The organism is Paenibacillus pabuli NBRC 13638 (assembly GCF_001514495.1).
Lineage (GTDB): Bacteria > Bacillota > Bacilli > Paenibacillales > Paenibacillaceae > Paenibacillus > Paenibacillus pabuli.
This window is the reverse complement of sequence record NZ_BCNM01000014.1, coordinates 1-57,671: the sequence shown is the minus strand read 5'-3', so window position 1 is coordinate 57,671 and position 57,671 is coordinate 1. Positions and strand designations below refer to the sequence as shown.

General features: G+C 45.8%; 53 protein-coding genes and 1 pseudogene (1 of these 54 running past the window's edge). 35 read left to right on the top strand and 19 right to left on the bottom strand.

Annotated features, from left to right (window positions below; translation table 11 throughout):
- The 3 genes from PPA03S_RS19105 to PPA03S_RS19095 all read right to left on the bottom strand — a co-directional run.
- A protein-coding gene (locus PPA03S_RS19105) for a DinB family protein (RefSeq protein WP_062325220.1) crosses the window boundary here: on the bottom strand, positions 1–150 show its beginning. It extends 378 nt beyond the left edge of the window; the window shows 150 of its 528 coding nt (coding positions 1–150); it begins with the start codon at positions 148–150; its stop codon lies off the left edge, out of view.
- Positions 151–264: 114 nt separating this feature from the next.
- On the bottom strand, positions 265–2,286 hold the full coding sequence (locus PPA03S_RS19100; protein ID WP_062325218.1) for an ATP-dependent DNA helicase: 2,022 nt from the start codon (positions 2,284–2,286) through the stop codon (positions 265–267).
- A 208-nt stretch (positions 2,287–2,494) separates the two neighbouring features.
- On the bottom strand, positions 2,495–3,346 hold the full coding sequence (locus PPA03S_RS19095) for a helix-turn-helix transcriptional regulator (RefSeq protein WP_062325216.1): 852 nt from the start codon (positions 3,344–3,346) through the stop codon (positions 2,495–2,497).
- Between the two features lie 176 nt (positions 3,347–3,522).
- Here PPA03S_RS19095 and PPA03S_RS19090 point away from each other — a divergent pair, with 176 nt between their 5' ends.
- Positions 3,523–4,929, top strand: a complete 1,407-nt coding sequence (locus PPA03S_RS19090) for a family 4 glycosyl hydrolase (RefSeq protein ID WP_062325214.1) — start codon at positions 3,523–3,525, stop codon at positions 4,927–4,929.
- Between the two features lie 82 nt (positions 4,930–5,011).
- On the opposite strand, the gene PPA03S_RS19085 is transcribed toward PPA03S_RS19090, so the two are convergent.
- Positions 5,012–5,899 carry a LysR family transcriptional regulator gene (locus PPA03S_RS19085; protein WP_062325212.1) on the bottom strand — a complete coding sequence of 296 codons (888 nt, stop codon included), beginning with the start codon at positions 5,897–5,899 and terminating at the stop codon, positions 5,012–5,014.
- A 384-nt stretch (positions 5,900–6,283) separates the two neighbouring features.
- Here PPA03S_RS19085 and PPA03S_RS19080 point away from each other — a divergent pair, with 384 nt between their 5' ends.
- The 5 genes from PPA03S_RS19080 (at position 6,284) to PPA03S_RS19060 (ending at position 11,995) form a co-directional block, all read left to right on the top strand.
- Entirely contained in the window at positions 6,284–7,030 is a 747-nt protein-coding gene (locus PPA03S_RS19080; RefSeq protein WP_082704226.1) for an acetoacetate decarboxylase, read from the top strand.
- 14 nt (positions 7,031–7,044) lie between these two features.
- Positions 7,045–8,076, top strand: a complete 1,032-nt coding sequence (locus tag PPA03S_RS19075) for a ketopantoate reductase family protein (protein ID WP_062325207.1) — start codon at positions 7,045–7,047, stop codon at positions 8,074–8,076.
- A gap of 253 nt (positions 8,077–8,329) precedes the next feature.
- Positions 8,330–8,956, top strand: a complete 627-nt coding sequence (locus PPA03S_RS19070) for a hypothetical protein (RefSeq protein WP_062325205.1) — start codon at positions 8,330–8,332, stop codon at positions 8,954–8,956.
- Positions 8,957–9,477: 521 nt separating this feature from the next.
- A complete protein-coding gene (gene codB, locus PPA03S_RS19065) occupies positions 9,478–10,758 on the top strand; it encodes a cytosine permease (protein ID WP_062325203.1) in 1,281 nt (426 codons plus the stop codon).
- On the top strand, positions 10,727–11,995 hold the full coding sequence (locus PPA03S_RS19060; protein ID WP_062325201.1) for a cytosine deaminase: 1,269 nt from the start codon (positions 10,727–10,729) through the stop codon (positions 11,993–11,995). Before codB ends, PPA03S_RS19060 begins: the two co-directional genes overlap by 32 nt.
- A gap of 169 nt (positions 11,996–12,164) precedes the next feature.
- Here the strand turns inward: PPA03S_RS19060 and pdxR are convergent, their stop codons facing one another.
- Positions 12,165–13,643, bottom strand: coding sequence for a MocR-like pyridoxine biosynthesis transcription factor PdxR (pdxR, locus tag PPA03S_RS19055; protein ID WP_062325199.1), 1,479 nt, complete (start codon positions 13,641–13,643; stop codon positions 12,165–12,167).
- A 160-nt stretch (positions 13,644–13,803) separates the two neighbouring features.
- Here pdxR and pdxS point away from each other — a divergent pair, with 160 nt between their 5' ends.
- The 6 genes and pseudogenes from pdxS (at position 13,804) to PPA03S_RS32970 (ending at position 19,575) form a co-directional block, all read left to right on the top strand.
- Positions 13,804–14,685 (top strand): pyridoxal 5'-phosphate synthase lyase subunit PdxS, encoded by an 882-nt coding sequence (gene pdxS / locus PPA03S_RS19050; RefSeq protein WP_062325198.1) that lies wholly within the window; start codon positions 13,804–13,806, stop codon positions 14,683–14,685.
- 50 nt (positions 14,686–14,735) lie between these two features.
- Positions 14,736–14,870: pseudogene (locus PPA03S_RS19045) on the top strand (MFS transporter); the annotation flags it as partial.
- 162 nt (positions 14,871–15,032) lie between these two features.
- Positions 15,033–15,773, top strand: a complete 741-nt coding sequence (locus PPA03S_RS19040; protein WP_062325193.1) for a LytR/AlgR family response regulator transcription factor — start codon at positions 15,033–15,035, stop codon at positions 15,771–15,773.
- A gap of 1 nt (position 15,774) precedes the next feature.
- Positions 15,775–17,073, top strand: coding sequence for an ATP-binding protein (locus PPA03S_RS19035; protein ID WP_062325192.1), 1,299 nt, complete (start codon positions 15,775–15,777; stop codon positions 17,071–17,073).
- A 116-nt stretch (positions 17,074–17,189) separates the two neighbouring features.
- Complete coding sequence (locus tag PPA03S_RS19030; RefSeq protein ID WP_062325190.1) at positions 17,190–19,241, top strand: serine hydrolase domain-containing protein; 2,052 nt, start codon at positions 17,190–17,192, stop codon at positions 19,239–19,241.
- Between the two features lie 202 nt (positions 19,242–19,443).
- Complete coding sequence (locus PPA03S_RS32970; protein ID WP_157284262.1) at positions 19,444–19,575, top strand: sporulation protein YjcZ; 132 nt, start codon at positions 19,444–19,446, stop codon at positions 19,573–19,575.
- A 43-nt stretch (positions 19,576–19,618) separates the two neighbouring features.
- Here PPA03S_RS32970 and PPA03S_RS19025 read toward each other — a convergent pair whose 3' ends face one another.
- From PPA03S_RS19025 to PPA03S_RS19010, 4 genes are read right to left on the bottom strand one after another with little or no spacing between them, the layout of a single operon-like run.
- Positions 19,619–20,725 carry a sensor histidine kinase gene (locus tag PPA03S_RS19025; RefSeq protein WP_062325188.1) on the bottom strand — a complete coding sequence of 369 codons (1,107 nt, stop codon included), beginning with the start codon at positions 20,723–20,725 and terminating at the stop codon, positions 19,619–19,621.
- Entirely contained in the window at positions 20,718–21,398 is a 681-nt protein-coding gene (locus PPA03S_RS19020; RefSeq protein WP_062325186.1) for a response regulator, read from the bottom strand. The genes PPA03S_RS19025 and PPA03S_RS19020 overlap by 8 nt, the downstream gene beginning before the upstream one ends.
- A gap of 36 nt (positions 21,399–21,434) precedes the next feature.
- The gene (locus tag PPA03S_RS19015; protein WP_157284260.1) at positions 21,435–22,001 is read right to left on the bottom strand and encodes a class I SAM-dependent methyltransferase; all 567 of its coding nucleotides are present in this window, start codon (positions 21,999–22,001) and stop codon (positions 21,435–21,437) included.
- A gap of 32 nt (positions 22,002–22,033) precedes the next feature.
- The gene (locus PPA03S_RS19010; RefSeq protein WP_062325184.1) at positions 22,034–22,537 is read right to left on the bottom strand and encodes a DedA family protein; all 504 of its coding nucleotides are present in this window, start codon (positions 22,535–22,537) and stop codon (positions 22,034–22,036) included.
- Positions 22,538–22,831: 294 nt separating this feature from the next.
- On the opposite strand from PPA03S_RS19010, the gene PPA03S_RS19005 reads away from it, so the two are divergent.
- Both PPA03S_RS19005 and PPA03S_RS19000 read left to right on the top strand, forming a co-directional pair.
- Positions 22,832–24,454, top strand: a complete 1,623-nt coding sequence (locus PPA03S_RS19005; protein WP_062325182.1) for a response regulator transcription factor — start codon at positions 22,832–22,834, stop codon at positions 24,452–24,454.
- Between the two features lie 61 nt (positions 24,455–24,515).
- Positions 24,516–26,222, top strand: a complete 1,707-nt coding sequence (locus tag PPA03S_RS19000; protein ID WP_245683667.1) for a cache domain-containing sensor histidine kinase — start codon at positions 24,516–24,518, stop codon at positions 26,220–26,222.
- 70 nt (positions 26,223–26,292) lie between these two features.
- Here the strand turns inward: PPA03S_RS19000 and PPA03S_RS18995 are convergent, their stop codons facing one another.
- The 3 genes from PPA03S_RS18995 to PPA03S_RS18985 form a co-directional block, all read right to left on the bottom strand.
- Positions 26,293–27,183: a carbohydrate ABC transporter permease gene (locus PPA03S_RS18995; RefSeq protein WP_062325179.1), complete on the bottom strand. Its 891-nt coding sequence runs from the start codon at positions 27,181–27,183 to the stop codon at positions 26,293–26,295.
- Positions 27,184–27,199: 16 nt separating this feature from the next.
- Entirely contained in the window at positions 27,200–28,090 is an 891-nt protein-coding gene (locus PPA03S_RS18990; RefSeq protein WP_062325177.1) for an ABC transporter permease, read from the bottom strand.
- Between the two features lie 174 nt (positions 28,091–28,264).
- Entirely contained in the window at positions 28,265–29,869 is a 1,605-nt protein-coding gene (locus PPA03S_RS18985; RefSeq protein ID WP_062325176.1) for a type 2 periplasmic-binding domain-containing protein, read from the bottom strand.
- Between the two features lie 239 nt (positions 29,870–30,108).
- On the opposite strand from PPA03S_RS18985, the gene PPA03S_RS18980 reads away from it, so the two are divergent.
- Entirely contained in the window at positions 30,109–32,427 is a 2,319-nt protein-coding gene (locus PPA03S_RS18980; protein ID WP_082704225.1) for a glycoside hydrolase family 3 N-terminal domain-containing protein, read from the top strand.
- A 276-nt stretch (positions 32,428–32,703) separates the two neighbouring features.
- On the opposite strand, the gene PPA03S_RS18975 is transcribed toward PPA03S_RS18980, so the two are convergent.
- From PPA03S_RS18975 to PPA03S_RS18965, 3 genes are all read right to left on the bottom strand, one after another.
- Positions 32,704–33,984: a glycoside hydrolase family 27 protein gene (locus PPA03S_RS18975; RefSeq protein WP_062325171.1), complete on the bottom strand. Its 1,281-nt coding sequence runs from the start codon at positions 33,982–33,984 to the stop codon at positions 32,704–32,706.
- Positions 33,985–34,093: 109 nt separating this feature from the next.
- A complete protein-coding gene (locus tag PPA03S_RS18970) occupies positions 34,094–34,975 on the bottom strand; it encodes an AraC family transcriptional regulator (RefSeq protein WP_062325169.1) in 882 nt (293 codons plus the stop codon).
- Positions 34,976–35,160: 185 nt separating this feature from the next.
- Positions 35,161–36,180, bottom strand: coding sequence for an alpha/beta fold hydrolase (locus PPA03S_RS18965; RefSeq protein WP_062325167.1), 1,020 nt, complete (start codon positions 36,178–36,180; stop codon positions 35,161–35,163).
- A gap of 143 nt (positions 36,181–36,323) precedes the next feature.
- Here PPA03S_RS18965 and PPA03S_RS18960 point away from each other — a divergent pair, with 143 nt between their 5' ends.
- Positions 36,324–37,223, top strand: a complete 900-nt coding sequence (locus PPA03S_RS18960; RefSeq protein ID WP_062325165.1) for a LysR family transcriptional regulator — start codon at positions 36,324–36,326, stop codon at positions 37,221–37,223.
- 62 nt (positions 37,224–37,285) lie between these two features.
- Positions 37,286–37,657 (top strand): winged helix-turn-helix transcriptional regulator, encoded by a 372-nt coding sequence (locus PPA03S_RS18955; protein ID WP_062325479.1) that lies wholly within the window; start codon positions 37,286–37,288, stop codon positions 37,655–37,657.
- A gap of 60 nt (positions 37,658–37,717) precedes the next feature.
- Here PPA03S_RS18955 and PPA03S_RS18950 read toward each other — a convergent pair whose 3' ends face one another.
- Positions 37,718–38,788: an SDR family oxidoreductase gene (locus PPA03S_RS18950; RefSeq protein ID WP_062325163.1), complete on the bottom strand. Its 1,071-nt coding sequence runs from the start codon at positions 38,786–38,788 to the stop codon at positions 37,718–37,720.
- Between the two features lie 175 nt (positions 38,789–38,963).
- Between PPA03S_RS18950 and PPA03S_RS32965 the strand changes: the two genes are divergently transcribed.
- A complete protein-coding gene (locus tag PPA03S_RS32965) occupies positions 38,964–39,158 on the top strand; it encodes a hypothetical protein (RefSeq protein WP_167666071.1) in 195 nt (64 codons plus the stop codon).
- Positions 39,159–39,211: 53 nt separating this feature from the next.
- Here the strand turns inward: PPA03S_RS32965 and PPA03S_RS18945 are convergent, their stop codons facing one another.
- Entirely contained in the window at positions 39,212–40,111 is a 900-nt protein-coding gene (locus PPA03S_RS18945) for a LysR family transcriptional regulator (protein WP_062325162.1), read from the bottom strand.
- A gap of 158 nt (positions 40,112–40,269) precedes the next feature.
- On the opposite strand from PPA03S_RS18945, the gene PPA03S_RS18940 reads away from it, so the two are divergent.
- The 12 genes from PPA03S_RS18940 (at position 40,270) to PPA03S_RS18885 (ending at position 52,455) form a co-directional block, all read left to right on the top strand.
- Positions 40,270–41,367, top strand: a complete 1,098-nt coding sequence (locus PPA03S_RS18940; protein WP_062325160.1) for an ABC transporter substrate-binding protein — start codon at positions 40,270–40,272, stop codon at positions 41,365–41,367.
- 10 nt (positions 41,368–41,377) lie between these two features.
- Positions 41,378–43,162, top strand: coding sequence for an ABC transporter permease (locus tag PPA03S_RS18935; RefSeq protein WP_068964167.1), 1,785 nt, complete (start codon positions 41,378–41,380; stop codon positions 43,160–43,162).
- Positions 43,146–44,231 (top strand): ABC transporter ATP-binding protein, encoded by a 1,086-nt coding sequence (locus PPA03S_RS18930; protein ID WP_062325158.1) that lies wholly within the window; start codon positions 43,146–43,148, stop codon positions 44,229–44,231. Before PPA03S_RS18935 ends, PPA03S_RS18930 begins: the two co-directional genes overlap by 17 nt.
- Complete coding sequence (locus tag PPA03S_RS18925; RefSeq protein ID WP_062325155.1) at positions 44,224–44,883, top strand: metallophosphoesterase; 660 nt, start codon at positions 44,224–44,226, stop codon at positions 44,881–44,883. Before PPA03S_RS18930 ends, PPA03S_RS18925 begins: the two co-directional genes overlap by 8 nt.
- Positions 44,884–45,201: 318 nt before the next feature.
- Positions 45,202–45,669 (top strand): hypothetical protein, encoded by a 468-nt coding sequence (locus PPA03S_RS18920; protein ID WP_062325153.1) that lies wholly within the window; start codon positions 45,202–45,204, stop codon positions 45,667–45,669.
- Entirely contained in the window at positions 45,666–46,742 is a 1,077-nt protein-coding gene (locus PPA03S_RS18915) for a CehA/McbA family metallohydrolase (RefSeq protein WP_062325151.1), read from the top strand. Before PPA03S_RS18920 ends, PPA03S_RS18915 begins: the two co-directional genes overlap by 4 nt.
- Positions 46,739–47,491 (top strand): glycerophosphodiester phosphodiesterase, encoded by a 753-nt coding sequence (locus PPA03S_RS18910; protein WP_062325149.1) that lies wholly within the window; start codon positions 46,739–46,741, stop codon positions 47,489–47,491. Before PPA03S_RS18915 ends, PPA03S_RS18910 begins: the two co-directional genes overlap by 4 nt.
- Positions 47,476–48,540, top strand: a complete 1,065-nt coding sequence (locus tag PPA03S_RS18905) for a LacI family DNA-binding transcriptional regulator (protein ID WP_062325147.1) — start codon at positions 47,476–47,478, stop codon at positions 48,538–48,540. The genes PPA03S_RS18910 and PPA03S_RS18905 overlap by 16 nt, the downstream gene beginning before the upstream one ends.
- Complete coding sequence (locus PPA03S_RS18900) at positions 48,516–49,340, top strand: ABC transporter permease (RefSeq protein WP_062325146.1); 825 nt, start codon at positions 48,516–48,518, stop codon at positions 49,338–49,340. Before PPA03S_RS18905 ends, PPA03S_RS18900 begins: the two co-directional genes overlap by 25 nt.
- A gap of 42 nt (positions 49,341–49,382) precedes the next feature.
- A complete protein-coding gene (locus PPA03S_RS18895) occupies positions 49,383–50,423 on the top strand; it encodes an ABC transporter ATP-binding protein (protein ID WP_062325143.1) in 1,041 nt (346 codons plus the stop codon).
- A 32-nt stretch (positions 50,424–50,455) separates the two neighbouring features.
- Positions 50,456–51,619, top strand: a complete 1,164-nt coding sequence (locus PPA03S_RS18890; RefSeq protein WP_062325477.1) for an extracellular solute-binding protein — start codon at positions 50,456–50,458, stop codon at positions 51,617–51,619.
- Complete coding sequence (locus PPA03S_RS18885; protein WP_062325141.1) at positions 51,616–52,455, top strand: ABC transporter permease; 840 nt, start codon at positions 51,616–51,618, stop codon at positions 52,453–52,455. The genes PPA03S_RS18890 and PPA03S_RS18885 overlap by 4 nt, the downstream gene beginning before the upstream one ends.
- 222 nt (positions 52,456–52,677) lie before the next feature.
- On the opposite strand, the gene PPA03S_RS18880 is transcribed toward PPA03S_RS18885, so the two are convergent.
- Positions 52,678–53,037 carry a MerR family transcriptional regulator gene (locus PPA03S_RS18880; RefSeq protein WP_062325139.1) on the bottom strand — a complete coding sequence of 120 codons (360 nt, stop codon included), beginning with the start codon at positions 53,035–53,037 and terminating at the stop codon, positions 52,678–52,680.
- Between the two features lie 103 nt (positions 53,038–53,140).
- On the opposite strand from PPA03S_RS18880, the gene PPA03S_RS18875 reads away from it, so the two are divergent.
- The 3 genes from PPA03S_RS18875 (at position 53,141) to PPA03S_RS18865 (ending at position 54,948) form a co-directional block, all read left to right on the top strand.
- A complete protein-coding gene (locus PPA03S_RS18875; protein ID WP_062325137.1) occupies positions 53,141–53,851 on the top strand; it encodes an SDR family NAD(P)-dependent oxidoreductase in 711 nt (236 codons plus the stop codon).
- Between the two features lie 111 nt (positions 53,852–53,962).
- Positions 53,963–54,316 carry a VOC family protein gene (locus PPA03S_RS18870; RefSeq protein ID WP_062325135.1) on the top strand — a complete coding sequence of 118 codons (354 nt, stop codon included), beginning with the start codon at positions 53,963–53,965 and terminating at the stop codon, positions 54,314–54,316.
- A gap of 113 nt (positions 54,317–54,429) precedes the next feature.
- Positions 54,430–54,948, top strand: coding sequence for a hypothetical protein (locus PPA03S_RS18865; RefSeq protein ID WP_062325134.1), 519 nt, complete (start codon positions 54,430–54,432; stop codon positions 54,946–54,948).
- Between the two features lie 54 nt (positions 54,949–55,002).
- Here PPA03S_RS18865 and PPA03S_RS18860 read toward each other — a convergent pair whose 3' ends face one another.
- The gene (locus PPA03S_RS18860; RefSeq protein WP_062325132.1) at positions 55,003–55,860 is read right to left on the bottom strand and encodes an SDR family oxidoreductase; all 858 of its coding nucleotides are present in this window, start codon (positions 55,858–55,860) and stop codon (positions 55,003–55,005) included.
- Positions 55,861–56,083: 223 nt separating this feature from the next.
- Here PPA03S_RS18860 and PPA03S_RS18855 point away from each other — a divergent pair, with 223 nt between their 5' ends.
- A complete protein-coding gene (locus PPA03S_RS18855) occupies positions 56,084–56,677 on the top strand; it encodes a TetR family transcriptional regulator (protein WP_062325131.1) in 594 nt (197 codons plus the stop codon).
- Positions 56,678–56,847: 170 nt separating this feature from the next.
- Entirely contained in the window at positions 56,848–57,588 is a 741-nt protein-coding gene (gene map, locus PPA03S_RS18850) for a type I methionyl aminopeptidase (RefSeq protein WP_062325129.1), read from the top strand.
- Positions 57,589–57,671 lie beyond the last annotated feature (83 nt).

Below are 57,671 nucleotides of genomic sequence, written 5' to 3'. Positions count from 1 at the left end.
GTTTGCTTGCTCCTCAGTCAATGAAGAAAGCAACGTTTGTACGATGTGAGCCTGTTGCTCCATCCGTTCAATGATCTTCCCTTCGGGAATAAGACTAATGTACTTTTCATAAAAAGCTGCATACTCCTCTGTATTTGGTCTTTCAACCATGTAAATGCCTCCTTTGGGATTCATAGCTCTGGATTATATTCTATCATATATTTCCAGACGGGTTCATATTCTATCACATCACAATCGAACAGCAGGGTTGTCCCATTTCCATTTTCAAACCATACGTCGTATCCCTTTTTGTTGGACAAATTTCTCCAAAACCGAAAAATCCTCAGTCACTTCTTTGAACGGCAACGTTTCCAGCACCTGTTCCCGGTAAGTCTTTGTTGCCGCTGTGCTAAGACGAGAGTCCAGTATGCTGAGTATGCCAAGGTCCGTTTCACTGCGAATCAAGCGTCCAGTTCCTTGTCGTAACCGGAGAAGCATATCCGGTACAAACACCTCCATGAACGGATTCTTCGTTACAGATGCCTTATATTCATAAATAGGATCGGAAGGAACAGGGAAGGGCAGACGGAAAATAATGACCTGCGACAGGTCAGGACCCTCAATATTCACGCCTTCCCAGAATACACCGGTACTAAGGAGTACCCCTTTGCTTTTCCTGAATTCGGCGATGACCCCGTCCTGGGAGGATCCCTCTTTTTGAACATGAACTGCCCATGTATACTCACTAGTCCTTGAAATCAACTTCTTGTGAATGTACTTCATATCTTCCTTTGCTGAAAAAAGGACGATAGTTCTTCCTTGAGTTAAATTGCAGAGTTGAACCATTTCTTTGTAAGCAGCTTCAAGATAGTTTTCGCGCTGATCATGGTGGTAATATGGAACTTTGCTCGAGATATACATCATGGTGTGGTTGGTGTAATCAAAAGGGGAGGATTTGCGATCCATGAAATCACCCTTATAACCGAGAGACTGTGTCAAATAAGAGTATTGTTCCTCCAGCGTATCCCCGCCTTGGCACAGCGTTGCCGACGTTAGGATTACAGGTACCTTGCCATTAAATAACGCGTATCTCAGAAATTGGCTTATATCTTTGGGACAGATGCTGATCGTGGCTACTCCCTGGGGGCTGCTTGCCCATAAGAGATAGTTGTCCTCTGTTTCAGCCAAGACATGGATGAGGGTAATGAGCCCGTTGATGGCTTCAAAAGCGTCATCAATCTCTCGCTCGTGGCGGGAGGTCAAGATGGAAAGGCGCAGACTGAGATCTTTCAAATCGTTAGAGACTTGGTTTAACGGTATTCCTTTGATCTCCGACACTTTTATACGGTCGCTATCCTGCTTGGCATGGTGGAGCAAATCCGAATTTATCTGTTGGAAGATACGCTGAGCGCATCTTTTTATCAGCTTGGTTTGTGAAAAGAGACTCCGGTCCCCGGACTGCTTCATGAGAAGCTGCACCGTGGTATCCAGAATGCGGCAGATACCCTGATAAGTGAATTCAAGCGTCCTGGCATCTCGAACTTTTGCCTCCAGATTATGCGCTTCATCAATGACGATCAGTGCAGGCTGTTCCGAGATGATGCTTTTGGTTCCTTCTTTTTTCTTCATCAAATCCCGTATAAGCAGGTCCTGGTTCACAATAATAAAATCAATCTCATGAGCCTTTGCATTTAATTTAGCTCTCATATCGTAAAACAAACATGAATTCTTATGATGGCAACGTTCAAATTTGCAATCATTCACGGAAACATTGGACCATTCAGCATCACTAATTCCAGCTTTAATATCCGCTCTTTCATCAATTTCAAAATCTAATATGCGCTGGGCAAGGGCTGACAGGGAGGAGTTCGGATCATCAGGCCTGATCCATTCCGCCGCCCTGCTTCGGCAGGCATACTGGCCCATGCCTTTCCCCACGACGGAGCGAACCGTTGTGAAGCCCAATCGGCTACCAATGACCCTTAAATCTTTATGTATCTGTTCCGAAAGCTGAATGGAGGATGTAGCTATAATGACCGGTTTCTGCGACATTTGATTCATGAGCAGGCTCGGTATTAGATACCCAAAAGACTTGCCGATTCCGACGCCAGCTTCAATCATGGCGTTATGCCCATGGATATAAGCATCGGCTATATCGAGAGACATTTCTTGCTGCCCAATACGCTCTCTAAGTCCGATTCGGGGGAACCGGTCATAAATTCGGAAGATGGCGTTAACCAAAGAACGTTCGATTTCTTTTTTTGATTGCCGCTTGTTTATTGTATAGAGTTCATTTAACCAATTCATAACGATCGCCCCTCTTCCAAATGCATGATCTTCATGTAAGGAATTTTTTAGTGAAACTGTAATTATCTTAGATGCTTCGATAACAGTCAAGTGTTCATAGAAAATGCATCTGGGGAAGAACGTTTTAACCATGTAGGGCATTCGAAGTGGGGGGAAGGTCAGTGATTCACATCAATGGTTGAAGGAATCTTTATCAAGCTACGACACTCTATTCAAATTTGGAAGGAGACACATTGTAAAATTTTTTAAACGCTTTGGAGAAGGTAAAGGGATCGGGATAGCCCAAAAATGCGGCAATTTGCTGAACCGTATATTTTTTCTCGTACAGATAGTCACGTGCCCGGTTCATTTTGATTTGATTGATGTACTGCCCAGGTGTAATGCCTAGAATTTTTTTGAACAAAGAAATAAAATATTTCTCAGAGACGCCGGCAATGGCCGCAAGCTCGTTAACTCGGATGGCACGATGCAGATTCGCATCCACGTAAGGGAATACGTTCTGCAGAACCTCCAGACTTCCTTCGGTTTTCCTCGGTTTTCGATCTTTCCTAAACTCACCGTGATACAAGCCTTGCCCGTGTAATTCCAAAATTTTAGCGATGACGAGAAGCAGAGAGGCTTTCAAGTAAAGTGGACTTCCGGAAGCACCGCTACTCTGCTTGAACATTCGATAGGACGAAGTGAACAGCGTTGATTCCTCTTGAATCAGATTGCCAGGTACGATGCCCGGGAGCTGAAACTCGCCGAGAATTCGCTTTTGCTCAGCGATGCTGAAATCAAAGTGCATGTATATGAATCGGCACAGATCTCCAGTCGTGGAAGCAGTGTAGGGCATATCCGGATAAAAAAACACCACGTCACCCGGTTCTGCCTTATGCTCGATTCCATCGATGGTAATCTGGACGGAGCCTGCTGTAATGAACCACAGATCATAATCGGAATGAGACTTGTGCTCCGTCCAAGTGCTGTCGTGCGTTTGTTCCAAATAAGAGCTCATGCGAAGTGTGATATACTCCGAAAGTTCGTCGATTACAGTCATATTTACAGTTCCTTTATGCATCTAACTCAATCCAACCCTCTCGACTTTATGACATCCCTTACTTTCTACTATCATAACAAAGGATTTATGACTTGTTAATCATCGTACTATATGACATGTTTTGAAAACTATCACACATTCCGATTCCAGCCCACTTATCTATAATGAACTTATATCGTTACGAGGAGGGGTTATTGATGAATGCTACAAGTACACCGCATCCAAAGGTAGTCGTTATTGGGGCAGGCAGCCTGTTTTTTGGTCGTCAGTCCATCTGGCAGATGGTACACTCCCCATATTTGAATCAGGGAACGCTGGCTTTGGTGGATACGGACGAGGAACGGCTCTCAAAAATGGTAACACTAGCGGAAATGGTCGCCAAGGAGAACAACGTATCCCTAAAGATTGAGGGTTCAGTGGACCGAAGACAGGTACTACCGGGAGCCGACTTCGTTGTGCTCAGCTTTGCGGAAGAATCGGTTAAATATCGGGGCATCGACTGCCAGATTTCTCTAAAGTATGGGATTCGCATGTGTTCTGGCGATACGATTGGCCCGGGTGGGATCTTTCGTGCGATGCGTGAACTGCCGGTTATTATGGAATGTGCTAAAGACATTGAGGAGTTGTGTCCGGATGCTTGGGTGATCAATTATATTAACCCGTCTACCGTTCATGGCATCGCATTACATCGCTATGCTCCGAAGCTTAAATCGTTTGCGCTGTGCGATAGTCATCATATGCCGCATAAGAAAGCCTATTACGCCGTACGAGCCAGGATCATCGAAAATACAAGCCAGTTCACCGCAGAAATAGACCAGAAATTTGATTTCCGCATCGCTGGCGTTAATCATTTCACTTGGCTGCTCAAAGCTGAGTATGAAGAAAAAAATGTGATGCCCACAATTGCAGAAGCCATGCGTAAACTGGCAGGTGATGAGAATAACGGCGGTGATCGCGGCGCAAAAGCTCTTTTTAACGATGCAATTACCTATGAACTATATGATATTTTCGGAATCATTCCCACTTGTACGGCGCATACGAAGGAATACGTTCGGTATTGGCAGGGTCTTGGCAAAACTGCGGACACGATTCCTCCATTATCGATCTGGGAGACAGAGGACAGATATGAGCGTCACGACGAAATGTGGCGTCAGGTGGATGACTTTCTTGCAGGGAACATCCCGATTGCCGATTACATGAGCACCTTCGGACCAGATCATGCGACCGACATCATTGAGAATATGGTGGGGAACTTGGGCAAAAAGTTCTTCATCAATACGCTCAATCAAGGCGCGGTAAGCAATATGAATGCGGATTCGTTCCTGGAACTACTGTGCGATGTAGATATAGATGGAGTGAAGCCACTCCATGTAGGCGAGATGCCACGTGGAATTAGAGGTATGCAAGAACTTGTACTGGATACGCATGAGCTTACGGTTGAAGCTGTTCTGGAACAGAGCTACGAGAAGCTGAGAAGGGCGATGCTCACCGACCCGCTCGTGAGTTCCATCAGTGACGCGGACAAGATCATCCATGAATTGTTGGAACTGGAGCGTAAGATGATTCCGGACATTTGGTACAAGGACAGACTGCAGTATAGCTAAGAATAGATAATGATAAAGACCACGTCGTCTCCTTTAAAGGGGCTAACGTGGTCTTTGCTTTTTACCATTTACCAAGACATTCCTACTTCACTTTAAACAAGCTAGTATTGTCTTCATAGTACGAAGTAATAAAATCACGAAATTCTCCAACAGCAGGAGATAACCGTTTTTGTTTGACCCAGGATAGGCTAATGGGATATATAGCTGAATCATCAGCAATTTTTACAAAACGTAACCCCAGTGCTCTACATACGGAGATCGGAATTAATGCAACACCTTGATTAAGGCTGATAATTTCAAGCAGGGTATGAGAATCGACCTCAAATGCATGATTGGGGAGGAAACCTGCTTTTTCACAGAGCATGGTTGTAAAGCGGCTGTACTCCTTATTATCGGCAAGGGAAATAAAGGGCTCATTTGCAACAACACTTAATGAAATGCTTGTTTCTCCGCCGTATGCATGATCCGTGGGCACAACAAGAACAATGTCCTCCTCAACAAGAACAACACTCTCAATCTCCTCATCCTGAATCGGATGCCCCGTAATGCCCAGATGCATGTCACCTTTCTTCAAACCTGTAATAATTTCACTGCGGGTCCCAATACCCTGATGAAGCTTGGTTTCAGGGGAACCGTTGATATAGTCACTAATGAGACCAGTGAGAAATCGGGTATTCGTAATCGAGATCCTGATCGTATTGGATATTTGCTGTTCCTCCGCTTTAATCTCCATCTCTGCATTTTCAATTTCAATAAAAATCCGGTTTACATGCTTCAATAAAATCTCACCTGAGGAATTCAATTGAATGTTTCTTCCTCTCCTGTGGAATAAGGGGGTACCCAGTTCATCCTCAAGTCTTTTAATCGTTAAGCTTAGGGAAGGTTGAGCGATATTCAATTGGGCAGCTGCCTTGGAGATATGTTCAGTATAGGCAACGGTTTGAAAGTATTTGAGCTGAAGCAATTCCATCCATTCGCACTCCTTATTTATTCTGATAAATATATATAGTACTTATTATGTATTATATTAAATTTAAATATTGATGTAGAATTTTTTTATGAGATACAGATCAAATTTTAAATACCAAAAACCTGACTATATAAGTTGAACTAATTATTTACACAATAACGGAGAGGAAAGAAAAAACCTGAAAAAGCAAAGCGTTCGCCTAAAAGCTTTCTGAAAGAAAGCTACATCGGAAGCATAACCTATCACCGGATTTTCCCCTTTAGAAGGGGAATCGAAAGATCTGGGGATAACAGCGATTGGAAGGTTGTTCTGTCATCGTAGTGTCAGTGTGAATGATCTTGAGTTCAACTTATATAGAAACAAAACATAAGGTAGGTGTCTTTGATGAAAATCGATGTGAATAACATAGCTAAAAATCTGAATACACCCCTAACAGCTCCTGCATATCCAATGCCACCGTACAAATTCGTGAATCGTGAATATTTGAATATTATTTACCGGACCGATGAAAAAGCGTTACGGGCAGCCGTACCAGAGCCTCTGGAAATTACTGAACCTTTGGTTAAATTCGAAGTGATGTGGATGCCGGATGTTTCTGGACTGGGTGCTTATACAGAAGCTGGACAAGTTATCCCTGTTCAATTTAATGGGGAGGAAGGCGATTATGTGCATTCGATGTACGTAGACAATTTCCCCGCGATTGCGAGTGGTCGAGAGCTCACCGCCTATCCGAAAAAGCTGGGTGCGCCCAAGCTGTATACCGATTCAGATACACTTGTCGGCACACTTGATTATGGAACGCTGCGTGTAGCCACGGCAACGATGGGATATAAACATGTGGAGATGGATAAAGAGTTCGCCAAACGTGAAATATGCCGACCTAATTTTATGATTAAGATTGCTACCGACTATACCGGGAATTTAAGAATATGTGATCTGATCCGTACTCAAATTACGGACATCGAAGTGAAGGAGGCTTGGACAGGACCTGCCCGGCTTCAACTGTTCGAACATGCGTTGGCACCTCTTGCAGATCTGCCTGTGTTGGAAGTTGTGTCCGCTTCTCATATTCTTACCAACTTAACCTTAAACGCTGCACAACCTGTATACAACTACCTGGAAGAGAAATAAGGAGGAAAAATATAATGAGAATTGCAATTGTAGGAGCAGGATCTTTGGGAACCATCGTAGGCGCATACCTTGCGGATGGCGGACTGGACGTTGAGTTAATTGATGCATATCAGGAACATGTAGATGCTTTGAATCAAGCGGGTGCTAAAGTGACGGGTACCACAGAGTTTCAGGCCAAAGTAAAAGCAATTACTCCTGATCAAAAATCAGGACAATATGACCTCGTTTTACTTTTAACCAAACAACTCTACAACGATTCCATTCTTCAGGAATTACTTCCATTCTTGAAAGAAGACAGTATGGTGTGTTCTTTGCAGAACGGGATTCCGGAAGAAAAAGTGGCTTCCATTGTGGGTGAAAAACGTGTCATTGCTGGCTCCGTTGAATTTGGCGCTACGCTCATTGAACCTGGTGTGTCGAGCCTGACCATCGAGTACACTCAATTTAAGCAGTATGCTTTTCAGATTGGTGAATTAAATGGTGAAATCACCGAACGAATTCAGCGCGTGAAATCGGTGTTGGACCTTGTAGGTGGAACACATATTTCCGATAACCTGGTTGGAACCAAATGGTCCAAATTGCTGATCAACAATGCATTTAGTGGTTTATCAGCTGCTTTGAATGGGGAATATGGGGACATTCTTGATCAAGAAGCCGGCATTGTGAGTGCAGCTCATATTGCGGACGAGACGATTAAAGTTGCTCGCGCCAATGGGGTTACCTTGGTTAAAATGAATGGATTCGACATCGCTTCACTCGAACTGAACAGCAAAGAAGATATCCCTGAACGGGTGAAAACATTACGTTACGTGATGGAGCCCTCCAGACTGCTCAAAGCAAGCATGCTTCAAGATCTGGAGAAGAACCGCAAAACGGAGATTGATTATATTAATGGGGTTGTTTCAAGTAGAGCAGAAGGTACCGGAATTGCGACACCTTATAATGATTTAGTTGTAAAACTGGTTAAATCTGCTGAAGAAACTCAAACCGTTCCTGATTTTGACACGAACATAAAAGCTTTTGAAGAACTATTAAGTGCACAATAATAAATTCAACTATTTCAACTGAAAGTCGCTAGTATAGCGACTTTTTCGTATTATTAGGTCAGCCAGAAATTTTCTGGTTGGCCTATTTTTATGGATGTTTTACTGGGCTTGATTTTAAGACGGGATAGCGTATTGTTCATAATTTTATTTCCTAACATTATACAAAAAGGGGAATTGATTTTGATATAATATAGACTTGCTTATTATTTTTCTATTCGAAAGGAGATACATGAGGCACTCTTGGTGGGAATTTATGTTTTATTTAGCGGTGTTTGTATTTGTATTGTTTATGACCTGGAATGACTATTCTCTAATTTTGACATTAGGGGTTGTGCTTGTAGCCTCTCTTATCATGTTTATGCTGCGCTTTTATTATCCTTTGTCGTTGGAAACACGTATAGACCGTGTGGAGAGTTTCTTACGCAAACAGCAAAAAACACCTGGGGTTTACATTTATTACGTATTTGCGAACAGACTCGATGACGAGGCTGAGCTCACTATGGAACAGATCAGAGGTAAGTATACGCAGAAAGTGACGCAGGCAACATATAGTGCGGCTTATGGATTTTATCGCAAGGACATGGTGGCCGTTCACGAAGCTGTGCAGAACATGCGCTTATCGGACTACCGTACATATTATGAAACCATTCTACTCTTGGAGGACGGGCAAAGTGATGAGGCGCGGGAAAGACTTCAATCCATTAAAAAACAGTGGATGAGATCAACACTGCTCGCGGGAATTGAACTCAAAGCAGAAAACCGCGATACCGCCATCCAGCATGCACATGAAGCACTTAACTTCTCCAGAGGTGTAAATCGTTATGTCTTATATAAGGAATACGAAAGAGTACTACCAGAAGCTGTTGAACACATATCGTAAAAAGGTGGAGAAGGGGTTTCCGAACGGCTGCATGCTGCAAGGACGGATAGAAGAAGGAAGTTTGCTCCCCATATGAATAGGTGTTTCCTAATTGGCTTACAATGAATAAAACGCAGTGAATTTATTTGTACAAATGTCAATAGAGGCATTAATAAGCTTCGTTATATTTTTTTCAATCGGCAGGTGTGCTGTCATCGGAATGTCCGTGAGTGATCAAAATAGCTTGCTGTATAAGAGATTAATAACCGTTGGATAATAATGACATTGACAACTGCAGGTTTTTCCAAAATAATAGAATGTAATTGAATACTGGTACCTTTAATTCAGTCCAGAGAGGCTGGCAAGGGCAGCGGATTTCATAATCACGCGAGAATCAGGGCATATTCCGTAATAGGATGCTCTGTGTCTTCGCGCGGGTTATGATGCAAAAAGAGGCTACTTGTCAGTGTATAACTTGACGAGTAGCCTCTTTTTTCTGCTTTTTTTTGGTATCAGATACACTTTAAGCTGGAGGTATTCTGATGAGCAAACAAGATCAAGAGTTTTCATGGCAAGCCGTGCCGAAAGCGCAAAGAAACCACTTTTGGAAGACGTTATCCGTCATGCTGGGTTTCACTTTCTTCTCTGCAAGCATGCTGGCAGGAGGGACATTGGGCGTCAGCTTGACGTTCATGGAGTTCATTGGCATCGTACTTGCGGGCAATCTGGTGCTCGGCATCTATACGGGAGCACTAGCACATATCGCCGCCAAAACAGGATTGTCCACGCATTTGCTCGCAAAATATGCGTTCGGTGATAAAGGTTCGTACCTGCCTTCGTTCCTGCTCGGCTTCACACAGGTCGGATGGTTCGGTGTAGGTGTGGCCATGTTCGCGATTCCGGTCGCCAAAGCCATGGACTGGAACGTATACCTGTTGATCATCGTGTTTGGACTTGCCATGACAGCATCAGCTATCTTCGGCATGAAGTCACTCGTCATTCTCGGTTATATCGCGGTTCCTGCGATTGCCATTCTCGGTGGTTACTCCATGTTCGAAGGTGCAGGTTCACTAGGTGGTCTGCAAGGGTTGCTTGATTACATGCCGACACAGACACTTACCGCAGCGGCAGCATTAACGATCTGTATTGGATCATTCATAAGCGGCGGAACGCTGACACCCGATTTTGCGCGGTTTTCCCGGACATCGAAACAGGCAGTTACCGCAACAGTGATTGCATTCTTCCTGGGTAACTCACTCATGTTTCTCTTCGGTGCAGTTGGTGCGATGGCCTATAACCTGGCCGATATCTCGGAGGTCATGTTCCTGCAAGGATTGATCATCCCGGCAATCATCGTTCTGGGCCTGAATATCTGGACGACAAATGATAATGCACTGTACGCATCGGGTCTTGGTTTTGCTAACATTACCAAAATCTCCAAAAAATTCTTCGTCATCGTAAATGGCATCGTGGGTACCGTATTCGCCATGTGGATGTACAACAATTTCGTCAGTTTCCTGAACGTGCTGGGCGCGGCGGTACCGTCTATTGGAGCGATCATCATCGCGGACTACTTCTTCGTGAAGCGCAGAAACTATAAACCGTTTGCCGACATGAATTTCAAGACGGTAAACTGGGTAGCGTTGGTGGCTTGGGCCGTCGGCGTTGCGTTCGCCCAGCTGGCTCCAGGGGTAACGCCATTAAATGCACTGATCGGTACGGCGGTGGCCTACATTGTGTTGATGCTAATCGTTCCAACCAAAGAATCCAACAAAGAAAAGGGGAAAATAAATGATTATACAGAACGCAAAATTGCGGGGTAAAGAAGGGCTATGGAATATCGTCGTGAACGACGGAAAGTTCGAACAAATTACGCAGGAGCTGCCAGTAACTGCAAATGAGGAAGTACTTGACGTGAACGGTTCACTTGTACTGCCGCCGTTCATTGAGCCTCATATCCATCTGGATACAACGTTAACGGCTGGCGAGCCGGAATGGAATTTGAGCGGAACGCTGTTTGAAGGTATCCAACGTTGGTCGGAACGCAAAGCGTTCCTGACACATGAAGATGTTAAAACCCGTTCCAAAACAGCACTGAAATGGCAAATGGCACAGGGCATCCAGCATGTACGGACACATGTGGATGTTACAGATCCAAGTTTGACGGCAGTCAAAGCGATGCTTGAAGTAAAAGAAGAAATGGCACCATACATCGATATTCAGCTTGTGGCTTTCCCGCAAGAAGGCATTCATTCCTATCCGAACGGTGCAGAACTGCTGGAAGAGTCACTCAAAATGGGCGTTGATGTAGTCGGCGGTATTCCGCACTTTGAATTCACAAGAGAATACGGCGTCGATTCGATGAAGGTTGCCTTTGACCTTGCCGAAAAATATGACCGTCTGATCGACATCCATTGCGACGAGATCGATGACGAGCAATCCCGCTTCGTGGAAGTCGTTGCCAAGGAAGCCTACGAACGTGGACTGGGCTCTCGCACAACAGCAAGTCACACGACGGCGATGGGGTCTTACAATGACGCATATACGTACAAATTGTTCAGATTGCTGAAGATGGCTGACCTCAATTTCGTCTCCAATCCGTTGGTCAACATTCACCTGCAAGGACGCTTCGACACGTATCCAAAAAGAAGAGGTCTGACTCGCGTCAAAGAGCTGCAGGAAGCTGGTCTTAACGTGTGCTTCGGTCATGATGACATTTTCGATCCATGGTATCCGCTAGGAACGGGCAACATGCTCCAAGTACTGCACATGGGTATTCATGCTTCACAGTTGCTGGGTTATGATCAAATCGTAAATTCGATCGATCTCATTACAAAAAACAGCGCAAGAACGTTGCATATTGAGGATGTATACGGTATTGAAGAAGGGAAGCCTGCCAACTTCATCGTTCTTGAAGCAGAGAACGAATACGAGGCTGTTCGCAAACAGGCCGGTGTACTCTACTCGTATAGAGGTGGTCGCAAGATCGCGGAAACCAAGCCGCGGGATACGTCGATCATTCTTGAAGCTGGTTCGGAGAAAGTAACTTTCAACAAATAATTGAATGAACATTGCGAAGCATCAACCAGAGCCTTCGCATTAGCCAAAAAATCCCCTCAGGATGGACAGGTCGATAGAGATTCCATAATTGTGAACTCTTCCTGCACAAAAGAGGGGATTTTTGGTGTTCCGTTTTGGAAGACGAGAGAGAAGGGAGAGACGAATTACCTCACAATGGAGCTGTAACGGCATTTTTTAATTTGGCTACGCCTTCCTGCAATTGAACATCTGACAAATGTGCAAATGATAAATAGATACCATACTTCATACCGTCAGACGTTGAACTGCTGACTTCGGAATATACTACGCCTTCTGACCTAGCCGATGCCCGAAAGATTTCATACGTGGACGCATCACCTCGCCACCAGCCAAACACGTGCAGACCCGCTTCATTCTCCACCCAATCAAACCATGCAGAGAGCTGCTGGTTCAAAAGTTTGAGTAACAAATGAAATTTACGACTGTATAGACGATTCATTCTACGCAGATGACGCTCATATTGGCCGCTTGTCATAAATGCAGCTAATGCCCGCTGCTCGATCAGATTAACGGGTCTTGGCTCGTATAATGCCTGTGCCTTTCTGAAGGTATCTGCCAAAGTAGGGGGAAGAACGACATAACCAAGCCGTACTTCTAAAGGCAAAGTTTTGGTGAAGCTGCCCAGATAGATTACGCGTCCCGCTTTATCCAATGTTTTTAGCGGTTCAACATGCATTCCGCGATATCGGAATTCACTGTCGTAATCGTCCTCCACAATCATAGCATCATGACGATGTGCCCAGTCCAGCAATGTTTGTCTGCGTTCAAGGCTAAGCATTTCGCCGGTAGGAAATTGTCGTGACGGCGTGACAAACAACATACGTGCTTCCCAGTTTTGGGGTACAACTCCCTGACCATCGAGATTGGCTTCAATCAACTTTGCACCCGCAGCCAAAATAGCTTGAGAAATCCCGACATAACAAGGACTTTCCGTCACGACATGATCCCCGGGATCTGCAAGTAATTGAGTGAGTAGAGCTATAGCTTGCATAGAGCCTGCAGTAACTGCAATATGATCCGCATCGACTTGAATCCCCCGCATCCGCCGAAGGTAAGCAGCAATAGCTTCTCTCAATTTTGGCTCCCCTGTTGAACTAACATAAGCAGAGGTTGTTTTCATGTGATGCTCCCGATGCCGGATCTCTGCATACAGTCGATTGTTCCATTCATCGTAAGGAAATTTGGATAAATCAGGCTGGTATTTGCTAAAGTCGATAACTGCGTCACTCTCTATTCTGGAATCATTTGTTTGTGCATGTCTTTGAGTCGTGTGCTGTTCAAACTGTTGAATACGATTCCCCCAGGCTGATAAGTGATGGGTACAAGCTTTCTCTGTGGAGGAATCATTGCTTAAATCCAACTGATAAGCAACAAAGGTTCCTCTTCCATGCTCTGAATGAATGTAACCTTGAGCGGTTAACGTATCATATACCTGATTTACTGTTCCTCGGGAAATGTGATACATCGCAGCTAACTCTCTTGTCGATGGTAACTTCTCGCCATACACCAGATTACCTTCATGAATCGCATCACGAATCGCATGGTAGAGAGCCTTCATCTTGGTATATTTTCGGTTCAAATATGAACTGTAAGCTACATGAAATTGCATATGCCCTCCAGAAGTTAGAAGTTATTTTGAAAGTGGTACAATAAAAACCGAAAATATTGGATCTTTTTAGTTGTCCAATATCATTTTATACTAAATCATAGTTTGGAACGATGCCTTTTTTTGAAAACCATCCACAAGTTAAATTAGGAGGAATACAATCATGCAAACAGGTACAGATCGTGTAAAAAGAGGAATGGCTGAGATGCAAAAAGGTGGCGTCATCATGGACGTCATGAATGCAGAGCAAGCTAAAATCGCTGAAGCGGCTGGGGCAACAGCTGTTATGGCTCTTGAACGGGTACCCTCCGATATTCGCGCAGCCGGCGGTGTAGCCCGCATGGCAGATCCAACCATCGTGGAAGAGGTTATGAAGGTTGTGTCTATTCCGGTTATGGCCAAGGCGCGTATCGGTCATTACATAGAAGCCAAAGTACTAGAATCCCTAGGTGTGGACTATCTTGATGAAAGTGAAGTTCTTACGCCTGCGGACGAAGTATTCCATATCGATAAACATGAATTCACTGTACCATTTGTATGTGGCGCCAAAGATTTGGGAGAGGCTCTTCGCCGTATTGGTGAAGGTGCATCGATGATTCGTACAAAAGGTGAGCCTGGAACGGGCAACATTGTTGAGGCAGTTCGTCATATGCGTCTGATTAACAGCCAGATCCGCAAAGTGAAAAACATGTCCAAGGACGAGTTATACGCTGAAGCAAAAAATCTGGGTGTAGCTTATGAACTATTGCGCGAAGTTCATGAAAACGGAAAACTTCCTGTCGTTAACTTTGCAGCAGGCGGTGTAGCTACTCCGGCTGACGCAGCACTAATGATGCATCTGGGAGCAGACGGTGTGTTTGTAGGATCAGGTATTTTCAAATCCGATAACCCTGAGAAATTTGCTCGTGCCATCGTTGAAGCTACAACACATTACACGGATTACAAACTGATTGCCGAAGTATCCAAAAACTTGGGCGCCCCTATGAAAGGCATTGAAATTTCTAAATTGGCTCCAGAAGAGCGCATGTCCAACCGCGGTTGGTAGGCGTAGGCTTTGTCGAACAAGCGAAGAATATGATAACGAGTGTCCATATGCGTGGCATCATCATTGCCGCAACGGTCATGATTCTTACTCAGATTGTCATGGTTGCCATTATGACGATGCCCCCTGTTCATATGACGCATCATGGATATGGAATAAGCGATGTAGGAATTGCCATCGGTATCCATCCATAACTATTAAACCGTTAATCTGAAAAGGTTAGCGGTTTTTGTGCATTTTAGGGTTTGAATCATGCGTTTCATCTCAATTTTGCCCTTAAACCTGTGATAAAATTGTATATTTGAGAGTGAAATTCAGCGTCGATGTCGATGAAAGGCGGATGTTCAAACATGTTCAATGTTGCAATCTGTGATGACGAGGAGAACCAAAGAGAGCTTGTAAAAACGATGCTTATCTCCTTATCTCTAAAAACGAATATTGATTTTCAAATTACATTATTTGCATCCGGAGAGCAGCTCGTCTCACATTATAAAAACGTTGGGGACACTTTTCATATCCTTATCATGGATGTGGAGATGAGCGGAATGAACGGAATCCAGACAGCTAAAGAAATCAGGAATATGAAGTATCTGGATGTGCAAATCATGTTTCTGACAAGCTACCCCGAGTATATGGTGGAGAGCTTTGATGTGGTTACTTTTCAATATATGATCAAACCAATCCTGCCGCATATCTTCGAGGAGAAAATGATTAAGCTGTGCCAATATTTTAAAGCGTTGGACAAAAAGTATGTACTGATTAAGTCAGACTATGAAGAATTGCTGCTGAAATACGATGATATTCTCTGGATTGAGGTCATCAAGAGTTTGACGGTCAAGAACAAATTAAAATTTGTGACTCAGGAAAACTCATATGAAAGCAAAGGCATCCTATCCGGTTATGCTGCCGCCTTGAAAGATCATGGTTTCTTGCAAATCCATCGCTCCATTATCATCAACCTGATGCATGTCCAGAAGTTCGCCGGGGCCCAGGTCGTCATGCTAAATGGTACCGAATTACCTATAGGCCGTTCCAAAGTCAAGGAAGTCAAGGATGCCTATACCAAATACATGATCATGAGGGTGCATTGATATGGATGCGTATATGATCTTATCCGTCCTCGCTGTTACCTTGCTTATGGCATTCCAGGTCAATTTCTATTTCGATTCTGTGCTTGGTAAGTCCAGGCACAAGCGGCATAGAGCAATCTATTTCGTCCTGTTTGTCGTACTGGGTTATTTCTATTTGGCATCTTCATTTCCACCTGTCGTTTCGTCCGTCGTTGCTTTGCTATTCATCTTCAGTCTGGCACAATCCTATGAGGTGGAGTTTAAAATTAAACTTATCTTCACCGTCCTGTATGCGGTCCTGATCACAACGGTGAATTTCATTGCCGTATATATTATAGGTGCTCTGGACTCCACGGATTACAGCACATGGGATCATTTCAATGGGGAAAATCATTGGTTGCTCTCCAAGGTGATGCTGCTTGGTTGCAGTATCATGTTCATAGTCATTCAGATTGTCCGCCTTATTGCCAAACGCAGGAGTTTCGCTGTGCATTATCGCTATTATTTCTTGTTTCTGATCGTACCCACCATTACGATATATCAGATCAATGTAGCCTCGATATATAGTGAGAAAAATATATATTATGTCGTTTCCGTGCTAGGCTCCCTTTTTCTCAATGTGTTCATTGTCTATGTATTCGATAATATGGTAGAAAAGGTTCAGCTCGCGCATGAAAATGCCCAGTTGCAGCTTCAGATGGACTACCAGGATGCCAACTATGAGAAGACGGTGCACAGTTTCAAAAACGTGAAAAGCATCATCCATGATATTAATCAGCAGTTCCTGTACATTGATGAATGTATCAAGCAAAACAAGCTTGATGCGGCAGGTGATCATATTAGACTTACGTTGAACAAGATCGAAGGAGCATACCAACGGGTAAACTCTGGCAATCTCGTTATCGACGCCCTTGTTACGAATACCATTGCTGTGGGGCAGGCAAACGGGATCAAAATCGACACCCGTATTGGGCTCCATTCACAACATATCCATATTGACCGTTATGATATGTGCGTTGTACTCGGAAATATGCTCGATAATGCCATCGAGGCTTCCAAGAAAGTCAAACATGCCGAAGACAGGTATATCCTAGTTGCGATTCACTCCACGGCTTCTGCACTCGTTATTCAGATTGTGAATCATGTGGAGCAAAAAGTGACTCACTTCAAGAGTGAGAAGCCCAATCCGGAGTATCATGGGATCGGCCTAACCAATATATCGAGAATGTGCGAAAAGTATGGTGGGCATATGAGTATTGAGAATCATCATCGAACATTCAATAACATGGTCGTGCTTCCGTTTGACATGAACAATCTCTGAACATACCGTTCGGGGATTGTTTTTTTCCATTCAGGGTTCGTCTTCGTTTTTAATGTTTCTTCCCGGATATGATGAATGCAATCATACGAACAGCATCATAAGGGAGGAAATTATTAATGAAGAAACTAATCAGTATGCTATGTACTGCGGTGCTTGTGGTCACTCCAATGACAAGCGTCCTCGCAGAGGCGGACAAGGGCTCAACGATTGAGGCTCAGGCCAACAGAATCGCCACAGAGATGGTACAGAATTATGGTGTCACAAGTCTGCAATATGCCATCATGGATGAAGGGAAGTTCATTTTGTCGGATAGTGTTGGACTCCACGATAAGGCATCTCAGATGTCAGTGGATAAAGAGAGCATGTTCGGAATAGGCTCCGTAAGCAAAATGTATGTCACGGCTGCCACCATGATGCTGGTCGATTCCGGTAAAGTAGATCTGGATCAGCCTCTTACGACGTATATTAAAGACTTTGAGATGGCGGATACCCGCTATACCCAGATCACCCCGCGCATGCTGATGAATCATTCTTCTGGACTCTACGGTACACATTATGGAAACAGCATGTTGTTTGACGATAATGATACCCGCAATCATGATGAATTATTGCTCAAACTTAAGTCTGAACAGCTTAAATCTAAGCCGGGAGCCTATTCCGTTTATTGCAATGACGGCTTCCAGTTGCTTGAAATATTGGTTGAACGGGTGAGTGGGCTAAGCTACAGCGAATATATCGCCAAGTTCATCAGCGATCCGTTACAGTTGGAAGCAACCAAGACACCACTAGATTCTTTTGATAGAAAACGATTATCTGAAATATATTGGCCTACGATTGAAACGAAACTGCCTGTCGAAAATGCCAATATCATCGGTACAGGTGGAATCTACTCGACTGCAGAAGAATTAAGCCAATTTGCAGAAGTATTGATGGGGAACAGGCCGGATATTCTGTCCGAATCCTCGGCAGAGTCCATGCAAAATCATGAATACCGTCAAGGAATATGGGTATCCGAAGAAAGAAATGTCTTCAATTACGGTCTGGGATGGGATGCCGTTGACCTTGCACCGTTTAGCGATTATGGTATTACAGCGCTTGCCAAAGGTGGAGACACCATGTTGTATCATGCATCATTGATCACTATACCTGAACATGATATTTCAATGGCCGTTCTTTCTTCTGGCGGGTCATCTATCTATAACCAGATGTTTGCCAGTAAAGTTCTGCTCGAGGTTCTTGAGGATCAAGGGATTATTAAGGAGATACAGCCCGATCAGACATTCTCTACACCCGTCAAAGTAAGGATGCCGGCAGAGTTGAATTCGTATTCGGGTCTCTACGGTACGGTAGGCACAACGCTGGATATTGACATTAAAAATGGCGACATCAAACTGCCTGCGTTGCAGGGAGGACTTATCCCGGAGCAGAACTATGTGTACACAGGTGAAGGACAATTTACGAGTCCCGATGGAAGTGTGAAGGTCAGTTTCGAGAAAGAACGTAACGAGAAGGTGTATGTTAAAATTCAGGCGACTATAACGTTACCGGGATTAGGCCAAACGGTGATGAACACCTATGATTATGAGAAACTGAAACCTAACGAGCTGGACACAGCAACGAAAGAGAAATGGGCGGCTCGCAACGGCTCGAAATATTACGCGCTGGATGAAAAAATAACGTCGATCTTCTATCTGCTTCCATCGATGTTGATCAAGAACCTGTCCGTAGATGCGGAGAATGGTTACGCGAACGGCACGCGAGTGGTTGATCCGGACAATGCAGAGAATATTGTTGAGATTCCAGTTATGAATGGAAGAGACGCATTTGACTTGCAACTCTATACAAAGAATGGCGCTGAAGTTTTGATTCAGAGTGGGCAGGAGTACATCGCTGAGGATGCCATTACTCCAATCTTTGGCGGAAAAACAGGAGTTACCACCATTCCGTCAAACGGGCAAGCCCGGTGGTATGCTATCGACTCCCGCTCGGCGAACAAATTGTTAACAGTTGATTCTCCAGAGAGTGGAGGGTATGCCGTATATAACGATAAAGGTGAAGTAGTTCACTTTTCCGTAGCGACCAATCAACAATCGACGCAGCTTCCAGAAGGTGGTTTTATCGTTTTTGGTGGTGAAGCCGGAGATATCTTCAAAATCCACCTAAAGTAAATTGCTGCTTAACTATTTAAAAAACAACTAGCGGCTATAAAAGTGAAGCTTACGTATTCGAATCGCGGATCGATCTCGGATTTGGCCATACTCAAACCGTACTTATGGGCTTCATCCATGACTGCCCCTTTTTGTTCACAGCCTTGTCAAAATCAACAAAGCTGAATAATCTAACGCATACCACAAAAGAGGGGGAAGACGCATGAGTGAAGTAGGATATGGAAATGGAAATGTAGGAGGACTTGGTGGAGGATACGGCGGTTTCACATCCATCGGTGCAATTCTGGTTCTCTTTATTTTGTTGGTCATCATCTCCAAAGCTTTCTTAGTTTAATATGTAGCTTGCCAATTCCGCCAGCTTTCGCTGGCGGTTTTTTTCATCCAAAATTCGCAGGAAAACGCAGCTGAAATATAAAGATGTCATGAATATGATGGAGAGTTAAAGTGCCTTGATGTAATTCCGCAATATTCTTTGCAATGGATAGCCCTAAGCCAGACCCTGATTGAATACCTTCACTGTTTCTTGAATAGTCAACTTTATAAAATCGGTCAAACAACCTTTCCTTCTGCTCATTCGTCAGTGGGGTTCCTTTATTTTCGACTTCAATAGTAATTTGATCATGATGTATCCTCATTCGAATATCGATCATTCCTGGCTTAACCGAATATTTTAGGGCATTCATCAAAAGATTATCGATAGCTCGCGCAATTTTATCACTGTCGATGTAGGCGATGATGGGGGCATCGCCGATATCTTTCTTCATGTGAATACCATTTTCCTGGGCCAGAGGTTGAAATTCGAATAACAATTGATCCAAAAGTTGATATAGATCAATCTTTTTTAGATTCAATTGGGTGTCAACTGAAGTGAGTCGGGTATACTCAAATAAATCATCCAGCAACTTTTTTAAATGCGTCGCTTTGTTATAGGTGTTCTCCACGAACCTTGTATATTCCGCTTTGTCTTGAAAGGAGTCTGTTCTTAGAAGCTCAATGTATCCGATAATGCTGGTGAGAGGTGTTCGCAAATCATGTGAAATGCCTGTGATCATATCCATTTTGGATTTCTCCAATTCACGTTCTTTAACAATCTGCTGTTGTAACTGTTCGGTCATGTGATTGATGTTGGACGCAACTCGTCCCAGTTCATCTTGCCGATCAACAGGTACCCGATAGTCCAGATTACCCTCAGATATGTATTGAAGTCCTTTCTCCAATGTCATCAGGTCTCTTACAATTTTTCGCGTGGACACCAAAAAAGTAAAGGTGAAGATCACGATAAAGGTGGGTGTCAGCACATAAGGAAAAATGTTGAGAAGCCAAGGCTGTTCTATCCGTTCACTGATTTTTGTAATACTCACAACCAGACCATTATTGATAATGACGGAACCAACTATTGAGATGATTAAACTGACTACCATTCGATTCAGAATATGGATCTGTATCCTTTTGTCGGGTTTGGTTTGTGGTAAAAGTTTAGTCAATTTTGTATCCAACTCCCCATACGGTTTTAATATAATGAGGATCTCTTGGATTCTCTTTAAGTTTCTCTCGCAAATTGCGAATATGAACCATTACGGTATTATCCGAATACCCGTAGGGTTCCTTCCATACAGCCTCATAAATCTTCTCAGAACTAAAAACCTGTCCCGGATGGCTGGCTAGCAAAGCGAGAATAGAAAATTCCAGAGGTGTTAACGGAATCTCAGCTTCCTTTAACTTTACAGAATGTTTACTCTTATCAATTATCAGGTCTTTAATAAGGATAAGTGAGTTGAAATCTGCGTTTCCCATTAGTGTTTGACGCCGGAGCTGAGCTTTTACACGAGCGAGTAATTCGAGCGGATTAAATGGCTTGATCATGTAATCATCCGCCCCGGTCGTCAGACCCGTAATTTTATCAATGTCTTCTTCCTTGGCGGATAGCATGATAATGGGAGTGGTCGATATTTCTCTTATTTTAAAACAGGCTTTAATTCCGTCCAATTTGGGCATCATCACATCCAGAATCACAAGATGAACCGATGTGGTTTTGATAATATTCAGTGCTTCTTCTCCATCGGCCGCTTCAATGACATGATATCCTTCATTACGTAAATAGACATGAATGACATCCCTAATTTCGGGATCATCATCGACAACGAGTACGGTATTCATTAATGACGCTCCTTTATTGATGTTATAAAAGACTGTTTAAATTGTTTCCTTCTTGCGACAGACATAAACAAACGCAGGTGGGAGATTCAAAGGCTCGAATTCTATTTTTTCAATAATAAAGTGTTTGGAAAGTTTCTTTTTCATTTGAAGTGAATATTGAAATGCAATGAATAAACCTCCGGGTTTGAGTGCCTTATGGATTTGGTTGATTAAGTGATTTCTCAATTCAGGCTCAAAATTAAAAAAAGGCAACCCGCTGAAAATACAATCCAATTGCTGAATACCCTCTTGCTTCATAGAAGCTACTAAGTGAGTCGCATTCGGATAACAGGAGAAGTTTGGGTATGCTGCCTGCAGATTAGTTCGCATGGTCTCATCCATCTCAAACAATAACACTTTAGTTGTATCATATGCCTGGTTAAGAATAAAGCGGGTGATAGCCGCTGTACCTGATCCGAGCTCTGCTACTGCTTTTACCTCTAACCATGGCACCTGATCAGTCATTTTCTTCGCCAGAAATCGAGAACTGGGAATGACACTACCTACATTTTTGGGACTGTGAAGAAAGCCTTTTAGAAATATAATGGTTTCATTGAAATTCAATTGATTTTCCTCCAGTATGTTAGCAAACGAATTTAGAATTGAAATGAATGAAGTGCAGATAGAATGGAGTTGCCAAAGTAGGTGCCCGCTATAAAGTACGTGATGGTCCAAAACAAAGCACTGGAATAAGAAATTAGAGCAAATTTTCTGAAGTGTACACCGCTTAGCCCGATGACCAAAGGGAGAGCATATCGTACGATTGGAATGAACAAAGCTATACACATCGCCCAATTGCCACGAGTATTCAGAATCAGTTCGGCCTTGATGAAATGTTTATTATGTTGAAGTCTGTGTTGTATCTTTGGCCCAAACAACTTCCCTGCAAAATAAGCAACGGTCATAGCCGTCAATAGACCTGATAAAATACAGAAGTATGTGATCCAGGAATGGATAACACCCATGTGGCTCAATATGGCACCGCTGATTATCGTAATTTCATTCGGAATGGGTATTCCAAATGGCCCCAAGGAGAAGGCAAAATAAAAAATCAGATAACCATGCTGATGAAGTAGCTCCAAGATCGTATTACTGACCATTTCTTCACCTCCTTATGTCGATGTAGAAATCATAATGAAAAAAACGAAGGAAATAAGGAGGATATTTCTAAAGAAAATCTAAAGATTACATCGTGAAGACCAAGGATTACACTCAACTCAAAGAGACTTGCCAACAAGTGGACAAGTCTCTTTGAGTTTGTTTAATATAATGATGCTGATGAACTGAATTTCCGTTTCTGCAATTACATGTTTCTGTCCAGCATTGGTGGATAAGAATGTCATTAAAAGGTATATTGGCGAAAAGGATATAACTAAAGAACATTGGAGGAACTCATGTACAAACTGATGATCGTAGATGATGAATTACTCATGCGGGTTGGAATTCGTTCCATGCTGAGTTGGGAAGAGTACAATTTCCAAGTCGTTGGTGAAGCAGGAAACGGAAAAGAGGCGTTGGATCTTGCGCTTGAAGTGGATCCCGATCTAATCATTACGGATATCAAAATGCCGATCATGGATGGGTTACAGCTTATACAAGAAGCTTCGAGTGTATTGAAATCCTGTAAGTATGTCATTCTTAGTAATTTTGACGAATTTCATTATGTGAAAGAGGCATTAAAATTGGGTGCCGCAGACTACTTGATTAAAAGCGAGATTACGGAAACCTCCCTGATCGATCTCCTGGCCGCCATGGAACAGAAATTGCAGAGCGAACAGGTTAACCCGACAAATATCCCTTCTATGGCATACGATTATTCAAAGAGTATGAGACATCTGAAGGATAGCTTCTTTCAAGATGTTGTAAGCGGATTCATAAATGAAAAGGAGATTGTTACCAAAGCTGAAGAATTGCATTTACGCATCAGATCGGATCAGATGGTCGTCATCAAATTCATCGTGAACTATTACGAGGATGCTAAGAGGAAATATGTGGAGAAGGGAGAGAAACTACTCCGATTCTCCATTCTTAATATTATGGAAGAGATTATTCCGTCCAAATGGGAGAAGGAGATTTTTGTTGAAAGTTCGTCTGAATATTGGATTATGATCAACGTCTGTCCTGAGAATGGATCAGTACACACCGATATAAACAAACGATGTACTAAGCTTCTATCTTCCATAAAGGACTTTATGAATTTATCGCTTACAGCGGGTGTAAGTACAATCGTTTTCGGTTTCCATTGCATTAGAAAGGCGTGCCAGGAAGCGGAATTCGCCTTAAGGCAGGGTTTCTTCACAGGCAGCAACCAGTTGCTGTATTACGAGGACGTGATTCGAGCTCCAGTTCGCAAAGAAGTGAATGGAATGCTGAGCTCCCAGCAAGAACGAGACTTTCTAAAATTGTGGGTAAGTAAAGACTACAAAAAGGCAGAGGATTTCCTTGCAGGAATACGATGTAGTCTGGAGACGCTGCAAGCGGATGAGAGCAGTATCCGTAAGCAGTATATTATGGTAATGGAAATCATTCACTCCCATTTATCGCGGGCTGCAGAGAGAGGCAAGCCTTCTTTTACGGAGAGATCCCCTTATGAAATCGTTCTGAAGGGAGAGTATTGGGAGGATATTCACCAGGATATGCTGGCTCATATTGTGTATTACTTTAAAGCCGATTCCGAGATCATGCAGGAACGTAACTACACAGATCTTGCCATTGAGTTGATCGACAAGTATTATGCCGAGGATATTTCATTGCAAAGTATAGCTAACCAAATTAATGTCAATCCATCGTATCTCAGCCGATTGTTCAAGCAGGAGAAGGGAGAGAACTTTATCTCATACTTGACCCGAGTTCGGATCGAACATGCGAAGGCTTATCTGTTCAGCAGGAAATGGAAGGTCTATGAAATTGCAGAGAAAGTAGGTTACCACAATTACACGTATTTCAGTAAGATTTTTAAGAAATCTGTAGGGTATACTCCCGAGGAATATCGGGAACTGCAGCAGGGGTCGATGTAATCCGTGAATAGAGGTGCATCTTATGAGGCGTTTCCAACTCTTTCGAATCCAGTACAAAATCATGATCATTTGTATAACAGTCATTATCCTTCCGGTATTGGTGATGACAATCAATTCGTATTACTCCTCTGAGCGGTTGTTGGCACAGAATTACACGAAGCTGCTAGGCGATCTGGCCAAACAGACCAATATTCGCATTGATGAGTTTCTAAAAGAGATTGAGAAAATCTCGCTGCTGGCCAGTAACGGGCTAAGCAACAATCTGTCTGCAACTCATGAAGGAAGCTTTCCCATCCAGGATTTCCTGCGAGATGGGGATGAGCAGCATGAGATTGCAGCCTACAACATTTTGATGAACTATATCATGATGAAGGATCGCGTATTTTCCATCTACCTTTACAATTTGAACGGGGGAAAAGATCTGTTCGTCAGTCCTCACCAACCCATTGACCCTAACTTCAAAGTGGCCAACGAGTTGTGGTTTAAAAAATTCATGCATGATCAAGATCGAACCATTACGTTGACAACCCGGATGGATGAGCAATTGGAGAATAAAATTCTGGCCGTCTCGCACGCTCGCAAAATTCATGATGTCGCTAGCGGGAAACTGCTTGGGGTGATCGTTGTCAGCATTGATATCAAATTCATCGAAATCGTTAATCGTAACTTACAGGAAGGGCTGCGCTCCAGGTTCATGATCATCGATGAGAATGACAAGATTGTATATAACGTGAATGAGCGGTTGATTGGAACACTATTCCGGGACAACGTTCGCCCATCCGAAACTATGAATGTCGTGGTGACCAGTCCCCTAAGTCAGCAAAAGTGGACAACATACTTATATATGCCTTTGGATGAGCTGACTGCTGATGGCAAAATATTGGGCCGCAATCTGGTGACGCTGGCCATGGTCATGTTTCTTTTTGCTGCCATCATATCCATCTTTCTATCCCATGTCATTACAACCCCCATTAAGAAACTGCTGCGTAACATCGCCTTGGTCGAGAAGGGGCAGTTTGAACAAGTCGAACATATACGCTCGCGAGACGAGATTGGACATTTATCCATTCGATTTAACAAGATGTCGCATGAATTGAAGCGTATGGTCGAGCGGATGCAGCAGGAAGAAATAGAGAAAGCCAAAGCCGAGATGCGTGCGCTCCATGACCAAATCAAACCTCATTTCCTGTATAACACCCTTGGGTCGGTGAAATGGATTGCATCCATGCAGCAAGCTGACAAAATCGTGGAAATGACAGATGCACTCATCTCCATGCTCCGCTATGCGACCAGATCCGATGGAACCCTCGTAACGATCCGTGAGGAGATCGAAAATATAGCCAATTACGTGACCATTCAGAACGTCAGGTACTATGATTGTATTCAGATGAGATATGAAATTGAGGAAAAACTGATGGATTACCATATGCCCAAAATGATCCTGCAGCCCATCGTGGAAAATGCCATTTTTCATGGTCTGGCCGAACTCGAAGATGACGGGGTCATTACCATTCGCATTCAACCAAAAGGCTGTGACATTATGATTGAAGTCGCTGATAATGGAGTCGGTATGGATTATGATACGATTCAGAACGTTATGGAGAAAAAACGCGAAGCAAGTTCCGGAACTACGGGAATCGGCCTGCATAATGTGCAGAGACGTATTCAACTTCATTTTGGCAAGTCCTATGGCATACAGGTATCAAGTCAAATTGGAGCAGGTACGATTTTTACCATTCTGCTGCCTGCCATATTAGAAAATAAGTAGATTATTCTTGAGGTAAACAGAGGCTGAATACACAACAAAGGCTTGCAGTCAGTTCTGCAAGCCTTTGGCTTTACCCTTTAACGCTGCCGAGCACCAAACCCTTGGTGAAGTACTTCTGGAGGAACGGATACACAAGCAAAATTGGAATGGCACCCAAGAACATTTGAGCGGCCCGTCCAGTTCTGGCATTCATCATGGATAGCAGTTGCGTATAATCGGAGCCGGATTTCAGCATGATTTGCTCAAAGCTCTGCAAAAGAGTTTGCAGGTAGCTTTGTAATGGGTAATTCGCTGGATTGTTCATATAGATAATGCCATCGAACCACGAATTCCAATGGGCGACGATACTAAATAAGCCGACAGTAGCGAGAGCGGGCTTGAGGAGCGGAAGTAAAATTCGAAGTAATACCTGTACCGGCCCGGCACCGTCGATGATGGCTGATTCTTCAATTTCCTCAGGCAACCCCCTAATGAAATTCATCAGAATAATCATACTGAATACGGGGAGAGCTCCGGGCAGGATCAGAGACCAAATCGAATCAATCAGTCCCATTTTGACAACCACCAGATAGGTTGGGATTAATCCTCCACTAAATAACATGGTGACAATGAAAAACCCCATATAGATATTGCGCCCCATCAATTTTTGTTTCGATTTGGAAAGTGGATAGGCGGTCAGCACGATCAAAACAAGATTGACAAACGTTCCGAGAACGGTACGTTGGATGGCAACCCACAGAGAGGAAAAAAATGACCCTCCAGTTAATGCAAATTCATAGGCTTTTGTCGTGAATTCGATAGGCCAGAACGTAACACTGCCAGCAGATACAGCCGCACTGCTACTGAATGAAACGGCCAAGAGATTGATAAACGGCAGGATGCAAAGTAGGGAGATCAGGAGCAATATCGTGTAATTCATGATATGAAACACACGCCTACCTATACTTTTATCATGGATCATATGGATATTCCCTCCTTTAGAAGATTCGATAGCCCGCTACCCTGTAGGCCAGAATATACGATACGGCGACCAGCACACTGGAAATGATGGATTTGAATAATCCAACAGCGGTTCCAATCGAATACTGTGCCTGCTGAATTCCCAGACGGTATACATAGGTGTCAATAATATCACCGGTCTGATACACGACAGGGGAGTACAGGTTATAAATTTGGTCAAAACCTGCGTTCAGGACGTTACCCAGTGACAACACCGTCATTAAGACAATCGTCGGCATAAGCAGGGGCAAAGTAATGTAGATGGTCTGTTTCCACCGTTTGGCTCCATCGATCACCGCGGCCTCGTAGAGACCCGGATCGATGCTGGTTAGGGCTGCTAAGTAAACAACCGTACCAAAGCCGAACCCCTTCCAGATATCACTTACGATCATCGTCCATGGGAATATGGATGGTGTGCCAAGAAAAGAGATCGGCGCAATCCCGAATACGCCCAGAAATGTGTTGATGATGCCATCGGAGCTAAGTATATCCAGCATGATACCGGCCATAATGACCCAAGAGAGAAAATTCGGAATATATACCAGAGTTTGAAATGTGCGCTTGACTCCGCTAATCAGCACTTCATTAAGCAATAATGCGAAAATAACGGGCACGATAATGCCGCCGATGATCTTGAAGACAGACATGTACAGGGTGTTCCAGATGGTTCTTACGAAGTTCGGCTGATTAAATACATGCGTAAAATTATCCCAACCTACCCATGGCGAGTTGAAGCCGAGCCCCGGATTGTATTTTTGGAATGCAATAATAAGACCGTAAAAAGGGATATAACTGAAGATGAAGACTAAGACCAGGCTTGGGATCAACATTAGATGATAGGGACTCTGCTGCTTCCATTTTCTCAGCATTCATATTCCTCCATTCTGATCGACGCACGATCGATGATGAACCATTCGTGGTTTAGCGGTTGCTTTTCTTGCGATGATCGAATCCTTCAGCTCCGCTGAAAACGTATAAATTCTATGATCTTCAAAAAGGGGCGAGAGCCTTCTCGTCCCCCTCCTGGCAATGGCATGGCATTATTATTTCCCGTATGCTTCATTGACTGCCTGTGTTGCGTCATCGCCCCCGGCTGCTCGCCAATTCTGGACGACAACATCGAAATAATCGATACTTTCGCTACCCATAATGATCTTGGTGAAGCCTTCTGTCAGGATATCATCCAACGTTGTGCCGTAGCTCGACAGGATCTCTGGTGTAACCCCCCATAGAGCCGTCTTCATATAGTTCTCACTGTCGAGCACTTTTTTGGCGAGACCATATGCATTTTTGGGAGCCCCTTGTTGCAAATAATCACCGACTGCTCCTGGTGTTGCATTCTTCATGAACTCAACACTATTGTTATATTTTTGCCACATTCCCGAAGTGGTGAGTCCACTGGTATCCTTGGATTGAAGGGCTGTGGACACAGCCTCAAACTGCTCGTAATCGGAGTTCGGATTAAGTACACGGAACGCTCCGACAACATGAGCAATATCGTTGTCCAGCAAGGCAGACAGTGTTTCAGCGGATTCCTTGCCATTGCCTTCATCCACGATATAAGCGTAGTCATTCAAAATCTTGATTACTTCTTGAGGGTTCTTGAATCCCTTTTTCATGACAATGTAGTTGTTGTTGGCGAAGAAGATGGATTGTTTCGCTTCCTTTCCATCGACGTCAGGGATGATATACGGATAAAAGATCGCGTCCTTACCCAGATTGGATACCGTATCGACACCCGGATTATAACCCCACCACTGGTAATAAGGCTGCATGCCTACTTTGCCGGCTACGATATCAGCGTTCATCGCATTAAAGTCCTTGATGGCAAACTCCGGATCAATGATGCCTCGCTTGTACCATTCCGCCCACTCAGCCAGCGCATTCTTCATCTCAGGCTGGACAGAGCCGTACACCAGTTTTCCACTGTTATCCTCCATCCACATATCCGGATGTGCATTCCATGCAATGGCGAGCAGGTTCAGGTAATCCAACGATTGATCTACAGCAATACCATAACCGCCGTGCTTTTCCATAAATTTCAATGCAATGTTCTTGATGTCCTCCACAGATTTCGGATCCTGGAGATCCAGTTCTTCTTTCCAATCGTTCCGAATCCAGATGAAGTCTGGTTGGTCAATTAATCCCCAGTGCATCTGCGGTATACCATACAGCTTACCGTCTTTCTTTCCAGACTCGTAACTGTCCGCATCTGCTTCCATGTAGCCTTTGAGACGCTCTGAAGCGTTTTGCTCAAAGACATCGGTAAGGTCCATCACCATATCCGCTTCGACCAACTGCCTCAATTGTGAAGGATTGACCCTGAACACATCGGGAAGATCGCTGGATGCTATAGCCAAATTCAGTTTGGTATCGTACTCATCACTGACCCAATCTGTTTTGACATCGATATTAAACTTCTCCTTGTATCGCTTAATCCACACATTGTTTGTGATATCATCGCCCTTTGGATATTTCGCAGAAGAGTATTCAGACGTTACCGTGTGAATGGTTGTTGTTCCACCCTCGTTGGCATCCGAATCTGTATTGGTCGAACTTTGCTCGTTACTACTTCCATTTGCACAGGCTGCGAGTAATAAGGTCGACATACATAAAGACAACATCAAGGTTTTCGTTTTCTTTTTCATATTGCTCCCCCTTTTTCGCGATAGTTAATGGTGACTTGCTTAAAATATTGTAAACGAGAAAGGGAACAGGTGATATAAAGGTTATTGACGAGCAGCAGTAAGTTTTTTTACTTTCGAATCACTGGGGCAGAGATGAAAAAAGAGGATCATGCACTTATTTTACTTCGAACCCATTCTTTTTTTACTTGCAGTTCACTTGACTACATATAGGGAAACAAAATGTGGCTTGGAAGCGTCTAATGATCGAACACAGAACATCAACAGGAGTGAAGCAGATGCATCTAAAACGGATGACAATGATTGGTGCCATTCTTGGTGCGATCCTCTTAGGGGCAGGAAATGCAGCTGCGGAAGAGCGATTTGTTGATCTGCAGCATTCAAAGTGGGCAGAAGACGGTATTTCATATATGGCCAAACGGGGAACTGTGGCTGGCTACGGCAAAGGGATATTTAAGCCCGAGGGGCTTGTAACCCGGGCACAAGCCGTAACGTTCATGGTGCGTGAGCTTTATCCGCAAGAGCTTCAGCGCTCAGTGAAAGGAACGACATATTCGGATGTTCCGACAACCCATCCGTTTTATCGCGAAATCGCCATTGCGGCAAAGCATGGACTTGCCAGTGGGTTTCCTAACGGAACCTTCCAGCCGGATGCACCGATTAATCGTGCAGAGACTGCGGCCTTCCTCACACGCGCGTATTCACTCGTGGAAGGAAGACATCCCGTAAGTTTGACTGATACGGACAAGCATTGGGCGGCAGCGCCTATTCGGATCATGAGCTCAAACGGGTTGGTAGGCGGTTATTCGGATGGTACCTATCGTCCGGCTCAACCTGTCACACGAGCGGAATTTGCCGTATTTATGGCGCGAGTAATTCGTTTCGAACGTGCAGCAGCCATTCAGGCACACGATTGGGATCAGCTCATTTCATATATGACCATAAGCGAGCAAGTCGGTCAGATGCTCATGCCTGACATCAGGCAATGGAACGGTAAAGTGACAACGACCATTAATGATGGACTGAAGCACAGTATTCATAACCAAGATTTGGGCGGATTTATTCTTTTTGATAAAAATATTGTAGACGCTAGACAGGTTACAACGCTAACGCATGATCTGCAATTGGAAGCAGGCGACATTCCTTTGTTTCTTGGCATCGATCAAGAAGGTGGCGTTATTCAACGAATCCCGGGCGGGACGAATCTGCCAGGTCAAATGGCGCTTGGGGCAACTGGAGATGCAGCGCTGGCTGAAGCGGCTGGACGGCTGACAGGGGTGGAGCTGAAGGCACTTGGGCTGCAGATTAATTTTGCACCAGTGCTTGATATTAACAGCAATCCAGACAATCCGATTATCGGCATACGGTCGTTTGGCTCGGATGCCGATGTGGTGACGCGTCTGGGTCTTGCAACGATCAAAGGCCTACGGCAATCGGGGATGATCGCAGCAGTCAAGCATTTCCCGGGGCATGGCGATACGACGGTGGATTCCCATCTTGGAATGCCGGTGCTAAAACATAACCGAGAGCGGCTTGATGCGGTGGAACTGAAACCTTTTCAAGCTGCGATCAATAGTGGGGTAGATATGATCATGACCGCGCATATTGCTTTCCCTGCTGTAGACAACGAACAGGTTACTTCACTCCATGACGGAACGAGTGTGCCGATCCCTGCCACGTTATCCAAAAAGGTATTGACGGGGCTCCTCCGGGAAGAGATGGGATACGACGGTATCATTATTTCGGATGCCTTCACCATGAACGCGATAGCGGAGCATTTTGGGGGAAATAGAGCGGTGGAACGCGCGGTGTCTGCTGGTGTGGACATCATCCTCATGCCGCAAGATTCGGCAGCTGCCCATCAAACCCTTGTGAACGCGGTTAAAAAAGGGACTATACCGGAGGAAACCATCCACGCGTCCGTCAAGCGAATTTTGGAAATGAAATCAAAATATGGTTTGTTTGAACGCAACGAATCGCTTGCAAGCAAGTTATCCAAGCTGAAGGATGTGATCGGGTCGGAGGCCCATCGCATGGTTGAACAGAACATTGCAGAGCGAGCAGTCACCTTATTGGTAAGCCGCGAAGGTGCAAAACCAGATCCAATTCAGCAAGGAGACCGGGTTGTTATTGTTGCAGCCGAAGAAGAACAGGCGAACCAGCTTGAGAAGCAACTGGTACAAGCCGCAAAGAGCGAGTCGGTAAAAACGGAGATTTCCGTTATGCGTCCAGGAAAGATGAATGAAACGCTCCAGGCGATGTCTCATGCAGATTACGTGATCCTGGCTTCCTATCAATTCCGTAATGTGGCCAGTCAGTTCGGATGGTCCGACTATCAAACCCTGATCAATGAGATGAACAGACGTAACCAGCGATACACGCTGTTATCGCTTGGTAATCCTTACGAGATGCTCCATCTTCAGAACGTGCGCTCGGGGCTTGCCGTGTATGGGAAGCAGGAGCCAAATACTTCAGCCGGAATTAACGTGCTTCTTGGGAAACGGGAAGCACGCGGCATGCTCCCAGTGAAAACGGATCAAGGTATCGTACCGATTAAGTGAAGCACCATGGGCGTTTATGACATCGCCGTTGAATGTGTGAAAGAAAAAGCCAGAGTGTCCTTGAACAATTAAATGTAGTAGAGAACACTGGAGTACCCGGATATTTCATCACTACAAATGAACACAGAGCAATGAAAGTCGCTATTCTAGCGGCTTTTTTGTCTTACATAGCAAGAGCAGTCCCACGATTCACACGTACTGATTCATTCGGATGGTTAGCGGAAATAAGGCAAGAGATCTGTCCTGATAGAACAGATCTCTTGAAGCATTGTACGTTTAGACAAACTCATAGAGGCGCACACCATGCGGCGGTACAGTCACATGTAACCATTTCTCCTTGAACTCGGCCGGCGCTCCGCTCCACAGTTCAGTACCTTCGGTTATACCGCAGATTCCAATTTCCTCTATGTTCATATCCAGTGGAAGATCGCTATCCCCAATGTTGAATACAGCAGCGTAAGTGGACCCTTCAGCATGTTGAGCTGTCCATACTATAAGATCTCCTCGACGAACAGCTTCTCTGGCTCCAAAACTCTCTCGGTGCATGCGCAGAACTTCACGGTTGGTTAACAGCGACAGCGTCCAGTCATCGTTGTCTCGCAGTTCACCACCAAAGATGAGCGGGGAACGGAAAATACTCCACAGTGACATCATAGTCAACTGTTCATCAGGCGTAAATCGGGTCCAACGATCCGCTCCTCCGCCATCCACAGAACGGATACCGATGTGTCCCAAAGGCAGCATATCACAATCCGGCCAACAACCTTTCCGGGGGACACCCTGCCATGTCCGGCAGCGGTCAAACATATCCAGTAACAATGGCCAAAGGTCCCAGAAGTCGTCGGTGACACGCCACATGTTGGCATGTTCAGCGAAAAACTCCGAGGATTCTACCGGCGCTGGCCCTGGGGACAGACTCAGTATCATTGGCCTGCCGGAGCGCTCAATGGCTTTGGAGATCATTTCAATCTCCGGGTGATGAGTGCCGTATAGTCTGGAAGCGGCAATATCGTCTACCTTCACCAGATCAACGCCCCATTGAGCATACAGTTCAAAGAGGGAATCGTAATAAGCCTGTGCTCCTTCTTTAGATGAATCCACACCGTACATATCCGTGTTCCATGGACAGATCGAGTTCGTATGGGCAATATCACGAGCAGTTGCGACTGAGCCCAGGATCGGGGTAGCGGCGTGTACCGCTTGTCGCGGAATGCCGCGCATGATATGAATGCCAAATTGTAACCCAAGACTATGAACATAATCCGCTAATGGTTTAAACCCTTGTCCTCCAGCGGCAGAAGGAAAACGGTTCTCCGCAGGCATAAGACGGGAATATTCATCCATGACCAGCGGAACAAATGGACGGTATTGCGAAGAATTTGCATGAGGTTCATACCATTGAATATCGACAGTAATATAGCTCCAGCCAAATTCTTTGAGATGTTCTGCCATATATTCCGCGTTGCCACGGATTTCGTCTTCGGTTACGGCCGCGCCATAGCAATCCCAACTGTTCCAGCCAAGCGGTGGCGTTGATGCTGCAAGTGTATGATTCATAGTAATACTCCTTTACTGATTAATTATTGCTCTTGCTAATTTCATCATAGTATAGGAGTTTATTAATGATCCATAGTAATCTTGAAGGCAGAATAGCATAATATTGCGGTTAGTCGAAGAACAACTTGCGATAAGTCAGACTTTCTCCTCCACTGCGGAATTCCCCCGGCGTAAGTCCGGTCAAACCGCGGAATGCCTTGATAAAATAACTTCCGCTGGAGTAACCGACTCGTTCGGCAATGGCTTCAACGCTAAGGGGCGTCCCGCGAAGCAGTTCCATAGCCTTTTCAGTGCGTACGCGGGTCAGATAAGCTCCTGGTGTCAAGCCCGTGCTGGAGGAGAATCGACGGATAAGGTGATACTTTGATAGGGAAACATGCTCAGAAAGTTGATCCATACTGATCATCCTGGAATAGTTATGCTCTATAAATTCGGCTGCACGTTGTATGTTATACGACCAGCTTTCCCTGTTCCGTAGCGTTGTCTTTTGTAATCTGACCAGTTCTGTCATGAACTGATAGACGCAAGACGAGGCGATTAGAGGATCGGTGATCCTGCCTGCTGCTGCATCCGTCACAATCATCCGCAACAGCCGGATTGGTGTACAATCGATGGGGAGATAAGGAACTTCCCCCGCTTCACGAGAGAACTTTTGCCAATGGGGCAGCACCAGTTCGGGCCGGAATAGCAGGAACAGGAACTCCCACGGCTCTTTCGATTCCGAGTCATAATAATAGCGATGCGGGCCTGGAATTTCGGCCAAGAAAGCTTGTCCTGTAGTGACATGGTGAATCTGGTCTTTCGACTCAAAAACACCTTCACCGGAGATCGTATACTGGAATAACAGCAGCGGGCCATCCGTACGTTCCAGTCCATCCCAGCGATACGTAGGATCGGTTATCGAATCACATCCGGCTGCAAATAAAACGCATAGCTGGAGCTCCTTATCTTCGGCGAACCGAAAGCCATAGGTACCTCTGGGAATGTTCATAGATGTCCTCCTGATAAAAAATAGGCTTACTGGTCAGAGTCGTAAGTCATTCTGTGACTATGGTACATAACAATAGAAGTTAATTTCATTATATGAAATATAAGCAACTTGCTCAATTAAACCTATTGCTGTTAAGGGGGCCGGTTCGTTGTGCCAAACTTCTGCATTTGGATGTTAATGAACATTTATTCGTCCACACTATACGCCAACAATTCCCTCAGGCTATCCTCAATATACTGGTTATCGACGCTGTTCATACCGCGACCGGCAAAGTGTCCCCAGATCGAGTCAATTGGAGAAAATACGGCATTAGGCATCCGCTGAACCTCGTATTCATTATCGGCCGCCGTGCAAAAGAGATCTGTGGCCCCGGGCATGATACATGCACGCGCTGTAATACTTTGAAGGGCCTCATCGAAATTTCCGTTATACAGCGGGTTAGCACTAATATCTGCGAATTGGCCTGTCCATAACATCGCCAACACATTGTGAGGGTCCATTTGCATAAACGCCTCTTCCCAGAACCCAGATACGAAATCCGCCAATGAGTCATATCCGAACCCGCGATACAGTTCCTCTCTGTAAAACGCCTGTGACAAACCCCATCCCGCATAGACACGGCCTACAGCGCGCAAGTCGACAGAAGTCAAATTCTCTTGTTGGTTAGCATCGAAGTGGGAGGCAGCCAGGAGGGGAGCGATTACCCCGTTCAGGACAACAAACGTATGAGGCCAAGTCTTCGCCATGCCGGCGATGGGCGCGATTCTTTCCACCATGTCTGGATAGCTTGCTCCCCATTGAAATGCTTGAATGCCTCCCATGGACCATCCCACGACAAGTGCAATCTTCTGAATGCCGAATTTTTCGGTGACCAACCGATGTTGAAATGTAACATTGTCATAGATTGTGACCTGCGGAAAGCGAGTTCGGTCAAATGGAGGCGGCGTGTTGCTGGGAGACGAAGATAATCCGTTACCCAGCAGATTCGGAACGATAATGAAGTATCTTTGCGTGTCTAATGCTACGCCGTCGCCAATCAACCATTCATTCTGAACATGCTGATCTCCAAATGCGGTCGGATAGATGATGACATTATCCTTCTTTTCATTCAATGTTCCATACGTTTTATAAGCAAGAAAAGCGTTAGGTAACGTTACTCCGGATTGCAATGTCACATCACCCAAATTAAAAATTTCATAATCCATCTGGTTTCTCTCCTTTCAAATGAAAACCACATCAGTGTCATGTGATTTCTTGTTGTCAGTATAGACCTGTGGTACTCTCAGTAAAAGTGAATAGAATTCAACGCAATATTCAATAAAATTGAAAGTAAAAGGGTGACTGCAGGATGGAATTACGGCAACTGAAAACATTTCGCACCGTTGCAACCACATTAAATTTTACGCGGGCTGCGGAAGTGCTGAATTATGTTCCCTCGAACGTCACGATGCAAATCAAAGCATTGGAGGATGAGCTTGGTGTTCGTCTTTTTGACCGTCTCGGTAAACAACTCGCGCTTACAACTGCGGGTACACGATTTTTAACGCATATCCAGGGCATTCTTAACCAGTTGGACGAAGCTCGAAGCCTGGTGCTTGACGATGAAAATCTAAGCGGTACTCTGACCATTAGTGCCAACGAGGTTCTATGCGCTTATCGGCTTCCTGTTGTCTTTCAACTGTTTCGTTCGCGTCATCCGGGAGTGCGTCTCATCTTTCGTTCCGTTCCCAATCAACAACTTAAGCAAACGCTCTTTGAGGGCACTGCGGATGTCGTCTTTATGCTGGATGAATCCATTCGATCAGGTGGCCTGACCGTGGAACCGTTGGTTGAAGAAACGTTTCGCCTATACGCTGCTCCGGACCATCCGCTCACGAAGCAAAGTGTGCTGCAACTGGAGGATTTTCATAGCGAAGTGTTCCTGACAAATGAAAAGGGTTGTACGTACCGCACCATGTTTGACCGGGGATTCGAGAAAGAAGGGATGGATAGCATTACGTATTTGGAGTTTCAAAATGCTGAGGCGATTAAACAGTGTGCCATAACGGGAATCGGCATCGCCTTTCTTCCTGAAATGACAGTAAAAGCTGAAGTTGCACGAGGCGAGCTTGTTGCGCTTCCGTGGGAAATACCGGACTTGCATGTGCATACACAGATGTTGTGGCACAAAGACAAATGGATCTCGCCAATCATCTTATCTTTCATAGAAGCAGCCAGGGAAGTTATTGGTGTGGAAGAACATCGTTGACATTTTTCAATCCTGGATTATGTTCAGAATATATCGTTATCGTAAAGGGAGAGGAATGTGGCATGCAGGAACCCATCAAAGTATATAATACTGCGGTCGAGGCTCTTCTTGAAGTCATTGGCGGCAAGTGGAAGCCCGTTATTCTATTCCATCTTACTTTTGGAAAGAAACGTAATGGTGAATTGTTGAAGCTGATTCCCGCCATTACACAGAAGATGTTGACGCAGCAGCTCAATGAATTAATAGAGGAAGGCATCATCTTACGCATCTCACATCACCAAATTCCGCCAAAGGTAGAGTATGAATTAACGGAATATGGGTGGAGTTTGAAAGAGATTCTTCATCTCATGTGCAGATGGGGCGATATGCATGTGGAAAAGGTTTATGGTGATCGAGGGGAAATTCTGTTCAAGCCGCCAACCTCTAATGAATGAAAACATAGTCCTAGCCGATTCCTGACAGCAGGAATCGGCCTGTTCACCATCATATTTTTATTACGGAATGATCTTGCGTTCTCTTAAATTTTCAAATATATCCATAAACATCGTTTCGGTGTCAACGAATTCGTGAAAGCCGAAGCGGCGGGCTTTGGAACCATCTGCGAAGAAATCGTAATCCCATGAGAAGACAAAGTCACCGAATGCCCATGAAGAGACAGATTCATAGGAATTATTCATTAGACCGTACTTCTCGATCATCGAATTCCACAGGACTTCTTTATCAGCCATTACGGTTGCAAGCGAAAGGGTTAGCGGAGGAGCTGTTTCCAATTCGAAAAACGCAGCGATTTTGGGCCAGAGTTCATTCCAGCGAAACAGATCGCCGTTGGTAATGTTAAACGCCTGATTGGCACAGCGCGGACTAGTTGCTGCCCAGACGGTCGCCCGAGCGAGCAGCGATGCATCGGTCATTTCGAGCAAGGAATGGTAAGCTCCCGGTTTGCCGGGGAAGCGAAGCGGCAAACCAAGCTCTTTCGAGATAGAAGCATACATTCCGATTACCATAGCAAGGTTCATTGGATTACCAAGAGCAAATCCGCATACAACAGAAGGGCGCAGGGCTGACCAGGTCCAGCTGCTTGCTGGCTCGCGATCCTCAAGAAACCGCTGCTGGTCCACATTGAATTCAGGCGGCATATGATGTGCATCTGTTTCCTTTGCAGGTGTTTTGAAGGGGCCTAGATGTGCACCGTACACCTTATAACCCTGCATCAAACTGATATGTTGAAGGTTGGGGGCGATTGGTTCAATTGCATTGACCACATGGACGAGCATCGCCAGGTTCGGTTCTACCAATTCGGCCCAAGTCGGGCGATCCTGATAAGCAGCATAGAAAATATGAGTAACCGTCGTTAAATCGCCCAGTTTCGCTTGAGTATCCGCTTCGTTCAGTAAATCGGCCGAAATATAACGTAAACCTGGAGCATCTTTCCCTCCGCGGCGAGATACCCCAATGATATCCCATTCGGGAAGTGTCATGAGATAATCAATCAGATTGCTTCCGATGACTCCGGCAGCACCGATGACAAGGGCAGTATATTGGGTAACAGATTGTTCGGGTTTCATTGGGTATTTCTCCTCTCTTCTTCTGTTCATTATTGTGACTCAGAACAAGAAAGATGAGAAGTACGCACCTTAAAGTTCCATACGAACTTAAAAGTAAGATATGGTTGTTATATGGGACTAGGGGAGTAAGGAGAAGCATCACTTCAAATGAAACGGTTAAACCGATATATTGCGAATGGCCACTCGGTTATGTTGGAATTCAGGATTTATTCTGAATATGGCTCAGGCTTACCGCAAGTTTGCCGAAGATATCCAGAATGGAACATCCTTAACACCAGGGTTTGCGGATGCGTTCAAACTGCATCAGTTATTTGATGCAGTGGAAAAAGCAGCACAGACCGGTGAGCGTCAAGTTCTTGTCCCGAGTTGAGATGGGTCGTGGAATAAAGAACGACTTTATCCAGGAAAAGAGTGTTATGTTTATTATTTTATTCGTGAGTTGAAATTCTCAATCAGCATACGCCAAAAGAGATTCAGCGAAGGTGTAAGAAGCTTGTTACGGTGGCGAACAGCATATATGGTCCTTACAGGGTTCCAATCAGGAATGGAGCAGGATTTCAATTCTCCCTTGACAAGTTCTTGAAGGATTGAAGCTTGGGACACCATCCCTATGCCCATGTTAAGACGTACCATTGATTTCAATGCTTCTGAACCTGACGATTCCATCACCTCTGTAAATTGAATATCATTGTTGGCAGCCCATTGATCGATAAGCTGGCGACTAGTAGAGCCTCTTTCATGAGCAATGATGGGGAGCCCTGCTAAATCTTTCGAGGTGATGTTTGTTCGAGCAGCAAGGAAATGATCTGGATGATAGATAATCACCAGATCATCTTTCATTAATGGCTCATAGATAAAATCAGTATCATCTGGCTCCGCAAGCGAAATGACTCCGACATCCAGGTCATAATGCTTAATCTTATCCAAGATTTGGGCTGCAGGCTTAACATCGATACTCAAAAAAAGTTGATGTTCTTGTCTGATTTTGGACAACAACTCAGGAAGGATATATGTAGCAGGGGTATGTGTACTTCCAATCCTCAAACGCCTGGAAGCTGTTCCCCTCTGTTCTTCAAGCGTGCGAAGCATCTCCTCGTTTAATGCAACCATTTGTGCAGCGTAATGATACAGTGATTTTCCAGCTTCAGTCAATTTGATGACATGATAGGTTTTTGTATGGAACAAAGCAACGCCGGCATCATCCTGAAGCTTGTTTAGATGGAACGTCACTGTAGGCTGCGTAATATTAAGTTTGTCCGCAACCAAATATAATTTCTGCATTTCCACAACATGTACAAACACTTTTAACTGCTGCAAGTTCATATGCAGGGCCTCCTCTTGTCCGAACATAGATAATATCTATCTTATTATATAATTCATTAATAATATTTAAAATAAGTTTAACTCTAGCATAATATGAATCTTCAAGATCCCCATTATGATGATTAAAGGCTTTAAAAATATTATCTAGGGGGATAAACATGAATTTTAGTTGGAGAAAACGTTTGAGTGGAATCAGTCTATTACTTGTATTGATCGTGGCAGGATGTGGCGGGGTAAACGTCACGGGCAGCAACACAACTCCAGGGGGATCCGAAACATCAACAACATCATCCAAAGGGGAGAATGCCAGCTCTTCCAATGAAGATACGGGGGAGACTATTTATTTATATGGCAATGATTTTGTGGATATTGTAGCTCCTGAGTTTGCTAAGCAGACTGGCTTCAAAATTGAAGCGGTCCATTATGGTGGAGGAGAGGCGCTGGCCAAGATTGAAGCGGAACAGGGCAACCCCCAATGGGACGTAGTTATGATGGATGGTCACGGTTCCATTCGAAATCTTGCAGATCGAGGATTCCTCATGACGGATTGGGTACCGGATAACATCGGAAACCTAAGCGATTATGGAGCATCGCTCATTCCTGAAGACCACGCTTATACGCCTATCACTATTCATGCTTCGGCTGTCATTGCATATAACACTAATCGTCTTACCAAAGAACAGGCACCCAAGTCATGGGATGACTTCTTCAAGTATGACGGCAATGCAGGCCAGGCTGATCCAGCGGTTGCAGCGCCTGCATATCCGCTCGTTTCTTCCCTGTTCCACCACTGGGGAATTTCCGATGCAGAGCAAAAGTATAGTCAAATGATGGATAAGGGCTTACGAGTATATCCCAAAAACGGACCTTTAGGAAGTGCTCTGGTTTCGGGAGAAATTGATATTGCCGCCCTGCAGGAAAGCAATGCTTATGACCTCAAGCTATCCGGAGAACCAGTGGATATTATTTGGCCGGAAGAAGGGGCCCCAGGAAGCCTAAGAGTCGCTGCGATCAGTAAACATACCAAAAACCCGGCTGCGGCAAAAGCCTTTATTGAATTTATGCTCAAACCCGAAACCCAACAAATGCTGGCCTCTCTGGACTCTTCCGACAGCTTCTTCACACCACTTGTACAGGGCGTAGTACCTCGGAAAGACCGTGAGTTGAACCCAACATTCATGATTCCACCAGCCGTCTGGGCTGCGGAGCACGAAGTGGAAATTAAAACATGGTTTGCAGACCAAAACGTAAAATAAGGAATTATCTATGAAAAATTCAGGTACTCGTTGGGGATTGGGCATTGCAATTCTTTTATTCATCGTCATCTTTCTCCCGTTGCTGGCTGTTCTGTTAAATGCCTTTTTGCCTGGCATATTTTTTGGAAACATACATTTTCAGGGGTTCGGATTACTTGGCGAGATTTTTCAACGTCCGTTATGGCGCCAATCATTATTAAATTCGTTATGGCTAGGCCTTGGAACTGCCCTATTAGGAACTGTGTTCGGTACTTGCCTTGCCATGATGAGAGCACGTTGGCAGTATGCAACAGGACGTCTATTGGATGCAGGAGTATGGCTTTTACTCATTACACCCTCTTTCATGCTGGCACAAGGCTGGGTGCTTTTCGGCGGGGCCGATGGAATTGCAAGTCGTTTACTTGGCATGGAATGGTTAACATCGTTCTTATTTCAACCCGTCGGGCTAATGGTCATTATGGCTTTGAGCAAGTTCCCCTTGGCATATCTAGCGGTGCTTGCTTCAGCAGAATGGAGTGTTAGTCATTATGGACATGCTGCTCGCATGAACGGTGCAGGTCCTTGGACGGTATGGCGTACTGTAGAGCTTCCACTTGCGGTACCATCGATCATCGCTGGAGCTACGCTTGTATTTATTGATACAGTAGGGGATTTTGGGCTGCCGGCGGCACTGTCGACAGTGTATCGTTTTCCAACGCTAACCTATTCAATTTATTCAGCGATCTATCAATCACCGGTCCGATTTGATATGGCCGGCGTGCTTGCTTTCTATTTAGTAGTTTTATTAAGCCTGGCGATGTTCATTCTTGTGATGAGTCTGCGCAAATCCAGATTTGATTTTCTGAGTGCTAAGGCAACCAAAAGCGTGAAAAGGAAGCCCCATAAAAGCTATTTAATTAATGCGATTACAATGGTTTCGATAGCAATAAGTATTGGCATTCCTATAGGAAGCAGCTTGTGTGTGTCCATCATGAAAAGGATAGGCGAAGGCTTCACGCTTCAAAACTTGACAATGGATCATTATCTTTCACTCTTTTCCAAAGCTGCAGCAGATCATACCCGGCTCAATTTTATAGAAGGTATGGTCCATTCGCTTGCCATAGCTGCACTTGCAGCAGTTCTCAGTATTATCATCGGTTTCATAGTCGCGTACGTGCTTACGTTTACCGAATCGAAGATGAAGGGTGGACTTCAATTATTTTCTATCGTATCTCTGGCCGTGCCGGGAATTGTTATGGGCATAGGTTATATCTTCGTCTGGAATCAAAAATGGCTTGAATACATGAACCTGCATCTATATGGCACACCTGCCTTGCTTGTCATTGCAGTTATAGCGGGAGCAATTCCTTATGCCGTTCGCGTTCAATTGGGATCGTTCGGAACCATCTCGCCATCCGTATTAAATGCAGCAGCTGTACAAGGAGCCGGAACGGTTGGTCGAATGGTACATATCGTACTGCCGTTGGTGCGCAGATCATTGCTCCTTGCGATGCTGGCTGCTTTTGGAACAAGTGTGTTCGATTTGGCTTTAGCTTCCATGTTGCAGCCAGCAAATTATGTTCTCATGCCAATCGTAATTGACCAAGCCTTTGAATTTGGCCGATATGGATACGCAACAGCAGCTACAGTTTTAAGTGGAATGACGTTACTTCTTCTCATCCTCCTGATTCAGTTTGCAGGGGAATCCATGTTTCGATGGAGTGACAATCGCCGAAGCAAGCGTACGGAGATGACTATTCCAGCAGAAACCCAACGAATAACACATGGAGGTTCATCATATGAATTCGATTCTTAAACTTGAGGGAATTCACAAGTCCTTTGACAAACAGGACGTTCTTCGCCCCTTATCTTTTGCATTGAACCATGGCGAAAGAATCTGCATTCTCGGTCCTTCGGGATGTGGAAAGTCCACTTTGCTACAACTCGTCGCCGGGTTACTGAGAGTAGATGGGGGAGTAATCGAAATGGATGGCAAATGTGTGGATAGCTTGAAGGATTTTACGCCTCCAGAGAAACGGCCGGTCAATATGGTGTTTCAGGATTACGCATTATGGCCGCATATGACAGTTCGCCAAAACATTGAATATGGCATGAAACGATCCAAAACGGAATCAACTATGCGAAAACAAAGGCTTGATCACCTCCAAACCATGCTGCAATTGGAAGGTTTGCTGGATCGATTGCCATCCCAATGCTCAGGTGGACAGCAGCAGCGAATCGGGATGGCGCGCGCGCTTGCAACAGAACCCTCCATCCTGCTGATGGATGAGCCGTTGTCTAATCTGGATGTGAAGCTGCGCACCGAAATGCGCAGCGAGCTGGCTTCCCTTTTGTCTGATCTTGAAACAACCGTGCTGTATGTTACTCATGACATGCTTGAGGCTTTTACGCTGGCGGATCGAATCATGGTTCTGAGAGACGGTGGAATCGATCAGTTCGCTGAACCCCATCAGCTATTCAATCGCCCAGCAACCCCTTGGGTTGCCCAGCTTATGGGTTATCACAATAAACTTTCCGGAAGCTATACCATACATAAATCGGTAGTTTTGGCAGAAGGTCAGTGCATTTCCGGGCAAATCATGAACCATGGAATGGCCGGTCAACGAGCAGTTGTTATGGTTCACCCACAACATATAACAGTTGGTAGCGAGCCGGAGGATGGTGCTTTTAATCAAGTTCAAGTTTGGGTAAAACAATCCATTTTTGAGGGCATTCATTGGAGGATCATTATGCAAACCAAGGATAATCAAAGTGTTCATGCTTTCAACACAGAATATATTGAACCCGGATCTGTGCGTTGGCTGCAGTTTCGTTCAGAGCAAACTATGATTTACCGAGGAGGAACAGAACCGGAAAATGGGTAGACTTCTTGCTGTGTCCGATATCCATGGATATGGACATCTTCTAAAAGAGCTTTTGAATGCTGCGGGATATCGCGCATATCGTGACCAATTGGTTTTGCTTGGGGATTATGTAAATAAAGGTCCCGACTCCTGGGGAACTCTGCAGTTGGTAGATGCACTAACCCAACAAGGAGCGATTGCATTACAAGGTAACAATGAACGTAAGTGGTTGAAATGTATGCAAAATTCGGATTCAGTTAGTCCGGATAAAATTCAATTTTATCGGAACTTTCTGGATCGCCTGCCACTTTTCTTTATAAGTGAATCATACTTGTTTGTGCATGCCGGAATACGACCAGGTGTTCCTTTGGGCTTTCAGACGCCTGAAGATCTGACCGAAATTCGACAACCATTTTTGGAAAGTCCAATGGACTCAAGGTATACTATTATTTTTGGTCATACGTCAACGTTCCGGTTTCACATCCCTCCGTGGCAGATATGGTCAGGCGATGGAAAATTAGGTATTGATACTGGTGCGGGTCACGGGCACTTTCTCACCCTCGTGGATCTTACGAATCAGGTACGTTGGTACGTTTCCGTTCAGCAACCTTTAAACATTCAGTTCGATTCTTTACTTGGAAATGAGCGGTATAACTCAACAAGTCTGACGTAGATCGAGTAGCTATTTTACATGATCTAATGAATGTGTGGCTGGGGTTACGAACGGTGGTAAGACAACAGGGGGATCAGCAAAAATCAAAAAATATATGCCAGTGCGAAAACAATCTAGCGATAAAAAGATAAGATGGCCTACTTCTTTTAATAGAAGTACGGTCTTTTTTGCATTTACAGAATATTAACACGATGCAGATACGCGCCTGATTTTTCACCCGTAACATAAGGAATAGATGTGGGAACGGTCCCACATTCAGCAAAAAGTGCATAACGTAAATCATCAAGATAACGGAAAAATGAAAGGTGGTGCGATGCAATGAAGCTGCTGGATCTACAAGGCTATGCATCTCCGGAGGATTCCAAGACGCATATCCGCATTCCTTTTGAGTTGGACGAGGGCTGTGGGAAGCTGAACCTGCGATTACAATATGCGCCGAAGACGCTTGAGAATCGGGAGAAGGCGATACAGCTACTCAAGAATAGTTACGACCTATATATCTTGCCGGAAAATCGGGAATACGCAATGGAGAACGCGGGCCGGCATCTTCCCCTGAAAAATTTGATGACACTCTCCCTGGACGACGCTCGGGGATACCGCGGAGCGTGCCACCGACAAGACGAGTTGCAGGAGCTGTTCGTATCAGAGCGAGAAGCTTCACCCGGCCTGATGGCGGGCGAGCTGGTTCCCGGATCTTGGAGCGTCACACTCAGCCTGCATAGCATCGTGACGGATACCTGTGATTACCACCTGCAAATCTGGACGACGGAGGAGGACGCGATATGAAATGGCTCGCCTGCGAACTGCATACGCATACGCTGCACAGCGACGGCAGCCAAACGCTGGAGGAGCTGGCGGCAGGAGCGGCCAATCTGGGCTTCGACGCCATCGCGCTGACCGATCACAACACGATGTCCGCCCTGATCGGCAAAGAAGAAATCGAGCGGATATACGGACTGCGAATTATTCGCGGTATGGAGTGGACGACCTTTTATGGTCATATGGTGACGATAGGCTTGAGCGCTTTTGCCGACTGGCGTCAAGTAGATCGGGATAGGATCGATGAAGGTATTGAGGCCGTGCATCGGCTCGGCGGAATCGCCGGGCTTGCCCATCCGTACCGCATCGGCAGTCCGGCCTGTACCGGTTGCTTCTGGGAATACGAGATCGGAAATTGGTCCGCCGTCGATTATATCGAAGTCTGGTCCGGCACGTTCCCTTCCATACAGACGAACAATCGGCGGGCATTTGATCTGTGGACAGACAAGCTGAACGAAGGGTATCGGATAGCAGCCACTTCAGGCAGGGACTGGCACGCGCAGGGCGAGACGGACGAGCCAATCTCGGTTACGTATCTGGGCATTGAGGACGACGCAGTGGCAGAGAACGGGGATGCGGCAGCCCTGTCGATCCATGAAGAAACACTGATTCAGGCGCTGCGGGAAGGGCGCGCATCCGTAACGATAGGTCCTCTATTGACCTTGAAGCTGAACGCTGATGATGCAGACTATCCAATCGGCTCCACGGTTCCATCAGTAGTCGAGAGGCCGGAAGCCGCAGCCCAGCCGATCTTGGTGAACTTGACGCTGGACTTTTCGGTCCGCGCCGGACTATGGTCGCTGCCGAAGCAGATCTGCAGATTGAAGCTGTGCTCCAATCTGGGCGAGGAAATAAGCTTGGAAGTCCCCTCTTCATCGGACGGACAGATGATGCAGTTCGAAGTCCAACTAACGCAGTCCGCTCCTGATATTCCCCGCAGGTGGATTCGCTCCGAGCTGTGGGGAACCGTACGGGGCGCTTATGTACGTGTCGCCTTTACCAACGCGATCTATTTCGAAGAAGGAGGGTACCCGCGATGAACAAATTCCCGCTGATCACGGCCCATACCGGTTGCATGGGTCATCCCGATCATTCTTTCGAGTCGCTACAGGCGGCCCTGACACTTGGCGCGGATATTTACGAAGACGATATTCAGTTGACTCGGGACGGCGTACCGGTGCTCGCACACGACGACGATATTGCTTTGGCGGACGGCAGCCGCAGCAGCCTTGCAGAAATGACGCTGAAGGAGTTGAACGGCAGCATGTCGGCACCAATTCCGACCCTTCAGGATGTGCTTGAGCAGATCCGCCAAGCCGGTAAAATCATGAATCTCGATATCAAAACAGACAGCGCTCTGGAGCCCGTATCCGTCCTGGTTGAACGGATGGGTATGGCGGAGATGGTGTTCCTCAGTGGCTGCGAATACGGGATGGCGGTCAAAGCTGGTCGGTACGCTCCGCACATCCGCAGGCTGCTTAATGTGAACATTCAGAGCTTCGAAAGTCTGCGCTACGACGAGGCAATGTTCCAGGCATGTGCAGAAGGCCGCGAAGCCGACTGCTTCGGGCTTAACGTGCCGTATCAGGTGGTGCGGCCGGAACTAGTGGAAGCCGTACGGCGGTATGGTTTGGATCTATACGTCTGGACGGTTAGGGAGGCGGATGACATGCGGCGACTTGCGCAGTGGGGCGTCAATTCGATAACAACCCGCGATCCGGGGAAGCTGATCGCCGTCCGGGGAGAAATGGAGTATGCAGAGGAGAATAGGGATTGGACAATAAGCTGAATCATAGTTTGCGGGAGCTGGCACAGCTCGCTGGCGTATCGAAATCGACTGCTTCTCGGGTCATCTCCGGAAACGGCTACGCGAGTCCCGAAGTTCGGGAACGCGTGCTCAAGGCGGTCGAGCAGCTTCGCTACAAGCCGAGCGCCGTCGCCCGGGCAATGGTCGCCAAGCGGACGCACAACATCGGAGTAATCGTTTTTCGCGACAGGCTGCCGATCGTGTCCCACACGCTGTATGGCAGAATCATCGACGAAATTCTGATGGCCGCTGAAGCACTGGGCTACTCGATCTTCCTGAAAACCGACCGGGAGATGTCACTACGCTCCACCGATTATATGCTGGAGCAGCGGGTCGATGGACTCATTCTGGTTAGCCGGCTGCAGAAAAACGTCATCGACTACGTCAAAAACTTCAATATTCCGTACCTGATGGTGAACGGGTCAACGGAAGATCCGGACGTGGTGCATCTTGTGAGTAACGACGAAGCTGGCGGAGAACGGGCTGCAGAGCATCTGTACGCATGCGGACATCGCAAATTCTTCATTATCGCCGGACCGGGAGAGCATCGGAGTCACTCGCTGCGACTGGGAGGCTTCCGCAAACGTCTGGAATCCCTCGGTATTTGTTCCGGCCGGGACGGATTTACCATCGTCGAGTCATCGGAATCCAGCTTCGATTCTGGCCGGAAGCTGATGGAGGAGCATTATGCGGCATTACGGGAGGGGCGATACAGCGCCCTGTTCAGCACCAATGACATGCTCGCACTGGGCGCCATGAAAGTGCTGCTGGAGCGCGGCGTCCGCATTCCGCAGGAAGTGTCTGTTATGGGTTATGACAATACTGAAGTGGCCGATATGTATCACCCGTCACTGACTACCGTCAGCGTGGATGCATCTGGAATCGGCCGAGACGCGGTATCCATTCTGGATCGTCTGATCAGCGGCGAGGGGAGCGTGCCGCGCCTGATCGAATACGAAAGCGTAGTGATCGTTCGTCAATCGACAAATGGAAAGGAGGATGGGACATGTTGTGGTACTGGAAACATGTAGGCCCGAGAAGAATTATTGAATTTGTGCTGCTGACCGTGTTCGCTGTTTTTTTTGCGGGTCCGTTGGTCAACCTGCTTGTGCTTGCCTTTAGCGAAAAATGGAATTATCCGGACATTCTGCCCCAGGTATGGGGCTTCAAATGGTGGGAGTTCGTGCTGGCGAAGGACGATATCGTCTCGTCGATCTCGCTGTCGTTCCTCATTGCCACCCTGGTGACCCTGCTGTCCATCGTGGTCTGCATTCCAGCAGCGTACGCCTTCGCAAGACTCCAGTTTCCGCTGAAGCGGATGTTCCTGTTTTCGTTCCTGCTGACGCACGCCTTTCCGAAAATGGGCTTATACGTCTCCATCGCGGTCCTTTTCTACCGGATCGGACTAATGAATACGCTGCTTGGCGTTGTGCTGATCCATATGATCAACGTGTTGATGTTCATGACCTGGATTCCAACCTCCGCTTTCCGTAACGTGCATCGAGCGCAGGAGGAATCGGCGCGGGACGTCGGGGCGAGCCCGTTCAAAGTGTTCCGCAGCATCACACTGCCAATGGCGATGCCGGGCATCCTGGTCGCTTCGATCTTCACGTTCCTCAATTCGCTCGACGAAGCGCAGGGGACGTTCCTGGTCGGCATTCCTGATTACAAAACGATGCCAATCGTCATGTACTCCATTATTTCCGACTTTCCGAGCAGCGCCGGGGCTGTATTCTCAATCATCCTGACGCTGCCGACCATCATCCTGCTGGTGGCAGCCCAGCGGCTGGTAAGCGCGGATGTGCTGGCGAGTGGTTTTCAAATGAAATAGAAATGTTTCGGTTTACATACCGGGGCAAAGGGAGGCAGAAGCATGCAGTTGTCTGTACGAGAGTTAGCCAAGCGCTACAAAACCGGTGACGGGGTCAGCGGCATCAACATCGATATCGAAAAAGGCGAGCTGGTCACCCTTCTGGGTCCTTCGGGGTGCGGGAAAACCACCGTGCTACGGAGCATCGGCGGTTTTCTCGAACCGGACTCCGGTGACATCTTGATCGAGGGTAAGAGTGTCATTCAACTTCCACCGGAGAAACGGCCGACCTCAATGGTGTTCCAGAGTTATAATCTGTGGTCGCATATGTCGGTATACGACAATCTGGCGTTCGGCCTGAAGATTCGCAAAATGCCGAAGGCGGAGATCCGCACGGCGGTCGAGGATGCGCTCAAGCTGGTCCGGCTGTCGGGCTTCGGGAAGAAGTATCCGGCCGAGCTTTCAGGCGGACAGCAGCAGCGGGTTGCGCTGGCTCGGTCCCTGCTGCTCAACCCGGCGGTACTGCTGTTGGACGAGCCTTTCTCGGCGCTGGACGCCAAGCTGCGGCACGAAATGCGTGAGGAGCTGCGTGAGATCCAAATGAAGACCGGACTCACGATGGTCTTCGTCACGCATGATCAGGAAGAAGCACTGTCGTTATCTGATCGTATTATTGTCATGAATCACGGGCACATCGAGCAGATTGCTCAGCCGCAGAAGATTTACGATGAGCCAGCTTCATTATATGTCGCCGGTTTTATCGGAAAAATGAATTTCCTGAAGGGGGTGGCGGAAGGGGAGAGTATACACATTGGAAATCTCCGCCTGCCGAACGAGAAGGGCTTAAGCGGCCAGGTGACGGCGGCGGTTCGGCCAGAAGACGTTCAGGTGAGCGGTACTACGATGGGTGAAGGTATTTTGGCAGGCAAGGTCAAGCAGGTGATGATTCTGGGACATTACGCGGAAGTTACCGTGGAACTGCTGGAATTCGGCATCATACGTGCTTTTCTGAATAAGGAATTCGTGGAGCAGCTGCAGGTAGGAAAAGACGTCGGTATCTCGATAGCGAAAATGACTGGATTTCCGGTTGATGAATCGAACTGAGGAGGATGAATGATATGCGGAGGATGAATGTTATGCGTTTGAAGAAGCCATTTGTATCATTGTTGACTGTTGTGGGATTGTCCATGTCACTGCTGGCCGGGTGTGGAAACGGAAGCGAGAATACAAGCAGCTCCACCGGGGGGAATGCTGCGGCATCAGGCGATCCGGTATCTTTTAACTTCTATTTTACTGGCTCGCAAAACGTCAAGGACCTATGGGATTCCCTGGAGCCGATGTTTGAGAAGCAGCATCCGGAGATCGACGTGAATCTGGTCTACATCCCATCCGGTACCGGCGCTGAGCCGACCTACGACCGGATCGTGGCCGCTAAGAAGGCGGGCAAGGGCTCAGGAGGGATCGACCTGTACGAGGACGGCATCACCTCCGTCGCGCAGGGTACGAAGGATGGTATCTGGGCGCAACTGAATGAGAAAGACGTTCCGAACCTGAGCAAAGTCAACGCAGACACGATGAAGGATGTGGATAACTTCGCGATTCCGTATCGTTCGTCTGCCGTGGTTCTGGCCTATGACAGTAGCAAAATCTCTAATCCGCCAACTACACTGGACGAGCTGCTGAAGTGGATCAAAGCCAACCCCGAGCAGTTCGCCTATAACGACCCGTCTACGGGCGGTTCCGGAAGCTCGTTCGTTCAGACGATTGTCTATAAGGATCTGCCGGAAGAAGACATTCATAACTCCGATCCGGCAATCATGGAGAAGTGGGATAGCGGCTTCAGCACCATCAAAGAGCTTGGACCGTATGTCTACGGAAAGGGCATCTATCCGAAGAAAAACCAGGGCACGCTTGATTTGCTGATGAACGGCGAAGTATCCTTAATTCCGGCTTGGTCGGACATGGTGCTGCAGCAGCTGAACGAAGGCCTGCTGCCGGATACGATCAAGATGCAGCAGATTACGCCGGGCTTCAACGGCGGACCGACTTACCTGATGGTCAACCAGGAGTCGGACAAGAAGGAAGCGATCAACGAATTCCTGAATTTCGTCCTGTCCCCCGAAGCGCAGGAAGTCATTGTCGACAAAATGAACGGCTTCCCGGGCATTGAGCTCTCCAACATGTCTCAGGATATGCAGAATAAGTTCGACGGTGTAGCCAAAGGCTTCCGCACATTCAACATCGGGGATCTGGGTACAGAGATTAACAAACGCTGGCAGAGCGACGTTGCCGCGCAATGAGTAAGGAAACCAGACAGTCAATTACGGGTCTGGCGATGGTGCTCCCCTCCTTCGCCATCCTGTTGATCGTCGTCATTATCCCGATCATCCAATCCTTTGTCATGAGCCTGAGCAACGGTTCGGGTGGATACGATCTGAGCCGCTATATGTATCTGTTCACGGATAAGGGGATGCGCAACAATATCGTATTTACGCTTCGGGTGACCGCCATTACGTGTGTTGCGGTGATATTGGTCAGCTACACGCTGGCGATTTATATGCGCTTCAACCAGGGGCCAATAGTCAATCTGATTCGTAAAACATACATGATCCCGCTGTTCATCCCTGGCGTCATTGCCACCTACGGCCTGATCAACCTGCTTGGCAACCACGGCTGGCTTGCCCGTATGCTTGAGGTGGTAGGAATCACGCTACCGCGCATCATTTTTGACGAAAAAGGAATCATCATCGCGAACCTATGGTTCAACATTCCATTTACGACGATGCTGCTCAGTTCCGCGTTGTCGGGCATTCCTTCGTCGATCATTGAGAGCGCAAAGGACGTGGGTGTTGGCAAACTGACACTGTTTACACGGTTTATTTTCCCGCTGTCTTATAAGACATTTCTTGTCGCCCTGACTTTTGTCTTCATGGGAGTCATTGGCTCGTTCACCGCGCCCTACCTAATCGGAGCCAACTCTCCGCAGATGCTGGGTGTCTCCATGCAGCAGGTGTTCAGCGTCTTCCAGGAGCGTGAACAAGCCGCGGCGATCGCGTTCTTCTCATTCCTTCTTTGCTCGGTACTGGGTGCTTTCTACATCCGGTCGATGGCAGAGGAGGAGAAGGCAAAGATTTAAACGGGGATGTAAACAGTACGCCAGAGTGATGAGAAGCATTTGGGAGGGTCGCGTCTTTTTGCGAATGTCTTGGACTCTCCAGGAATTACCCCTCTGCTGTTGGAGTATTTTGATTGTGGAAGGTTTTGAAAAAGCTAAAGCGCTCCTTTATAGGGAGCGCTTTTTTTGATGAAAATACATGAACGTTGTATGAGAACGGTCCACAAACTCGGAAGGTTTATATTAATAATTTTCCCCACGATAATAACGCTCCAATTTTTCATCCAAATGAACGAGCTGCGCTTTTTTCTCCTCAATATCTGCCAACAGCTTTTGCCTTTGTTCTTGAATCAGTTTGGTTCGTTCAGGCAGGGTGGAAGTGCCTTCATTTACTTTGTCATAATACTTTTTGATGTCCTCTATACTCATACCGGTTTCACGAAGACATTTGATAAATACCAGCCAGTTCAGATCATCATCCGAATAAAGACGGTTATTCTGCTCGCTTCGCGCAGCAGGTTTCAGCAATCCTTTTCTTTCGTAAAAGCGGATCGCTCCGATCGTAATCTCGACTTTCTTTGCCACTTCTCCAATCGTTAACATGTTAACCCTCTTTTATCGAAATTTATGGTTGACCTACACTAAGTGTAGCATAGTAACTTATACATTGTTAATGGAAAATCAAATTAGAGAAAGAAGGATTCGCATGAAAATGACCGCTTTTGTAACGGGAGCAAATAAAGGAATCGGATTGGAAATCGTGAAGCAGTTAGGGCAAGCCGGCTGGAAAGTCATACTTGGCGCACGCAGCGTCGAACGGGGCGAAGCAGCTGTTTCCGAGTTAACTTCCATGGGCCTGGACATCGAATTTGTACAAATTGACATGGGTGATCTGAAAACCATAGAACAGGCAGTTGCTACGATTACCCGGAATTATTCGAATTTAACACTTCTGATTAACAATGCTGGCATGCCTGGTGCATTCTCTCGTTCTTTTACCGATACCAACGAGGAGGATCTGAGAAACGCTTTCGAAGTTAACTTCTTTGGAACTTTCCGTCTGAACCAGCGTTTGTTCCCGTTAATTAAAGACAACGAAGGCACTATCGTCAATGTATCAACCGACATGGCTTCTCTGGATCATATGCAAAATGCTGGATTTGCTTTAAATGCATTCGATTATAACTCATCCAAAACGGCCAACAATGCCATGACCGTTTCGATGGCATATGAACTCAAAGGCAGCAAGGCTCAAGTGTTTGCGGTAACGCCTGGATTCACCACAACCGATCTTAACGGTAATGCGGAAGGCGGTAAATCGAAAGAAGCCGCCGCTGCGATTATCGTGGGCTATGCAACAGATGGCAAACATCATAATGGCGAATTTTTAGATGAGAAGGGCGTTTACGCCTGGTAAAATCAATTCATATTGTAACTGTATTGAATAACCGGATACTCGAAGATCATGTAAAATAAAGGTGTGTCTTCGAATTGGGGAAATATACTATTTAAATCGGGGGGGCTGAACATGCGGGTAAAACGAATTGTTACCAATATTAATACGGAGAATATTCCGGCAGCAAAAAGCTTTTACCAGGACATGCTTGAACTTGATTTATTAATGGATCATGGTTGGATTGAAACATATGGCTTGCTTGGGGAGGAGAACGTTCAAATAAGTTTTGCTTCACAAGGCGGCTCCAATACGCCTACACCTGATCTTTCGATTGAAGTTGATGATGTCGATGAGGTGTTTGAACGCATGAGTCGTGCTGGATACACGATAGAATATGGTCCTGCGGATGAGCCTTGGGGGGTTCGTCGATTCTTTGTCCGTGATCCGTTTGGTAAACTTATCAACATCCTTGCTCATGGAAACTAGATTTTTTTGATGAACTCACCCATAGTAATCCCTTACGGATGTCCCATTCGCACAGGCAAGCAGTCCAGTTATCGCGTAAACTGAAGTAGATCAGTGGAGCGAGGTGAAATTCAATGGCTAAAACCAACGAAATACGCCTAAAGGCAAAGCGGTATAAGGCCCGGCCCGTCTACGTGACTCTTCATAGTGGTGAAACGTATATCGGTTACATCACAGATGTGAATAACGGAGGCATGGTGCTTACCGGGGGAGGAAAGGTATCGCAAACGGTGAAAACAGGGGTCAGTTCCCATGGTTCCAACCGAAAGGCTGCTTCACGCAGCAAGGGTGGTCGTTCCCAGAACCGGAAACGGGTGAATGGCACGCACAAGTCAACTACTCGGTCGCGCTCCGTGCCGCGCGCGCAGGTTTCGTCCTTTCTGCCCATGATGGGTTCGCTGTTTGGCGGACTTGGCGGTGCAGCTTCGGCTGGCGGTATGCTTGGCGGCGGCATGCGGCTATTTGGCATGATCCAGCAATTTATGCCGGTTGTGAAAATGGGCTACGGCATGATTAAGTCCATTCATCCGTTTATGGGTGCCGTCAAAGGTCTGATGGCTCCGCCGAGTCAGGCCGAAGAGGAAGAGGCATGACTGATGTTTCAGCCCCTTTGATGTAAGGGGCTTTTCTTTTTTAGTGTCCTGGTGTTATTGTTCAATGGAGTCTTTTAAAAAACTTGTAAAATTCACTGGGGATCTGCCAATCAGGTTTTCCAAAGCGGAATGGGTTTGTGAGAAATCGCCCAGTCGACTTGCCTGAAACATACCCGTAAGCATGCCCACCATCGCTTCCGGTAGGCCACGGGACGTCAAGTGGTTCCGATATTCATCATCCGACACGACAATTCGCCGAATCGGTCGTTCTAAGACTCTGGAAGCAATCGATGCGATTTTATCCATGTCGATCGCTTCGGAAGCCGTAAGGTGAGGAGTAATACCGTCATATCTCTGTTCTGTCAGGATTACCGCTGTCGCTTCAGCCAAGTCGGAATGGGTAGTCCACGCAACAGGGCCATCTTCTGGAGTAATCAATTGTCCTGTTTTCAAGGCATCACCCATCCACATCATCGCCGATGCAGCATAGAAGCCATTTCGCAGCGCAGTGAAAGCTACTCCTGAAGCTTTTAGCATCTCTTCTGTAGCCGCATGAACGTCCATGGGAGGAAAATGCGATGTTGAAGGTGAAAACATTTGGCTCGTGTACAGAAGTCGACGAACACCGGCTTTCTTTGCCGAGTCAATTGCGGTTTGATGCTGACGAATAGCCACTTCTCCCAAGGAGTGGGACGAGATAATGAGAACTTGAGATGCTCCTTCAAAGGCATGAAGAAGACTTTCGGAATTATCGAAATGTCCTTGTCGAACACGAACTCCACGTTCTTTTAGATCCTGCGCGGTGTTCACATCACGGACACTTACACCAATATCTCCTGCAGGGACACGCTTGAGAAGTTCCTCTACGACCTTCCGACCTAATTTTCCATTCGCTCCTGTAACAACAATCATTTCTACACTCATCCTTTCCGTTTTGAAAAAATTCAATAAAGAGTTTCTTGTTATGCGATTTTTTTTGTGCAATCATAATGCTATACGTGTGTTGAAAAGTCGCATAATCAAAAGATAAAAGGATTGAGTTGTGCAAACAACCTGCAAAAGGCTGTTTTTGTTGTGTACCCAACATTTTTGTTTTTTTGTCTGTTAGTGGAGTTCAAGAGAAAGAGGGAGTAGAATGTCAGTTAATCCTCAGGATCCGCGTGTTAAAAGAACCCGTCAATTGTTCGTGCAGGCTTTTAACGATTTGATTGGGAAAAAGAGAAACGTCTATTCCATTTCTGTGCACGATATCACGAATCAAGCAACCGTAAATCGGACAACATTTTATGCGCATTTTCAGGATAAATATGACTTTTTAGAATATTGGATGACGGAAAAGTTCCAAATGATGATAAGGGATAGACTCCCGGAAGAAGCAAAATGCAATGCGGGAAATCTGCGAATCCTTATGCAGAGCATATACGGTTTTCTTTTGCAGTTTCAACAATGCAGTACACCAGGAGACAAGCAGTTTGAAGCTATGTTTGAAAATGCCATGCATCAGGATCTTCATCAACTCCTGGTTAAACGAATAAATGAAGCGCAAATACAGGGATTTTCGCAAGAAAAATTAGAAGCTATGGCACTTGTTATCAGTTGGGGGATATTCGGATCGGCATTGCAGTGGAGCCGGAACCCTCAAGATCGCTCATTCGAAACGATGTTTGAAGAAGTCATTGGGGTATTATCGTTCAATTTGACCCCTTTTTGGGAGAACACAAACCGCTAGGTTATTTCATTTGATGCCCCGACTTTTATAAAAAAGTTGCGAAGCTTACCCCCTTTGGATATGATATTCTAATGGGATGTTTTTGTATTGAAAAGAATAAGGAACATCTAAATCGAAAAGTGGATTAAACCAGTCTTTATTGATGATAAAAGATAGTGAGGTTAGAAAAAATGATTGCAAAAACAGAAGAAGATTTTAATGGTTTAAAGGAAATTGGCAAAATTGTTGCATCTATTAGAGATGAATTGGTACAAAGGACCGTCCCTGGCATAACGACTAAAGAACTTGATGATATAGCCGGAGCGCTTTTTGAGAAAGAAGGCGCAGTTTCAGCTCCAAAAAGTGAGTATGATTTCCCTGGCTATACTTGTATTAGTGTTAATGAAGAAGTGGCACATGGTATTCCCGGGAGTCGGGTGATTCAAGAAGGGGATTTGGTAAATATAGATGTTTCTGGCTCGAAAAACAGCTATTTCGCAGATACAGGAATTTCATTTGTCGTTGGCGAAGGAGCAGAAGTGTTAACAAAAATATGCAAAGTAGCCAAACAAGCGTTTGAAGCAGGTCTTAAAAAAGCAAAACCCGGCTCCAAAAAAAGCGGAATCGGAAAAGCGGTATTCCTGACGGCGAAACAGCATGAATTAACGGTTATTAAAAACCTTACAGGACATGGTGTTGGACGTGCAATTCACGAAGCACCTGACCACATTTATAATTATAATGATACATCGGATGATGAGTTATTGAAGGAAGGCATGGTTATCGCATTCGAACCATTTATTTCAACCTTGGAAGAAGAAGTATTCCAAAAAGAGGACAACTGGACCTTTGCTACCCAAAACAGCTATGTAGCTCAAATAGAACATACGATTATCCTTACTAAAAATGGTCCGATTATTGTCACCCTTTAGTGTAGAGGGATAAGAAGATATGATAAACCCTTTAAAAGTCGCTAATTTGGTCATACCCCTGTCAAGTAGACAGTACAAAAAAA

Coding starts and splice junctions, on each gene's coding strand:
- PPA03S_RS19100 (WP_062325218.1), bottom strand. CDS start 2,286: ATGAATTGGTTAAATGAACTCTATACAATAAACAAGCGGCAATCAAAA.
- PPA03S_RS19095 (WP_062325216.1), bottom strand. CDS start 3,346: ATGCATAAAGGAACTGTAAATATGACTGTAATCGACGAACTTTCGGAG.
- PPA03S_RS19090 (WP_062325214.1), top strand. CDS start 3,523: ATGAATGCTACAAGTACACCGCATCCAAAGGTAGTCGTTATTGGGGCA.
- PPA03S_RS19085 (WP_062325212.1), bottom strand. CDS start 5,899: ATGGAATTGCTTCAGCTCAAATACTTTCAAACCGTTGCCTATACTGAA.
- PPA03S_RS19080 (WP_082704226.1), top strand. CDS start 6,284: ATGAAAATCGATGTGAATAACATAGCTAAAAATCTGAATACACCCCTA.
- PPA03S_RS19075 (WP_062325207.1), top strand. CDS start 7,045: ATGAGAATTGCAATTGTAGGAGCAGGATCTTTGGGAACCATCGTAGGC.
- PPA03S_RS19070 (WP_062325205.1), top strand. CDS start 8,330: ATGTTTTATTTAGCGGTGTTTGTATTTGTATTGTTTATGACCTGGAAT.
- codB (WP_062325203.1), top strand. CDS start 9,478: ATGAGCAAACAAGATCAAGAGTTTTCATGGCAAGCCGTGCCGAAAGCG.
- PPA03S_RS19060 (WP_062325201.1), top strand. CDS start 10,727: ATGATTATACAGAACGCAAAATTGCGGGGTAAAGAAGGGCTATGGAAT.
- pdxR (WP_062325199.1), bottom strand. CDS start 13,643: ATGCAATTTCATGTAGCTTACAGTTCATATTTGAACCGAAAATATACC.
- pdxS (WP_062325198.1), top strand. CDS start 13,804: ATGCAAACAGGTACAGATCGTGTAAAAAGAGGAATGGCTGAGATGCAA.
- PPA03S_RS19040 (WP_062325193.1), top strand. CDS start 15,033: ATGTTCAATGTTGCAATCTGTGATGACGAGGAGAACCAAAGAGAGCTT.
- PPA03S_RS19035 (WP_062325192.1), top strand. CDS start 15,775: ATGGATGCGTATATGATCTTATCCGTCCTCGCTGTTACCTTGCTTATG.
- PPA03S_RS19030 (WP_062325190.1), top strand. CDS start 17,190: ATGAAGAAACTAATCAGTATGCTATGTACTGCGGTGCTTGTGGTCACT.
- PPA03S_RS32970 (WP_157284262.1), top strand. CDS start 19,444: ATGAGTGAAGTAGGATATGGAAATGGAAATGTAGGAGGACTTGGTGGA.
- PPA03S_RS19020 (WP_062325186.1), bottom strand. CDS start 21,398: ATGAATACCGTACTCGTTGTCGATGATGATCCCGAAATTAGGGATGTC.
- PPA03S_RS19010 (WP_062325184.1), bottom strand. CDS start 22,537: ATGGTCAGTAATACGATCTTGGAGCTACTTCATCAGCATGGTTATCTG.
- PPA03S_RS19005 (WP_062325182.1), top strand. CDS start 22,832: ATGTACAAACTGATGATCGTAGATGATGAATTACTCATGCGGGTTGGA.
- PPA03S_RS19000 (WP_245683667.1), top strand. CDS start 24,516: ATGATCATTTGTATAACAGTCATTATCCTTCCGGTATTGGTGATGACA.
- PPA03S_RS18995 (WP_062325179.1), bottom strand. CDS start 27,183: ATGATCCATGATAAAAGTATAGGTAGGCGTGTGTTTCATATCATGAAT.
- PPA03S_RS18990 (WP_062325177.1), bottom strand. CDS start 28,090: ATGCTGAGAAAATGGAAGCAGCAGAGTCCCTATCATCTAATGTTGATC.
- PPA03S_RS18985 (WP_062325176.1), bottom strand. CDS start 29,869: ATGAAAAAGAAAACGAAAACCTTGATGTTGTCTTTATGTATGTCGACC.
- PPA03S_RS18980 (WP_082704225.1), top strand. CDS start 30,109: ATGATCGAACACAGAACATCAACAGGAGTGAAGCAGATGCATCTAAAA.
- PPA03S_RS18975 (WP_062325171.1), bottom strand. CDS start 33,984: ATGAATCATACACTTGCAGCATCAACGCCACCGCTTGGCTGGAACAGT.
- PPA03S_RS18970 (WP_062325169.1), bottom strand. CDS start 34,975: ATGAACATTCCCAGAGGTACCTATGGCTTTCGGTTCGCCGAAGATAAG.
- PPA03S_RS18965 (WP_062325167.1), bottom strand. CDS start 36,180: ATGGATTATGAAATTTTTAATTTGGGTGATGTGACATTGCAATCCGGA.
- PPA03S_RS18960 (WP_062325165.1), top strand. CDS start 36,324: ATGGAATTACGGCAACTGAAAACATTTCGCACCGTTGCAACCACATTA.
- PPA03S_RS18955 (WP_062325479.1), top strand. CDS start 37,286: ATGCAGGAACCCATCAAAGTATATAATACTGCGGTCGAGGCTCTTCTT.
- PPA03S_RS18950 (WP_062325163.1), bottom strand. CDS start 38,788: ATGAAACCCGAACAATCTGTTACCCAATATACTGCCCTTGTCATCGGT.
- PPA03S_RS32965 (WP_167666071.1), top strand. CDS start 38,964: ATGGCCACTCGGTTATGTTGGAATTCAGGATTTATTCTGAATATGGCT.
- PPA03S_RS18945 (WP_062325162.1), bottom strand. CDS start 40,111: ATGAACTTGCAGCAGTTAAAAGTGTTTGTACATGTTGTGGAAATGCAG.
- PPA03S_RS18940 (WP_062325160.1), top strand. CDS start 40,270: ATGAATTTTAGTTGGAGAAAACGTTTGAGTGGAATCAGTCTATTACTT.
- PPA03S_RS18935 (WP_068964167.1), top strand. CDS start 41,378: ATGAAAAATTCAGGTACTCGTTGGGGATTGGGCATTGCAATTCTTTTA.
- PPA03S_RS18930 (WP_062325158.1), top strand. CDS start 43,146: ATGAATTCGATTCTTAAACTTGAGGGAATTCACAAGTCCTTTGACAAA.
- PPA03S_RS18925 (WP_062325155.1), top strand. CDS start 44,224: ATGGGTAGACTTCTTGCTGTGTCCGATATCCATGGATATGGACATCTT.
- PPA03S_RS18920 (WP_062325153.1), top strand. CDS start 45,202: ATGAAGCTGCTGGATCTACAAGGCTATGCATCTCCGGAGGATTCCAAG.
- PPA03S_RS18915 (WP_062325151.1), top strand. CDS start 45,666: ATGAAATGGCTCGCCTGCGAACTGCATACGCATACGCTGCACAGCGAC.
- PPA03S_RS18910 (WP_062325149.1), top strand. CDS start 46,739: ATGAACAAATTCCCGCTGATCACGGCCCATACCGGTTGCATGGGTCAT.
- PPA03S_RS18900 (WP_062325146.1), top strand. CDS start 48,516: ATGTTGTGGTACTGGAAACATGTAGGCCCGAGAAGAATTATTGAATTT.
- PPA03S_RS18895 (WP_062325143.1), top strand. CDS start 49,383: ATGCAGTTGTCTGTACGAGAGTTAGCCAAGCGCTACAAAACCGGTGAC.
- PPA03S_RS18890 (WP_062325477.1), top strand. CDS start 50,456: ATGCGTTTGAAGAAGCCATTTGTATCATTGTTGACTGTTGTGGGATTG.
- PPA03S_RS18885 (WP_062325141.1), top strand. CDS start 51,616: ATGAGTAAGGAAACCAGACAGTCAATTACGGGTCTGGCGATGGTGCTC.
- PPA03S_RS18880 (WP_062325139.1), bottom strand. CDS start 53,037: ATGTTAACGATTGGAGAAGTGGCAAAGAAAGTCGAGATTACGATCGGA.
- PPA03S_RS18875 (WP_062325137.1), top strand. CDS start 53,141: ATGAAAATGACCGCTTTTGTAACGGGAGCAAATAAAGGAATCGGATTG.
- PPA03S_RS18870 (WP_062325135.1), top strand. CDS start 53,963: ATGCGGGTAAAACGAATTGTTACCAATATTAATACGGAGAATATTCCG.
- PPA03S_RS18865 (WP_062325134.1), top strand. CDS start 54,430: ATGGCTAAAACCAACGAAATACGCCTAAAGGCAAAGCGGTATAAGGCC.
- PPA03S_RS18860 (WP_062325132.1), bottom strand. CDS start 55,860: ATGATTGTTGTTACAGGAGCGAATGGAAAATTAGGTCGGAAGGTCGTA.
- PPA03S_RS18855 (WP_062325131.1), top strand. CDS start 56,084: ATGTCAGTTAATCCTCAGGATCCGCGTGTTAAAAGAACCCGTCAATTG.
- map (WP_062325129.1), top strand. CDS start 56,848: ATGATTGCAAAAACAGAAGAAGATTTTAATGGTTTAAAGGAAATTGGC.